Below are 57,671 nucleotides of genomic sequence, written 5' to 3' on the forward strand. Positions count from 1 at the left end.
TGCGCTCTGGGTGGGGTGCGCTCTGGGTGGGGTGCGCTCTGGGTGGGGTGCGCTCTGAGTGAGGTGCGGTCTGGGCTGGGTGGGTGCGGTCTGGGTTGGGTGGGCTGGGCGGGGTGTTTGGGTGATCTGGGGTTGGGCGGTCCGGGTGCGGTGGGTCGGGAGGGGTGGCTTGGGTGGGGGTTGGGGTGGAGGGGTGGGGAAATTTTTGGGGGGTGGGATTTTGGGTGGGAGGGGGGCTGAGCTGGGCAGATTCTGGGGGTGGGGGGCTGTGGGGTGGGTGGGCTGAGAGGTTGCTGGCAATTAGGCGGTTTGGTTTTTTGGGGGGGCGGGAACTCTGTTTTTCGACGGACGCAACGAATGTTCCACCCCGAGAGGATCTCCCCCATGACTGTTACCGGCATCATCACCGCACTCATCGTTGGTCTCATTATCGGCGCGCTGGGCCGCCTTGTCGTACCGGGCAAGCAGAACATTCCGATCTGGCTGACGATGGTTATCGGTGTTGTCGCTGCGCTGCTGGGCACCGTTCTTGCCCGCGCGTTCGGTGTTGCTGACACCAATGGTTTCGACTGGACCGAGCTGCTGTTCCAGATCGTTCTGGCTGCGATCGGTGTGGCGCTGGTTGCCGGTATCGGCAGCCGTCGGGGCTACAGCCGCCGGTGATTTCAGGTCCCTTCGGGGGCCTGACAGGAACCGTATAGAAACAAGTACTCAACGAAATACGCCGGACCCCTTAATTGGGGGGCCGGCGTTTTCGTGTTTGTGGCGGGAACGCACGGCCGGGAACGCACCGTTGGAACGCGCAGGGGGAACGCGCAGTAGGAACGCTCGGCCTCAGCGCACGGCGAGAACGCATAGCCGGAACGCGCGGTGGAACCAGGCAGCGGGAAGCATGCGGCTGGAAACGCGTAGCCGGACAAGCGCGGACGGGACGCGCGGCAGGAACTCACAGCGGGAACGCCCGGTGGAAACAGGCAGTGGGAGCGCGCGGCTGGAAATGGGTAGCCGGACACGCGCGGCCGGAACTCACAGCGGGAGCGCGCGATGGGAACAGGCGGTGGGAAGCGCATGGCGGGAGACGGGTAGCTGGGAGGCACGTGGGGAGCCCGCGGTCTGGAGTTCTCGGTCTGGAGCTCTCGGTCTGGGGAGTGGGCGCCCTGGAGTTCTCGGCCTGGACTGGGCGGCCTGAGGTGGGCGGCCTGGGGCTCTCGGCCTTGAGTTGACGGCCCTGAGTGGCGTCCCTGAGTGGACGGCCTTGAGTGGGTGGCCTTGAGTGGGTGGCCGTGAGTGGGTGGCCGTGAGTGGCGGCCGTGAGTGGCGGCCTTGAGTGGGTGGCCGTGAGCGGAGTCCCTGAGTGGGTGGTCGGGATGGCATCCGGGAGTGGGGTGCTGAGGGGGAGGGGCTGGGTGAGATCGACCCGGCAGGTAAGCCCGGTGGTCCCGTTCAGGGCCTGGGGTGGGCAGCCAGGTCGGGTGGTGGACTCGGGGCGGGAGGTTGGGCGTACTTGGAGGGTGGTCTTGGGGGTTAGTAGCGGAATTTGTGCTGGGCGCTGCGGCGGTTGACCCAGGCGGGGAGTTCGTCGACGTGGTCGAGGTGGGGGAGGCGTTCGACGGGGTCGTGGGCGTGGGTGACGTCTTTCATCGTGACTACGAAGCCTCGGACCAGGCGGTCTTCTCGGAGGTCTCGGTAGGTGGCCTCGACGAGGACCTGGGTTTGGTCGGCTCGTTGGAGGGCGCAGTAGACGACGCCGTCGCCGTTTTCGCGGAGTTTGTGGCGGACCTGGCTGCTGTCGTCGGGGTGGACGAGGTCGGCGAGGGTGGTGAAGGGTGGGAGGTCCTCTTCGCCGATGAGTTTGCGCAGGGCGGGGCTTGCGTACCTGATGACCTGGTCGTCGTCGATGACCAGCATGATGTCGGCGGTGTTGCGGATGACGGCGCGCAGGTAGAGGTCGCTGTCGCGGCGGCCTACGGCGTCGACGAGGGAGATGCGGTCCAGGGCGAGGGCGGCCTGGCCGGCCAGGACCTCCAGGGCGTCGCGGCCTGCTGTCAGGACGTCGCGGCGGCCGGTCAGGACCAGGGCGCCGCCGTTGGGGCGGGCTACTGCCAGTGGTTCGAGCCAGAGTGGGCAGACCAGGGTGGCGTCGTCCGTGCCGGGGTCGCGGGGGCGGGTGGGGTTGAGCCACCAGCTGCGGGAACCGGCCGGTGTGGTGGGTGTCGCGGGGAGCGGGAGTTTGCGGTCGTCGGCGGCGAAGACCAGCTCGACCGGGCTCTGGGGGAGGAGCTGGGTGACGGCCGCGCGGACCGCGTCGTCGACCGCGGCTTCGTCCGCCGCGGCGACCAGGGCCGCGCTCGCCTCGCGCAGGGCCCGTTCGCGGGTGAGGGACTGGCTGCTGAGCTGGACCGAGTCGGAGAGGCGGGTGATGGTCAGCACCAGGGTGATCGCGCCGCCGACGCCGATCACGACACCGTCGGTGACCGGGCCGGTGACCGCTTCGATCAGCAGGAGGATCGGCGGGGTGGCCACCGAGATGCCGAGCAGGGCTGCCCAGCTGCTCTTCCACGGCGTCGCACGGGCCGGCATCGGGGAGCTCAGCTCGACCATCGACGGGTGCAGGGCAGCCGCGCCCCAGGACAGGTAGAGGATCATGTAGCCGATCTCGGCCCAGTGGCCGGGGACCAGACCGTACGCGATGTCGCCGCCGAGCACTCCGACCGCGCCCGTCAGCAGCAGGATCGACGACCAGTTGAACCAGGACGCCACTGCCAGGCGGATCGCCACGCCGAGCAGGAGCATGCAGCCGAGCATGTCCGCGGCGGGGAAGTCGCCGAACGGGTTGTCGTCGCCGACCGCGACGACCCAGACCACCAGCAGCGTGGAGCAGGAGAACGCCAGCAGATCGATGAGGCGTGCGCGGTTCAGCAGTAGCGCGCCGCCACGGGTCAGTTGTATGAGGGCGAGCGAGACGAAGACGTACATCGTCAGGTACCACGCGGTGGCAGCGTCCGGCAGGTCGAACGCGAAGAAGACGTCGCCGACGGTCATGCACGTGACCGACGCGGCGAGCAGCAACCAGGGGCCGACCCGGGCCGGTCGGTGCCGGCTTGTTCCGAGAACGATGGCGCCTACGCTCGCGGCTCCGAAGAGGATCCATTCCAAGGCGTGGAGCACGAATAACTAGTACCAGTGCGGTCGCTGTCTGTCCATGTCGATGTATACGTAGCGCTATGGATCGGGGGCGTGTTTTCTGTCAGCGAAATACTTCCGCCACGACCGTGTCATTGCCGACGCGGCGGTCACCTGTTACCGGTTGCCACTTGCCGTCCGGGGCGTTCCACTCGCGATCGGCGAAACGCACCCGCTCCAGCCCCGTGGTCTGGGCATGTGAGACCAGCCAGTGTGCGTAGCGCCAGCCGGTATTCGCATCCTTGACCGCGACTTTCAGGCCCTCGTCCTGCGACGCGTCGAGGCCCCAGTCCAGCCGCAGACCCTCGGTGAGAGCAGCCGCCGCGGCCGCCCCGCGCAACGCCGGTTCGCCACTTACCGTGCACTCGACGGCACCCGTGGCTCGTCCGGTGAGCGCTTTGGTCAGGACTTCGGACTCGTCGGCCCATTTCTCGTACGCGTTCGGGTAAGCGGAGCGTTGCACCTTCTGCGCGGCATCGGTGACCCGCATCTTCTTCCAGCCCTTGACCTTCTTGAGGGCGGTGTAGAACTTGTCGGCGGCGTAGCGTGGGTCCTGGATCTGCTCCGGAGTGCCCCAGCCCTGGCTGGGCCGCTGCTGGAACAGCCCGACCGAGTCACGGTCGCCGGTGTCGAGGTTCTCCAGCTTCGACTCCTGCAGCGCGGTGGCCAGCGCGACCACGATGGCCCGCTCGGACATCTTGCGCCGCATACCGACCGCGGAGATCGTGGCGGCGTTCGCCATCTGCACGGAGTCGAGGGTGACCTCGCCGTCGGCCTTGACGGTGCATTCCGGGCCGAGCAGCGGCAGCTTGATGGTGCCCTTGAAGGACTGCGAGACGAAGAAACCGAGTGCGACGACCAGCGCGAGAACGGCGACGATCGCGAACGGCTTGTTCTTCACCCACGCTCCTCTGTTTGATCAAGATTAGACTTTCACGTCACGGGCACCCAGCTCGCCGGTCGTTTTTCCCGGAAGGCGGCGACGCCCTCCCTGCCTTCCGCGGACTTGAAGTACGAGCCGGAGCGGGCCGCCAGCTCGGCCATGTCGGCGCGGATCGACTCCGCGGGCGGCCGGCGGAGCAGCTGTTTCGTCCCCGCCAGGGCGATCGGGCCGCCCTTCACCAGAGAGTCGCAGAACGCGGCAACCCGCCCGTCCAACTCCTCCAACGAGACGGCGGCGGTCACGAGGCCGATGTCGGCTGCTCGTACGCCGTCGAAGACGTCACCGGTCAGGTAGAGCTCGGCGGCGGCGCGCGGGGCGAGGCGGGGCAGCACGGTGGCACTGATCACTGCCGGGATCACGCCGAGCCGTACCTCCGAGAACGCGAATGTGGCGTCGCGTGTGCACACCGCGAGGTCGGCGGCCGCGATCAGGCCGAGACCACCCGCGCGGGCCGGGCCGGCGACCCGGGCGACCACCGGTTTCGGGAACTCCCAGATGGCGGCCAGCACGTCAGCCATGATCTCGGCGGGCACCTTGGCGTCGTCGCGGGTCTCGGCGGTCTCCTTGAGGTCGGCGCCGGAGCAGAAGACCGGGCCGGTGTGCGAGATCACCACCGCCCGCACGGAAGTGTCGGTCAGTGCCGCACCGAGACCGCTGAGCAGGTCACGCATGAGCACGGAGGAGAGGGCGTTGCGGTTCGCGGGGCTGTCCAGCGTCAGGGTGGTCACCCCGGCGTCGGTGACGGAACGGACCAGAGCCATGCGAGGAACCCTAACCGGGGGCGTGCACACTTGACGGATGCCTGGAGCTTTGCCCGATGGGGAGCCTGTCCCGAGTGACGGGTCGTTGCCTGACTCCGTGCGGGTGTCCGACCAGTTCGGCGTCTATGTGCATGTGCCTTTCTGTGCGAGCCGGTGCGGGTATTGCGACTTCAACACGTATACGGCTCGGGAGCTGGGTGGGGGCGCGAGCCAGGCTGAGTACCCGTCCACGGTCCTGGCCGAAATCCGATTCGCCGGAAAAATCGTGAATCGACAACCGGTCCAGACCGTCTTTGTCGGTGGCGGCACGCCTACGCTGCTGTCGCCGGAGGATCTCGGGCGGATCCTCGAAGGCATCGACGCGACCTGGGGAATCGCTACCGGCGCGGAGATCACCACGGAGGCCAACCCGGAGACGGTCAGCCCGGCTTACTTTGAAGAACTGCGAAATGTCGGCTTCAACCGCGTCTCGCTCGGGATGCAGTCCGCATCAGCCGGCGTGCTGAGGATCCTCGAACGTAACCACACCCCGGGCCGTGCGATCCAGGCCGCCACGGAAGCACGCGAAGCCGGGTTCGAGCACGTCAACCTCGACCTGATCTACGGGACACCCGGCGAGACCGCCGACGACTTCGCCGCCTCGCTCGACGCGGTGATCGGGGCGGGCGTCGACCATGTGAGCGCTTACTCGCTGATCGTCGAGGACGGCACCAGGATCGCTGCCCGGATGCGGCGGGGCGAGCTGGAATACCCGAGCGACGACGTGGCCGCCGATCGCTATCTGGCCGCTGACCGGGCGCTGAAGGGTGCGGGCTTCGACTGGTACGAGGTGTCGAACTGGGCCACGTCACCCGAGGCGCAGTGCAGGCACAACCGGCTGTACTGGACCGGTGGCGACTGGTGGGGGTTCGGGCCGGGAGCGCACAGCCATGTCGGCGGGGTGCGGTGGTGGAACGTCAAGCATCCCTCGGCGTACGCGCAGCGGTTGGCGGAAGGTGTCTCACCCGGCCTGGCCCGTGAGATCTTGACCCCCGATGACCGCCGCGTCGAGGAAGTGATGCTGGGACTGCGGCTGAAGGACGGCCTGCCGCTCGCCGGGCTGGACCCGGTCGGAGTCGAGAAAGCGCTGGCCAACGGCCTGCTGGAGCCTTCCGTCCCGGGGCGCGCCGTGCTCACCCTGCAGGGCCGCCTGCTGGCCGACGCAGTGGTCCGCGACCTGCTGCCGTGACGCATCGTGACGCGCAGTGACGCGACCGTGATGGCGTGACACGCGCGGGCAGCAGATCGCGAATCCGCACTATTTGATGATCGAGACCGTCAGCGGGTAGTTGTACGGCTCGTTGTTGCTGGCCTTGACGCCCGCGATGACCCCGATGATCGCCGCGATCAGCGTCGCGACCGGGGCGATGATGAAGCCGATGATGGCGCAGGTCGTGATCCAGCCGATCAGCGCGATGATCGACCAGAGGATCTGGAAGTTCAGCGCCTTGATCGCCTCGGCCCGGGCCACGGGCGACTTCGGGCCCTGGACGAGCAGTGCGACCAGCGGTGCGATCCAGCCGGCGCAGCCCGCGCCGAGGAACGCTCCCGCCGCGCCGCCGAAGTGGGCGACGAGGATCCAGGTCTTGTCATCGTTGGCGCTGCTCGACGGGTAGCCGCCACCGTAGGGCTGCTGGCCATAGGGCTGCTGGCCGTAAGGCTGCTGCTGCCCGTAGGGCGCGCCGGAGCCGGGCGGAGTTGACCCGTAGCCCGCGTCGGAGCCGGGTGCGGGGGATCCGTAGGCCGGCGGCGGCGGGGGAGGCGGCGTGCCATGGGAGGGCGGGGGATAGTTGTACGGCTCGGTGGGATCCGAAGGATTCCCCTCACCGGGCGGGCGCGGCGGCTCAGTCATGGGCAACACGGTAGGACCGCGGGTCGACCGTGGCGAGGGCAACACCCAGGTGGGGTCGGAGAATAGACACTCGGCTAAGCAGAGGTCGACCTACCGGTCGATCATCGCGCGCATCGCGACGGCGACGTAGACTGGCACTCCGGGAAGTCGAGTGCCAGGACCGATAGAGGGGGAGGGGTCATGAGTCTTGATGACCGCAAGCTCGAGGTTCTGCGCGCCATCGTCGAGGATTACGTCGCGACGCAGGAGCCCGTGGGCAGCAAGTCCCTCGTCGAGCGCCACCAGCTGGGAGTTTCCCCGGCCACCGTGCGTAACGACATGGCCGTGCTGGAGGAAGAGGGCTACATCCGGCAGCCGCACACCAGCGCCGGCCGGGTGCCCACCGACGCCGGCTACCGGCTCTTCGTCGACCGGCTCTCCCGGGTCAAGGCCCTGAGCCCGGCCGAGCGGCGCGCGATCGAGCGCTTCCTGGCCGGCGCCGTCGACCTGGACGATGTGGTGCATCGCACAGTGCGGCTGCTCGCCCAGCTGACCCGCCAGGTCGCCGTCGTGCAATATCCCAGCCTGTCGCGCTCTGCGGTGCGTCACCTGGAGCTGGTCCCGATCTCCAGCACCCGGATGATGCTCGTGATGATCGCGGACACCGGCCGGGTCGAGCAGCGTCTCGTGGAGTTGCCCGGGCCGACCAGCAACGACGACGTGCTCGACATGCGCCGTCAGGTCAACACCAAGCTCAGCGGGCAGAAGATGGCCGACACGCCGCCGCTCGTGCAGGCGCTGGTCGACGAATGTCCGCAGGAGAAACGCAACACAATGGCCTGCCTGGCATCCGTGCTGCTCGAGACCCTGGTCGAGCGTAGTGACGAACGTCTCGCCCTGGCCGGAACGGCAAACCTGACCCGCGGCGGTGTCCTGGACTTCCAGGGCTCCCTGCGGCCGGTGCTGGAAGCGCTGGAAGAGGAGGTCATCCTCCTCAAACTGATCGGCGAGGTGGAGCCGAGCACCACGCGCGTCCGCATCGGCGACGAGAACGAGATCGACAACTTGCGGGCGGCCTCGGTCGTCAGCTCGGGTTACGGACCGGGTACGACAATCGTTGGTGGCCTCGGCGTGCTGGGGCCGACCCGGATGGATTACCCCGGCACCATCGCTACGGTGCGTGCAGTGGCACGCTACGTTGGCGATTTGCTGGCACAGAACTGACGCACAAGCGACGACGCTCTCCAGCGCGTAGCGCGGGGCAGACATGAGGACTCGAAACCCAGTGGCCAAGGACTACTACGGAATTCTCGGCGTCAGCCGGGAAGCCACCGACGACGAGATCAAGCGCGCCTATCGCAAGCTGGCCCGTCAATACCACCCGGATGTGAATCCGGACCCCGAGGCGCACGAGAAGTTCAAGGACATCAACGCCGCCTACGAGGTCCTCTCCGACGACCAGAAGCGCCAGATGGTCGACCTCGGTGGTGACCCCCTCGCGCCCGGTGGCGGTGGGGGCCCCGGTGGTCCGGGCGGTCCCGGCGGCGCCGGCCCGTTCGTCGGCTTCCAGGACATCATGGACGCGTTCTTCGGCACGGCCGCCGGTGGTGGCTCCCGAGGCCCGCGCCCCCGCACCCGGCCCGGCGCCGACGCGATCCTGCGCCTGGAGCTCGACCTGGTCGAGACGGCGTTCGGCGTCGAAGCCCCCATCACGGTCGACACGGCGGTGCTCTGCACCCAGTGCTCCGGTGCGGGCACGGCCCCCGGCACCCACCTCGCCACGTGCGAGACGTGCGCGGGTCGCGGCGAGGTCCAGTCGGTGCAGCGCACCTTCCTGGGCCAGGTCGTCTCGTCCCGCCCCTGCCAGACCTGTCAGGGTCACGGCACGGTCATCCCGCACCCCTGCCCCACCTGCGCAGGCGACGGCCGCATCCGCACCCGCCGCTCGCTCACGGTCAAGATCCCCGCGGGCGTCGAGGACGGCATGCGCATCCGCCTGGCCCAGCAGGGCGAGGTCGGCCCCGGCGGCGGCACCGCAGGTGACCTCTACGTCGAGATCCACGAACGCCCCCACGACGTCTACTCCCGCAAGGGCGACGACCTGCACTGCCGGGTCACCCTCCCGATGACCGCCGCGGCCCTCGGCACCAGACTCACGATCAAAACCCTCGACTCGGAAGAGAACATCGAGGTCAAGGCCGGCACCCAGCCCGCCTCCACGTTGCGCGTCCGCGGCAAGGGCGTCCCCCACCTGCGCGGCCAGGGCCGAGGTGAGCTCTTCGTCCACCTCGACGTCAAAACGCCCACCAAGCTCACCCCCGATCAGGAACGCATGCTCCGCGACTTCGCCAAGACCCGCGGCGAGGACATCGCCGAGCTCAGCAAGCAGGGCGGCTTCTTCTCCCGCATGCGGGACGCCTTCAACGGACACTGATTTTCCCGGCTCCGCTTGGAGCTTCAGACGCGGCAAGTCCTTTCAGGCACGGCAGCAGATCAAGGTCAAGATCTTGCTGTCGTGCCTGATTGCATGGTGCTGACCGCAGTTCCCACCGAGGCCGGCGTCGATCGGCCAGGCGCCTGGCGGCGCCGGAACGGCCGCTCGCCGCCTTCATTCTGCGTGAGTGGTCTCGCCTCGCTCCGCATCGTGCGCGGATCTTTCGGTCGTGATCGGTGTCGCGTACCGTCGCCATTCCCGGGGAGCATCGCGGAGTGCGCACGGAGGTGCCGGTGGAAATCATCGATGGCCCGCGGGTTGTCGCCGCGCCTCTCCGGCATTGCGTCGGGATTCGGGTGGTCACGCCGTTCCGGGGGATGTTCGCCGTGCGGGATCAGCTCATGACGGAGCTCTACTCCTGGGCGGCCGAGCGCGCCGTTGCGTACGGTCACACGTTCTTCCGGCTCCATGTCGTGGACATGGACGGCCCGATGGACGTCGAGGACGGCATGTTGCGCGACTGGGCCCACGACCAGGGCCTCACCCTGGACCGCACGGTCAGCCCCGCCGGCGAACGTTTCGCCTGCCGCTACGAGGCCTACCTCACCGACCCCCGCACCGAACCCAGGAAAACCCGTTGGCACACCGAACTGGCCATCCGCTTGACCGACGAGTCCCCGGAGGCCTCATCCATCGATTGACTTGAAATGCATACTTGTCCAGTGCATACTAGCTTCATGTCTAGAGGTCATGGTTCTAGCTTGGCTCAGCTCGAGCGACCAGATGTTCCGCCGGACGTTACGAACGATGCGGCAGGTCTCGGCGATGACGACACTAGTATTTACGTCATGGGCGCTGAGGCAGTCGGCAACTACTTTCCTGCCACCGTCACGCTCGACGACCTGACGGTGATGAATACCGCGGACCGGTATGGCCACCGTTACGAGTTGAGCCCTGAGGGAGTGCTGTCAGTTATGCCGCCGGCGGGTTCGCTGCACGCTGCCATTGCTACGCAGTTGACTTTGTGGTTCGGGTTTGCCGGGTGGCCAGGTAAGCAGGTGTACCAAGGTGTCGGGATCCGTGTCTCAGGACCGGATGGGGAGGGAGGTCGCATTCCGGACCTCACGTTATGGGCTCGACCGTTACCGGACGGCATCTGGTTCACCATCGATGGCCTGCTTCTAGCCGTGGAGATCGTTTCACCCGGGTCCACGACGATGGACGGGGCTACCAAGCTGCAGGAGTATGCCGCGACGGGCGTGCCTCGGTACTGGATCATCGATCGGGATGAGGCGCAGACTGTCTCTATGCACGTGCTCGGGCCGGATAGGGCTTACGAGGTAGCAGAGAAGGTGCCATTCGCTGAGTTGTTGCGGGGTGCTCCGGGCGATTACGACCTGGCCTGGGGCGCTCGCTGACCTTGGGAGTGGGGTGACCGGGTAGCGTTCGGGGCGTGTCCGCGCCGCTGTTTCTTGTCGACGATCTGCCCACTTCCTCCCGGTACACGCTGGCGGGTAAGGAAGGGCATCACGCTGCTGATGTGCAGCGGTTGAAGGCCGGGGAGGCCGTGCTGCTCTCCGACGGTCGTGGGGGGCTCGCCCGGGCCGAGGTTGCGGGCGTGGGGCGGGGCAGCGTCGACATGCTGGTCAGCGAGCGGTCGTTTGTCGCCGCCGGGGATCCGCGGCTGGTTGTCGTGCAGGGGATCGCCAAGGGTGACCGGGGTGAGCTCGCCGTGCAGGCCATGACCGAGATCGGGGTCGACGAGATCGTTCCGTGGGCCGCGTCGCGTTCCGTGGCGCAGTGGCGTGGCGACCGCGGGGTGCGGGCCCGGGAGAAGTGGATCGCCACCGCGCGCGAGGCCGCCAAACAGGCGCGCCGTCCATGGCTTCCGGTTGTCTCCGGGGACCCGGACACCTCCACGAAGAAGGTCGCTGCCCGGCTGGAGAAAGCGGCCGCCGCGTTCGTGCTGCACGAGGAGGCGAGTGACCGGCTGACCGTCGCGAAGCTGCCCGAGGCCGGGGAGATCGTGCTGGTCGTCGGGCCCGAGGGCGGGATCAGCGACCAGGAACTGGGCTCGTTCGTGGCGGCCGGCGCGCATCCGGTCAAGCTCGGTGACTCTGTGCTGCGAACGTCGACGGCGGGGATGGCAGCTCTGGCCGTACTCTCCGCTCGTCTTGACCGGTGGTGACGGCAGCCCGGACCGGTCGATCCCTGGTGGGCGTCCCGGGTGCTGACGAATAGGGAAGGCTAGCCTAAGCTCGGCGCATGGTCCTGACGCGTACGGCGGCGCCTGCGCGTCCGCAGCCGGCGGCCGGGCTGGCGAAGACCCAGGCGCGGCGGGGCGTCGGGTTGCTGCTCTGCCTGGTGTTGCTCGGTGTGGTCTGTCTGCTCAGCATCGCGCTCGGTACGCGCAACATCTCGCCGCATACCGTCTGGGACGCGTTCTTTCATTACGCGGACACCGATGACCAGTCGATCGTTCGGGAACTGCGAGTGCCGCGGACGATCCTGGGGCTGCTCGCGGGGGTTGCGTTCGGGCTGTCCGGCGCGGTCATCCAGGCGGTCACCCGCAACCCGCTCGCGGACACCCAGGTGCTCGGCATCAACGCCGGCGCCGCGCTCTTCGTGGTCGTCGCCGTCGGCCTGCTCGGGCTGACCAACCTGCACCAGTACATGTGGTTCGGGTTCGCCGGTGTCGCGTTCGCGCTCACCATGGTCTATCTGCTGGGCTCGGCGGGGCGGGCCGGCGCTACACCCGTACGTCTCACTCTTGCCGGTATCGCCCTTGGTGCCGTGATGGACGGGATCTCCAGCGGTATCCGGCTGATCCGGCCGCGGGCCTTCGACTACCTGCGGTTCTGGGATGTGGGATCGCTCGCGGGCCGGCCGGCCGATGTGGCGTTGACGATCGCGCCGTTCGTGCTCGCGGGCGTGCTGCTCGCACTCTTCGTAGCGCGGTCGTTGAACGCGGTGGCGCTCGGTGACGATCTGGCGCGCACGCTGGGTGCGAGCGTCGGGCGTACCCGGATCCTGGCGACCGTCTCGGTGATGTTGCTGACCGGGGCCGCGACCGCCGCGGTCGGGCCGATCGGTTTTGTCGGGCTGATGGTGCCGCACGTCGTGCGGTGGATCGTCGGCCCGGACCAGCGGTGGATCTTCGTCTACACCATGGTGCTCGGGCCGGTGCTGCTGCTGGTCTCCGACATCGTCGGCCGGCTCGTGGTGCGGCCCGGCGAACTACGCGTCGGGGTGGTCACCGCGTTCGTGGGCGCGCCCGTCCTGATCTGGTGGATCCGCCGCTCACGGGTGAGTGGCCTGTGAGCCCGGACCAGACCGAGCGGCCGGTGAGCCCGGATCCGGCGGTGAGCCCGGATTCGGCGGTGAGCTCGGATTCGGCTCGGAGGCCGGTTGGCTCGGGGCTGGCTGAGCGGGTTGATTTCGGGCGACGGGTTCTGGTTCTGCGGGGGCCGGGCGTTTCCGCGCGGCTCAGTCTCAAGCCGTTGCTGGTCACTGTGGTGCTCATGCTGCTGGCTCTTGCGGTGGGTGTGCTTGCGCTGGGTACGGGTGAGTTCACCCTCAGCCCGGCCCAGGTCATCGAAGCATTGGCAGGCGACGGTACGCGTGCCGCGCGGCTCGTCGTGGTCGAGTGGCGGCTGCCGCGGGTGCTGCTGGCGTTGATGATCGGTGCCGCGCTGGGGCTGTCCGGGGCGATCTTCCAGGCGTTGACGCGGAACCCGCTGGGGAGCCCGGACATCATCGGGTTCAACACCGGCGCGTACACGGGTGTGCTGGTGGCGACGGTCTTCGTCGGGAACGGTTACTACCTGCTGGCCGGCGGTGCGCTGGCCGGGGGGCTGGCGACAGCGGTCGTCGTGTACCTGCTGGCTTTCAAGCGTGGGGTGCAGGGCTTCCGGCTGATCATCGTGGGCATCGCGATCGGTGCCATGCTCGCGTCGGCGAACCAGTGGTTCATCATCAGGATGAATGTGCAGGCCGCGTACTCCGCCGCGTTGTGGGAGCAGGGCAGCCTCAATGGGCTCGGCTGGGCACAGGTCACGCCGGCTGCGGTCATTCTGGCGGTGCTCGCCGGCGTGCTTCTCGCGTACGGTCCCCGGCTTGCTCTGCTGGAGATGGGTGAGGACGCGGCGGCCGCTCTGGGCGTACGTGTGGAACGGGTTCGGCTTGTGTATCTGATCGTCGGTGTTGCCCTGATCGCGGTGGCGACGGCGACGGCCGGACCGATCTCGTTCGTAGCGCTCGCAGCGCCGCAGCTGGCTCAGCGGCTCACCCGTACACCCGGGATCGCTCTTGTTCCCTCCGCGGCCATGGGCGCTTTTCTGCTCATGCTCAGTGACTGGCTCGCTCAGCGTGCCTTCGCGCCGACCCAGCTACCGGTAGGTGTGGTGACCGTGTCGGTGGGTGGCGTCTACTTCGTCTGGCTGCTGGTGCGCCAGGCTCGTCGATAAGGGATCACAGCCATGAGCCTCGCCGCCCGCGACATCACCATCGGATACGACAAGAAGACGATCAGCGAGCATCTGTCGCTGGAGATCCCGGCCGGCAGGTTCACCGCGATCATCGGCCCGAACGCGTGCGGCAAGTCCACGTTGCTGCGGGCGCTGTCGCGGCTCATCAAGCCTGTTACCGGTGAAGTGCTGCTGGACGGTAAGGACATTCACGGTCGCCCGGCGAAGGAGGTCGCGCGGCGGCTCGGGTTGCTGCCGCAGTCGTCGATCGCGCCGGACGGCATCTCGGTGGCCGAGCTGGTCGCCCGTGGCCGGTTCCCGCACCAGAAGCTGATCCGGCAGTGGTCGGCCGCGGACGAGGCCGCCGTGGTCGGCGCCATGGCCGCGACCGGGGTGACCGAACTCTCGGGTGAGCTGGTCGACACCCTCTCCGGTGGCCAGCGCCAGCGGGTGTGGGTCGCCATGGTGCTGGCCCAGCAGACGCCGATCGTGCTGCTCGACGAGCCGACGACGTTCCTGGACATCGCGCATCAGATCGAGCTGCTGGAGCTCTGCGTGCGGCTGAACCGGGACCAGGACACCACGATGGTCGCGGTGCTGCACGACCTGAACCAGGCGGCCCGGTACGCGGACCACCTGGTCGTGATGAAGTCGGGCGAGATCGTCGCCCAGGGTGACCCGCGTGAAGTGATGACCGCCGATCTCGTCGAGCGGGTCTTCGGGCTCGGCTGCCGGATCATCGACGATCCCGAGACGCACACCCCGATGGTGATTCCGCGCTCCAGCTTAGGTTAGCCTTACCTGGTAAATCGGTGTCGATGCAAGGAGCCTCTGTGTCCAGCAACCCGTTCGATGACGAGAACGGCACGTTCCACGTCCTCGTGAACGACGAGGAGCAGCACTCGCTCTGGCCGGCGTTCAAGGAGGTCCCGTCCGGCTGGCGCAGTGTGTTCGGCCCGTCCTCGCGCCAGGAGGCCCTGGACTATGTGGACCGCACCTGGACGGACCTGCGGCCGAAGAGCCTGCGCGACAGCATGTCCCCCCAGTGAGCAGTTCCGGTTCAGGGAGCAGTTCCGGTTCAGGGAGTCGTTCCGGTTCGCGGATCCTGCGGCGGGTCATCGCCCGCAACGGCAAGCGCCTCTGGACCGGGACCGCGCTGATCGGCGTACACCAGGCCTGTGAGGCTTCGATCCCGATTCTGATCGGTGTCACCGTCGACAGTGCGGTCGGTCCCGGCGACGGCATGTCGCTGATCCTCTGGGTGAGCGTGCTGGCGCTGCTCTTCGTCGTGCTGAACGTCGCGTACCGGTTCGGGTCGCGGCAACTGATGAAGGCGATCGCCGAGGAAGCCCATGTGCTGCGGGTCGAGGTCGCCGCGAAGATCCTGCACCCGCGCGGGGCGCAGACCGGGTTCCGCACCGGTGATCTGCTGACCGTCTCCACCACCGACGCCGACGAGACGTCGTACCTGCTCGACTATGTGCCACGCATCGCCGGCTCGATCGTCGCCACGATCATCAGCGCCGTCACGCTGCTGTGGATCAGCGTGCCGCTGGGCCTGACGGTGCTGGTCGCCACGCCGATCGTGCTGGTGCTGCTGCAGATCAGCGCGCCACTCATCACGAAGCGGGTCGCGGACCAGCAGGCCCAGGCCGGCCGGGCGACGTCGCTCGCCACCGACCTGGTCACCGGGTTGCGGCCGTTGCGCGGCATCGGCGCGCAGGACGCGGCCGCCGACCGGTACCGCGCGGTCAGCCGCCGATCACTGGCGGCGACCCTGCGTGCCTCCCGCACCCAGGGCGCCTACCAGGCCGCCTCCACCACCCTGAGCACATTGCTGGCCTGCGGCATCGCGGTCCTGGCCGGCTGGTTCGCGCTCACCGGGCGGATCACCGTGGGCCAGTTCATCACCGTGATCGGGTCCGCGCAGTTCCTGATGGAGCCGTTCGGCCTGCTGGCCATCGTCCCGAGCTGGGTCGCCGAGGCCCGCGCCTCCGCCGACCGGGTCGCCCAGGTCACCGACGCCGGGATGGTCCTGCCCGAGGGTGTCGCCGACCCCAGCGAGGAACGCTGCGAACTCAGGCTCACCGGAGTCCGTCACGGTCCGCTCGAAGGTCTGGACCTGCGGGTACGCCCGGGCGAGCTCGTCGGCGTGGTGGCCAACCGTCCCGCCGACGCCGAAGCCCTCGTGAAACTGCTCGCCGTCCCCATCGGGTTCGAGGGCACAGTGCTGCTCGCCGGCGTTCCGCTGGAGAACATCGAACGGTCCCGCGCCCGCCGGCTGCTGCTCGTGGAACCGCACAACACCGACCTCTTCACCGGCACCATCGGGACCAACGTGGCGCTGTCCGACGACCAGCCCCTGACGGCAGCGCTGTCGGCTGCCTCCGCGGACGATGTGCTGGAGCTGTCCGCCGACGGGCTGGACGCTCCCGTCGCCGAACGCGGTGCCAGCCTCTCCGGTGGGCAACGCCAGCGACTCGCCCTGGCCCGCGCACTGCACGCCCGCCCGCCGGTGCTGGTGCTGCACGACCCCACCACCGCCGTCGACGCGGTCACCGAACACGCCATCGCGCAGGGCATCCGCGCACTGCGCCACGGCCCGGACTCCGGCTTCGCCACGATCGTGATCACCAGCAGCCCGGCGCTGCTCGCCGTCACCGACCGCGTCGTCGTGCTCGGCGAGGGCGTGGTCACGACCGAGGGTTCGCACGCCGAGCTGGGAACCGTCGACGCCGACTACCGCCGGATGGTGCTGCGATGACCCTCCCCATTGCATCTTCGGAAGAAAGCCGCGCGTGGCTCCGGGCCGAACTGCGGACCCGCAAGGCCGAGGTCGGTTACACACTGGCCGCGGGCGTGGTCGCGGCCGTCGCGACGATCATTCCCGTGTACGTGCTCGGCCGGCTCGTCGACCAGGTCCGCGACGGTGCCGGTGCCTCCGCCATCATCCCGATCTCCCTGGTCATCGTCGTGTCCGCGCTGATCGGGGGCGCCGCGACGGGACTGTCGACGTACCTGGTCGGGCGGCTCGGCTCCCGGATGCTCGCCGACCTGCGCGAAAGCACCGTCGCGACCGCGCTGCGCCTGCCCGCGCTGGTGCTGGACCGGGCCGGGCGCGGAGACCTGCTCTCCCGGGTCGGAGCGGACATCGCCGCCATCGGCAAGGCCGTCTCCGAGGTGCTGCCGCAGGTGATCTCGGCAGTGCTGCTCGGCCTTCTCAGCCTCGTGGCGATGGCCGGCATCGACTGGCGACTCGGCCTGGCCGGTGCCGTCGCGGTGCCGTTCTACGTGTTCGCCCTGCGCTGGTACCTGCCGAAAGCCGCACCACGGTACGCCCAGGAGCGCGCGGCCGTCGCCGAACGGTCCCAGCTGCTGGTGGAGAGCATGCAGGGGTTGCGGACGGTGCACGCGTACCGGCTCGAGGACCGGCATCAGGCCGACATCGCCACGGCCTCCGCGAAGGCCCGCGACATCTCGGTCAACGTCTTCATCCTCTTCACCCGCTTCGGCGCCCGGATCAACCGCGCGGAGTTCTTCGGCCTGGCAGTGATCCTCGTAACCGGCTTCTGGCTGGTCCGCAACGGCACCGTGACGGTCGGCGAGACCTCGGCGGCGGCACTGCTGTTCCACCGTCTCTTCAACCCGGTCGCCATGCTGATGTTCACCTTCGACGACGTGCAGGCCGCGGGCGCGAGCCTCGGCCGCCTGGTCGGAGTCGTACGCATGGACGTGCCCGCGGTCCCGTCCGGTGACCGGCCCGCCGGTTCGGCCCTCACCCTCGACAAGGTCAGCTTCAGCTACGACGGCATCACCCCGGTGCTGCACGAGGTGTCACTGCGGGTCGAGCCGGGCGAACGGGTCGCGCTCGTCGGCTCCACCGGCGCCGGGAAGACGACAGCCGCGTCGATCGCCGCCGGCATCCTGCGACCTTCACAGGGCTCCGCGTACGTCGACGGCGTCCCGGTCCCGGACCTGCCCCCTCGCACCGTGGCGATCGTCAGCCAGGAGACACACGTCTTCGCCGGCCCGCTCCTCGAGGATCTGCGTCTGGCCCGGCCGGGTGCGACCACGGAGGAGGCGCTGGCCGCGCTGTCCCGGGTCGGGGCTCTGACCTGGGCGCAGGCGCTGCCCGAAGGGCTGGACACCCTGGTCGGTGACGGTGAGCACGAATTGACCGCAGCGCAGGCTCAGCAGCTTGCCCTCGCTCGGTTGGTGCTGCTTGATCCGGCGGTGGCGGTGCTCGACGAGGCTACGGCTGAGGCCGGTAGTGCGGGTGCGCGGGATCTCGAGGACTCCGCTGCTGCTGCGCTCGAGGGGCGTACGGCGCTGGTGGTTGCGCATCGGCTTACGCAGGCCGCTGCCGCCGACCGGGTGATCGTGATGGAGCACGGGTCGATTGTGGAATCCGGGCCGCATGAGGAGCTGGTTGCTGCAGGTGGGTGGTATGCCGGGTTGTGGGCTGCCTGGTCGGCGCGGACGCCTGCCGCTGCCTCTGCCGCGGGCTCTGCTTCTGCGTCGCCGGCTTCTGCGTCGGGGTCGGGCTCGGCGGGGTCTTCGGCCGGCGACTGAGCGACTTCGGTGGGTGGTCCGGGCTGTGTCTGGCTCGGGCCGCCTTCGCGTGCGCGCGTAACGCCACTCCGCTCGGCAGCCGGGTGTGGCCGGCAGCCTGCTCTGGCTAGCAGCCTGCTCTGGTTGGCAGTCGGGTGGCTGGCAGTCGGGTCTGGTCGGCAGCCGGGTGGCCGGCAGTCGGGTGTGGCCGCCCGGTATTCGGGGCTGAGGGAGGGCGGTCTGGTGTTGATCAGAGGTTAGGCTAACCTAAATTCGCGTCGGTGACGCGCGCCCTCGTGGGCGTTCTACATCGGAGGTGCGGGGCACATGACGGCTGGGCTGCAAGGGATCGAATCTTCGCTGGCGCGATGGAACAACCACACCACGCCCGCCGAGGTCTCCACCGTGGTCGATGCCTTTGTTGCCGAGGTGGCGCGGCACCCGCAGGCGTTGGCGCTGGTCGCGGGGGAGACCCGGCTGACCTACGGCGAGCTCGGCGAGCGGGTGTTCGCCCTGGCCAGACAGCTACGCGAGCGCGGCATCGGCACCCCCGGCCCCGGCTCGGGTTCTGCCGGCTCGGTCTCCGGCTCGGTCTCCGGCTCCGATGGTGGCGGGGTTGTCGGCAACCGGGCTGAGGACGTCGTGGGCGTCGGGATGCCGCGGTCGGCCGAGATGGTGATCGCTGTTCTCGGTATCATGGTGGCCGGCGCGGCGTTCGTACCCGTCGATCCTGCCTGGCCTGAGCAGCGCCGTGAGCAGGTGCTCGCTGAGGCCGGCGCAAAACTGGTGCTGACTGCCGCCGACATCCCCGCAGGGCCGCCCGCAGCCCACATCCCGGCGGGCCCGCCCGCAGCCCACATCCCCGCGCAACGGTCCTCCACCGAAACCACGTCGGAGCTGGGTGGGGACATCGACCCGCGCGGGTTGGCGTACGTCATCTTCACGTCGGGGTCGACCGGACGCCCGAAGGGCGCGATGATCCGGCACGAAGCGATCCATGAACGCCTGCGCTGGCAGCGCGACGAGATCCTGCACTTCGGCCCGGGTGACGCGACGCTGTTCAAGGCGCCGCTGTCGTTCGACATCAGCGTCAACGAGATTCTGCTGCCGCTCGTCTCCGGCGGGTACGTCGTGGTTGCCGAGCCGGGCGGGGAACGTGACCCGCAATACCTGCTCGACCTGATCGCCACCGAGGGTGTCACCTTCGTGTACCTCGTCAGTTCCATGCTGGATGTGTTGCTGCAGCTTTCCCGCGGCACCCATCAGCTCGACGGGCTGCGGCATGTGTGGTGCGGCGGCGAGGTGCTCACCCCGGAACTGTTCGAGCGTTTCCGGGCGCAGCTCACCACGACGCTCTACCACGGGTACGGGCCGGCCGAGGCGACGATCGGCGTCTCCCACGTCATCTACCGTGACCATGCCGAACGCATCGCCACCTCGATCGGGCGCCCGAACCCGCACACCCAGCTGTACGTCCTCGATGACGACCTCAACCCGGTCGGCGCGGGTGTCACCGGTGAGCTCTACGCGGCGGGCTTCCTGCTGGGTCGCGGCTACGTCAACGCCGCTGCCCTGACCGGGTCACGGTTCGTCGCCAACCCGTTCAGTGCCACCGGCGAACGCATGTACCGCACCGGGGACCTGGCCCGCTGGACCGGCGCCGGCAGCCTCGAGTTCGTCGGGCGTGCCGACAACCAGGTGAAGATCCGCGGCATGCGGCTCGAGCTCGAGGAGGTCGAGGCCGTCGCCTCGACAAACCCCGCGGTGCGCCAGGCAGTCGTCACGGTCCAGGACAGACACCTCATCGGGTACGCCGTCCTGAGCGCACCTTCTACCGCCGACGACCTGCGCGCGTGGTGCGCCGACCGGCTGCCCGAGTACATGGTGCCGTCGGTGTTCGTGATCCTCGACGCATTCCCGCTCACCGCGAACAGCAAGGTCGACCGTCGCGCGCTGCCGGTGCCTGTGCTGGGTGGTGCCCGCTCGCGCTCACCGCGTACCCCTGCTGAGGTTTCGCTCTGTGAGGTTTTCGCATCGGTGCTGGGGCTGGACGAGGTCGGCGCGGAGGATGACTTCTTCGCGCTCGGCGGTGACAGCATCGTGGCGATCGGCGCTGTGCGCGCAGCCCGGCGGGCCGGCTTCACCTTGCGGGCACGTGACCTCTTCGCCAACCCGACCCCGGCGGGCCTGGCCCTGGTCGTCTCCGCCTCGGAACCGTCGAAGGCCGCTGTCGTCCCGCCGATCGGTGAGGTCCCGGCCACCCCGATCATTGCCTGGCTGGATGAGGTCGGTAATGCCCACGACGGGTTCTTCCAGGCCATCACGCTGCCGGTTTCGGGGGATGTGCCCGCGCTGGTCGACGGGTTGCTCGCCGCGCATGACGTGTTGCGAGGTGCCATCGACGGCGCTGTGCTGACCATCGCGCCGGTGGGTTCCGTGACTGCTGACGATGTGCTGCGGGTGGGCGAGGACCTCGAGGCGACGGTCGCCCGGCTGAGCACCGATCGGCTCGTCGCGTTCTCGTACCTGCCGGCGGAGGGTTCGATCGGCTCGTCGGGCCCGACCGGCTCGGTGGGTTCGGCGGGTCAGTTGATCGTTGCTGTGCATCACGTGGTGGTGGATGGGGTTTCGCTGCGGGTGCTTGCCGAGGACCTGAGGGGCGGGTTGCCGATCGAGGCCGCGCCGACCTCGTTCCGGCAGTGGGCCACCGCTCTGCGTGACGCCGATTTCTCGGCTGACCTGCCTTTCTGGACGGCGGCCGCGCAGACCTCGACGCGCGTCCTGGGTGACCGCCCGCTCGACCATGACACCGACACCGTGGCCACTGAGGAGAGCCTGACGGTCGTCCTGCCGGATGACATCACCGAACGGTTGCTCAGCGCTGTCCCCGCGGCGGTCCATGGCGGTGTCAACGACGCCCTCGTTGCCGCGCTTGCGCTTGCCGTGTCCCCGGACGAGCCTTTCCTGCTGGAACTGGAGGGTCACGGTCGCGAAGAGGACACCGTGGACCTCGACCTGTCGCGTACGTTCGGGTGGTTCACGACGCTGTTCCCCGTACCGATCGACGTCACGGGTCTCGCACCGGCCGCCGCGGTGAAGGCCGTGAAGGAACAGTTGCGCGCGGTGCCACGCAACGGGCTCTCGTACGGTGTCCTGCGTTATCTCACCGGTCATGGCGACCTTGCTGTCCAGCCGCAGGTGCTGTTCAACTATCTCGGCCGCTTCGACTCCGACGAGGTCGTCGTCGAACGCCGCGACCCCCGCATGCCGCTGCCCCGCGCGCTCGAGGTGAACGCGGTCACGATCGGCTCGCAGCTCTCCGCGGTGTTCAGCTGGCCCGGCCGGTTGCTGACCCGCGACCAGGTGCAGAAGCTCGCGGACCGCTGGACCGGACAGCTCACCACGATCGCCACGGACCCCGCCGTCGCCGGGCACACCCCGTCGGACTTCCCGCTGGTGACGCTCCGCCAGTCCGAGGTGGACGCACTCGGCCCGGACATCCGTGACGTGCTGCCGCTCACCCCGCTGCAGGCCGGTCTCTACTTCCACGCCACGTACGCCCCGGGCGCCGACCCGTACGTCGTGCAGCAGCTCATCCATCTCGACGGCCCGGTGGACGCCGAACGTCTGCGCCGTGCCGCCAACGCGCTCTTCGACCGGCACCCCAACCTCGCCGCCGCATTCCGCCCGGCCGGCGGCGGTGACATCGTCGCGGTCATCGGCAGTTCTGGTACGGAGGCGCCGTGGCGTTATGTCGTCGGTGGTGATGTGGATGCGGTGGCTGCCGCCGAACGGGCCGAGCCGTTCGACCTGTCGCGGCCGCCGGGTATGCGTTACGCACTGGTCCGTACCGGCGTCGACCGGCACACCCTGGTGCAGACCGTGCACCACATCGTGGCCGACGGGTGGTCGGTGCCGCTGATCCTCGACGAGTTGCTCGCGCTCTATGCGGGGGAGTCGCTGCCGACCCCGCCGTCGTTCCGCGATTTCCTGGCGCACCGCGGCGAGGGCGACCCGGACGCGTACGCCCGCCTGCTCGACGGCGTCACCGAGCCGACCCTGCTGGCGCCGGACGCGCAGCAGAAGGCGGCCAGCATTGTCACGAGTGTCGACGGCACCGTCGTGCGGGAAGTCGCTCAACGTTTCGGGGTGACGGTCGGCAACGTCATCGCGGCGGCGTGGGGTGTGCTGGTCGGGCGGGTCGCCGGCGCTGACGATGTGGTGTTCGGGTCGACGGTCTCCGGGCGTACGGGTGACATGCCCGGTGTTGATCGGATCGCCGGACTGCTCATCAACACCGTCCCGGCGCGGGTGCGCTGGACCGGCTCGGAGACGCTGGGCGACGTGGTGCGCCGCTTCGCCGCGGACCAGCGTGAGGTCGTCGAGCACGAACAGACCTCGCTCGCCGAGATCCAGCGGCGGGTCGGGCTGCCGGAGCTGTTCGACACCCTGGTCGTCATCGAGAACTACCCGGCCGCGGCGACTCCCGACGGCGGCGGGCTGCGGATCAGCGGCATGGATGTGATCGAGGCGCCGCACTATCCGGTAACCCTGATGGTCAAGCCGGGCGACACGATCTCCATCACCCTGACGCACCGCCTCACCCCGGAGGCCGCCGAGCGTCTGCTGGATCAGTACGTCCGGGTGCTCACCGCCGACGTCACCACCCCGGTCGCAGCCGTACGCCTGCTCTCCGGCACGGACCGTGCCGACGTTCTCCTCCGCGGCATCGGTGCCGCGCCCGCTGTCGCCAACGTCTCCGGGACGGCCGGCGCTAACGGCTCCGGAGCGAGCGGCGTCAAGCTTGCCGGGACGGCCAGCGTGACCGTTGCGGAGATGATCGGCGCTGTCGACCCGGCGGGGATCGCTGTCCGTGCGGGGTCGACCGAGCTCACTTACGCCGAACTCTGGGCCCGGTCCGGGGCGGTTGCCGCGACTCTGCACGAAGCCGGCGTACGCCGCGGTGATGTGGTCGCCGTGGCCACCCGCCGTACCGCGGAGCTGCCCGTTGCCCTGCTCGGGGTGTTGCGTGCCGGTGCCGCGTACCTGCCGGTGGATCCGGGTTACCCGGCCGCGCGCATCGAGTTCATGCTCGGTGACGCCGAGCCGGTGTGCGTGCTCGCCGATGACCTGAGCAACCGCGCCCTGCCCCCGCACGATCTCCCTGTTGTCCGGCTCCGCACCGCTCGTGGAAACTCGCCGGATGTCCATGTCGGATCCGACGACGCGGCATCCGTCGTCTACACGTCGGGTTCGACGGGCCGTCCGAAGGCAGTGGTCGGCACGCACGGTGCGCTCGCGAACCGGCTGGCCTGGGCCCGCGATCAGTGGACCGGGCAGGTCCGGGTCGCGAAAAGTTCGATGAGCTTCATCGACGGCACCACCGAGCTGCTGGGCGGCCTGGTAGCCGGCGCGACCGTCGTCGTCGCGGATGAGACCGCGGCTTCGGACGGGACCGCGCTCGCGACCCTGGTCGCGGAGTCGGGCGCTACCCAACTTCTCGCCGTGCCGAGCCTTGCCGCCGCGCTCGCCGAGACGGCGCCCGGCAAGATCCGGGACCTCAAACGGTGGATCACCAGTGGCGAGGCCCTGGACGCGGATACGGTCGCCGTGCTCGCGGCCGCGTCACCCGGCGCCGAGCTCGTCAACTCGTACGGTGCGTCGGAGAACACGGGGGACGTGCTGGCCGGGACCGTGACGCCGGGCGGGAGGGTCACCCTGGGCCGTGCAGTTCCCGGTGTACGGGTCTACCTGCTGGACGCCGCCCTCGAACCCGTCGCCCCCGGTGCTGTCGGCGAGATCTACGTCGGTGGCGCGCAGCTTGCCCGGGGCTACCGCGGTCAGGGCGGCGCGACCGCGACCCGCTTCGTGGCGGACCCGTTCACACCCGGTGAGCGCCTGTACCGCACCGGTGACCTGGGTCGCTGGATCGATGACCGGGTGGAGTTCCTGGGCCGCAACGACGACCAGGTGAAGGTCAACGGTCACCGGGTCGAGCTGGCCGAGGTCGAAGCCGCGTTGCTGCGCCGGCTCGGTGTGAGGGAGGCCGTCGCGGTCGCGCGCAACCGCAAGAGCCTGCACGGGTACGTCGTCGCGGAGTCCGGAGAGACGCTGGACCCGCAGGCACTGCTCGCCACACTGCGCGAGGAACTGCCCGCTTATCTGGTTCCGGCGACGGTGACCGTGCTGGATGCCGTACCGCTGCTGCCGAACGGGAAGCGTGACCGGCGCGCCCTGCCGGACCCGGTCGCCGCCGTCGCCACCCCGCCACGCACCCCCCGCGAGGCGCAGGTTGTCGCCCGCCTGGCAGAGTCGCTGGGTGCCGAATCCATCGGCGTCCATGACGACTTCTTCGCGCGCGGTGGCGACAGCATCACCGCGATCCGCCTCGTCAACCTGCTCGCCCGGGACGGCATAGTGCTTTCCACCCAGGACATTTTCCGTACGCGCACCGCGGCCGCGATCGCCGCCACAGCCGACGGTCCTGTGGTTGCCGACACCGCCGTCTCAGCCGCCGACGAGGTCTGGGATCTTTCCCCACTACAGCAGGGTGTCTACTACCAGGCCACGTACGCGGACGGCGCGAACACCTACATCGCGCAGAACGTCTTCGACTTCGACCGCCGTCTCGACGTCCCGGCGCTGGAGCTGGCGTTCGCGGCGCTGCTCGACCGGCACCCGACCCTGCGTGCCGCGTTCGTCAACGACCCGCGCCCGCAGCAACGCATCGCCGCGCGGGTCCCGGCAGTTGTCACCGAGCTGGACGGCGACCCCGAGCAGATCGCCGCCGACGACCGCGAGCGCCCGTTCGACCTGACCGCCCCGCCGCTGATCCGGCTCACCGTCGTCCACGGTCCCGACGGCACCGACCGGCTGTTGCTCACCTGCCACTTCCTGCTGTGGGACGGTTGGTCGCGCGAGCTCGTGCTGCGGGAGCTCTTCGCTCTCTACGACTCCCGCGGCGAGACCGGTGTCCTGCCCGAGGACGGGCCCGGGTTCCCCGACTATCTCGCGTGGATCGCCGCGCAGGACCGGGACGCGTCGGCCGCGGCGTGGAAGGCCGTCCTCGACGAGCCGACGATCGTCGTGCCGGAAGCGGTCGGCCGCGAACCGATGCTGTCCGACCGGGTCCTCGCCGCATTGCCGACCGCGGTGACCACGCGCCTCACCGAGCAGGCCCGCCGTGCCGGTGTCACCCTCAACTCGGTGCTCACCGCCGCGCTCGGCCTGGTGCTGGGTCAGCGCACCGGACGCGGCGACGTCACCTTCGGCACCACGGTCGCCGGCCGTCCGACCGGGATCGCCGGCATCGAGAACGTGATCGGGTTGTTCCTGAACACCGTCCCGGCGCGGGTCGCGGCAACCCCGCGCACAACTGTCGCCGACCTCGCCCGCCGTGCCCAGCAGGACCGGCTCGACCTGGCCTCGCACGAATACCTGGGCCTCGGCGACATCCAGCGCGCCGCCGGGCAGGATCAGCTCTTCGACACGCTCTACGTGCTGCAGAACTTCCTCGCGGACAGCACCTTCGACGACCTCGAAGCCGCGCAGGGCATCGTCGACGTGCAGTACACCGACACGACGCACTACCCGCTGACCTGGGTGCTGACGCCGGGCGCGAACCTGCGCGTCAAGCTGGAATACCGCCCGGATGTGATCACGGCCACTGTGGCCCGGGAGATGGTCGACGACCTCGTCACCGTGCTCAGGCATCTCGCCGACGGGCTGGATGTTCCGGCCGGCTCGTTGAACTTCGGTGCCGCACGCCGGCTGGACGGTGTGGCCGCGGACATTCCAGACCTCACTATCGCGGAGATGCTGGCTGCGCAGGCACGACGTACCCCTGAACTGACCGCGCTGGTCTTCGGCGACGTCCGGCTCACCTACTCGGAGCTGGATGCACGGATCGACGCCGTGGCGCGGGGCCTTGTCGCACGTGGTGCCGGGCCGGAGCAACTGGTCGCGCTCGCCCTGCCGCGGGGTATCGACATGGTGGTCGCGCTGTTCGCCGTGTTGCGCGCCGGGGCTGCGTACCTCCCGCTGGATCTTGATCTGCCGGCCGAGCGGCGGCAGACGATGATCGACGACGCGCGGCCGCTGCTCGTGCTCTCCACGCTGGACGGGCTGGCCCGCGACGACGGTCCGGCAACGCACCCGGACTTCCGGGGCGACCGGCTCGACCGGCCCGCGTACGTCATCTACACCTCAGGCTCAACCGGCAAGCCCAAGGGCGTCGTCACGCCCTACCGCGGTCTGACGAACATGCAGCTCAACCATCGTGCCGAGATCTTCGACCCGACCGTGGCCCGGGCCCGCGCAGCCGACGTCGAGCGGCTGCGGATCGCGCACACCGTCAGCTTCTCCTTCGACATGTCGTGGGAGGAGTTGCTGTGGCTGGTCGAAGGCCATGAGGTCCACGTCTGCGACGAGGAACTGCGCCGCGACGCCACCGCCCTGGTCGCCTACTGCCGCGAGCACGGCATCGACGTCATCAACGTCACTCCCACGTACGCGCACCACCTGTTCGACGAGGGTCTGCTCGACGGGCACCGGATGTGGCTCGTGCTGCTGGGCGGCGAGGCCGTCACGGACGCGGTGTGGTCGCGGCTCAGCGACCCGGACGGCCCGATCGGCTACAACCTCTACGGACCGACCGAATACACGATCAACACCCTTGGCGCGGGTACGCCCGACAGCGCCACACCCACAGTCGGCCGCCCGATCTTCAACACCACGGGGTACGTCCTCGACGACTGGCTGCGCCCGGTCCCGTTCGGCGTCGTGGGGGAGCTCTACATCGCCGGCGCCGGCCTGGCCCGGGGCTACCTGGACCGTCCGGCGCTGACCGCGTCCCGTTTCGTCGCAGGCCCGGCCGGAAGCCGTCTCTACCGCACCGGTGACCTGGTACGCGAACGTCCCGACGGCACTCTCGACTTCCTCGGCCGCAGCGACGACCAGGTCAAGATCCGCGGGTACCGGATCGAGTTGGGCGAGGTGGAAAGTGCCGTGGCAGCCGTTCCCGGCGTACGCCAGGCAGCAGTGCTCGCCCGCGACGGCAAACTGCACGCCTACCTTGTCGGCCCGGTCAGCCCGGCGGACGTGCGCGCGGCGTTGATCGAGCGGCTGCCGTCCTACATGGTGCCGTCGCTCTACGCGGTCGTCGACGGTTTGCCGCTGACGGTCAACGGCAAGCTCGACGCCAAAGCCCTGCCCGAGGCCACCCCGATCCTCGGCGTCGCCCGCGGCCCCCGCGACGACCGGGAACGCCTGCTCGCCGGCATCTACGCCGAGGTGCTGGGCCTGCCACAGGTCAGCATCGACGACGACTTCTTCACCATCGGCGGCGACAGCATCTCGTCGATCTCCGTCGCCGGCCGTGCCCGTAAGGCCGGCCTGCACGTCACCCCGCGTGACGTCTTCCGCCGCCGCAGCGTCCAGGCCCTCGCCGCGGCCCTGCCCGCCACCGTCGTCGAAACCGTGACCGCTGACGACGGCCTCGGCGAGGTCGCCCTGACCCCGATGCTGGCCGAGACGGTGAAGTCCGCGACGCCGCTGGGCCACTTCTACCAGTCGATGTCCTGGCACACCCCGGCCACGCTGACCCGCGACCGCCTCGAAACGATCCTGCAGGCGCTGCTCGACCGGCACGACCTGCTCCGGGCCCGCTTCGCCGAGACCCTGCACGTCCCCGCGCCCGGGTTGCGCGCCGCGGGGCTGATCACCGAGGGGCCGATCGACGAGGAGGCCGAGGTCGCGCGGCTCGATCCTGCGAACGGCATCATGCTGCGTGCCGCGTGGGACGGGCGCCGCCTGCTGCTCGTCATCCACCACCTGGTCATCGACGGCGTCTCGTGGCGCATCATCACCGACGACCTGCGCCGGGCCGCTCGCGGTGAGGAACTCGAACCGGTCGGTGCGTCCTTCCGCACGTTCGCGTCGGCCCAGCCGGCCTTCGACGGCCAGGAGGACTTCTGGCGTCGTACGCTCGCCGAGCCGCGCCCGTTGCTGGGCGACCGGCCCGCGGACCCGGCGGCCGACACCGCCGCGACCGTACGGTCGATCTCGGTCACCCTGCCCGCCGAAGTGACCGTTCCCCTGCTGACCACCGTGCCCGCGGCGTTCTTCGCCGGCGTCAACGATGTGCTGCTCACCGGGCTCGCCTTCGCCGTGAACCGCGAACGTGGCACGGCCGGCGCGCCCGTCCTGGTCAGCCTCGAAGGCCACGGCCGCACCGGTGACCTCGACCTCTCCCGGACGGTCGGCTGGTTCACGGCGATCCACCCGGTGCGCCTCGAGCCGGGAACCCTCACGGACCTCGCCGCCGCCGCGCGTACCGTCAAAGAGCAGTTGCGGACCGTGCCCACCGACGGACTCGGGTACGGCTCGCTGCGCTGGCTGCGCGACCAGGATTTCGGCCCGGCGCCGGAAATCCTGTTCAACTACCTCGGCCGCTTCGGCTCCTCGGCACTGCCGGAAGACTGGGCCCAGGCGTCCCCGCTGCGTGAGGGTGTCGACCCGGCCAACCCGGCGATGCCGCTGGAGATCAACGCGCACGTGACCGGTGACATCTTCGAGGCGACGCTCTCCTGGCCGGCCGGACTGCTCACCGAGGAAAGTGTCGTTGCTCTCGCCGAGCAGTGGACGACCGTGCTGCGGGAGCTGACCACCACGGATCTCGCCGGGCACACTCCGTCGGACTTCCCGCTGGTCACCGGGCTGACCCAGGACGACGTGGACGCGTTCGCCGGCGCCACCGACGTGCTGCCGTTGCTGCCGCTGCAGGAGGGGATGCATTTCCACTCCGTGGTTTCCGAGGTGGACACTTACGCGGTGCAGCAGGTCGCCTCGCTCTCCGGCGAAGTGGATCCGGCAAGGCTGCGTGCCGCCGTCGAGACCGCGGTCCGGCGCCACGATGCCCTGCGGGCATCTTTCCGTGAGCTTCGCGACGGCCGGATCGTCCAGGTCATCGCAGACGAGGTCCAGGTCCCCTGGCAAGAGCTGGACCTGACGGGTACGCCCGACGCGCACGCCCGCCTCGAAGAGTTCGCCGCCGCCGAGCTGGCCCAGCCGTTCGACCTGGCCCGCCCGCCCGTGCTGCGGTACGCCCTCGTCTCACTGAGCCCGACCGACCACCGCCTGGTCGAGACGATGCACCACATCCTCGCCGACGGCTGGTCCTACCCGCTGGTCTTCTCCGACGTGGTGGCCGCCTACCACGGCCGTGCCCTGCCCCACCTCACCGCGACGTTCCGCGACCACATCGAATCGGTGGTCACGCGTTCGTCCTCGGATGCCCGCGCCGCCTGGTCGGCCGCCCTCGCCGGCGTCGAACCGGCCGTGCTGTACCCGGACGTCAGCACGGTCTCCCACCACGAGAGCGTCTACGCGTATGTCGACGGGATCTCCTCGGCTGCCCGCGCGCACGGCATCACGGTCAGCACCTTGATCCACGGTGCGTGGGGGCTGCTGCTGGGTCGTCTGCTCGGCCGTGACCGCGTCGTCTTCGGATCGACGGTCTCGGGCCGCGGCGGCGAGCTGCCCGGCGTCGAATCGATCGTCGGCCTGCTGATCAACACCGTGCCGGTGCCCATGGCGTGGCGCCCGGACGAGCCCCTCGCCGACGTGCTGCGCCGCCTGCAGGAGCAGCAGACCGACGTGCTGGACGTGCAGCAGGTCGGTCTCGCCGAGCTGAACCGCCTCGCCGGCGTACGCGAGCTCTTCGACTCCATGGTGGTCGTGGAGAACTTCCCGCCCGTCGACGGCGGTGACGCGCAGGGACTCGGCGTCACCGGGTTCACCGGCACGGACTCGCCGCACTACCCGGTCTCCCTGGTCGCCTTCCCCGGCGAGCGCCTCACCCTGGAGATCAAGTACGACGCCGCGGTCGGAGCCGCAGCCGCGCAACGCCTGGTCGACCAGGCCGCGTACGTCCTGACCCAGCTCATCTCGTCCCTGGACGGGCCGGTCTCCGGGCTGACGCTCGGCGCTGTGCCTGCTCTTCCCGCGACACCCTCCGTGCCGGTTCCGACAGGGACCCTCGATCTTCACGACATCTCGGACCGCGCAGCTGTCGACGACCTCACCTACGCCCAGCTGGAAGCACGTGCCAACCAGCTTGCCCACGAACTCATCGCCCGTGGCGTCGGGCCGGAGTCACGCGTCGCGGTGCGACTGCCGCGCGGCGCCGACCTCGTCGTCGCGTTGCTCGCGGTGGTCAAGGCCGGTGGTTGTTACGTGCCCGTTGACAGTGCGGCTCCCGCAGCCCGGCAGGAATACATCCTGGCCGACGCGGCACCGGTCTGCGTGATCGGTTCGGGCGGCATCGACGTTGCCGCACCCGGGCAGCCCACCACCAGGCCCGTCGCCACCCACACCGGTGACAACGCGGCGTACGTCATCTACACGTCGGGCTCCACCGGCAAACCCAAGGGTGTCGTGGTCACCCACCGCGACGTGCTCGCGCTTTTCGCCGCGGCGTCCCAGCTCTTCGACTTCGGGCCGGACGACGTGTGGACGATGTTCCACTCGTACGCCTTCGACTTCTCGGTCTGGGAGCTGTGGGGCCCGCTGCTGCACGGCGGGCGTCTCGTGACCGTGCCGCACGACGTGGCCCGCGATCCGCAGCGTTTCCGCGCACTATTGCGCGACGAGAAGGTGACCGTCCTCAACCAGACGCCGTCGGCCTTCTACCCGCTGATCGAGGCGGATTCGACGGCGAACGACCTGCTCGCGTTGCGTTACGTCGTCTTCGGCGGCGAGGCGCTGGACCTGTCCCGCCTGGCCCCGTGGTTCGCCCGCAACAGGACCCCACTGTTGATCAACATGTACGGCATCACGGAGACCACCGTGCACGTGTCCTTCCGTGCGCTGGATCCGGCCGACGTGACCCGGCCCAGCGTCATCGGCGCCGCGCTGCCCGGGCTGACCGTTCACGTGCTGGACGCGTACCTGCAGCCTGTGCCTGAAGGCGTGACCGGCGAGATGTACGTCGCCGGTGAGCAACTCGCCCGCGGCTACCTCGACCGGCCCGGCCTGACCGCCACCCGCTTCGTCGCCAACCCGTTCGGCCCCGGCCGGCTGTACCGCTCCGGTGACCTGGCCCGCTGGGAGGACGGCGAACTCGTCTACCTCGGCCGCTCGGACCACCAGGTGAAGGTCCGCGGCTACCGCATCGAACTCGGGGAGATCGAGACGGCGTTGCTGGCGCTGCCAGGTGTCGCCAACACCGCCGTGATCGTGCGTGACGGCCGCCTGGTCGCCTACCTGGTGGCCCGCCCCGGCAGCCGCCCGGACGTCGACGCCGTCCGCGACCACCTCGCTACCGTGCTGCCCGGCTACATGGTCCCGGCCGCGTTCGTCACCCTGCCCGCGCTGCCCTTGACCGTGAACGGCAAGCTCGACCGGGATGCGTTGCCTGCTCCGGCGCGTACGGTCGCTGCGTCTTCGGCTGCCCTTGCTGACGAGAACCCCGCGGTCACGACGCTGCGAGGGTTGTTCGCGGAGGTGCTGAGCCTGGATGCGGTACCCGCCGACGGTGACTTCTTCAGCCTCGGCGGCGACAGCATCGTGGCCATCCAACTCGTCAACCGTGCCAAGCGCAGCGGCGTCAAGCTCTCCCCGCGCGACGTCTTCCTCAAGCGCACTCCTACGGCGCTGGCCGGGGCCGCGTTGCCCGCGGTAGTTGCTGCCGCGGTCACGCCTGCTGTCAGCGACGGCGTCGGGGAGGTTGCGCTGCTGCCGATCGTGCACCGTCTCGCGGAACTCGGCGGTGGTATCAATCGCCTGCACCAGGCAGACCTGATCCGTACGCCCGCGGGGGCGACACCTGCCCGGCTGCAGTCAGCGCTCGACAAGCTCGTCGCCCACCATGACGCGCTGCGACTCCGGCTGAGCCGCCCGGCCCCGATGCTGTGGTCCCAGGAGATCACTGCCACCGGCCCTGGTTCGATTTCACTCAATACGGTGGACGGGATCGAAGCTGCCACGATCCTGCGCGAGGCCGAGGCTGCGGTGAGCCGGCTCGACCCCGAGGCCGGGCGCGTGCTGGAAGCCGTCTTCTTCGACGCCGGGCCAAGCGAGCAGGGACGGCTTCTGCTGGTCGCGCATCACCTGGTCGTCGACGGTGTTTCGTGGCAGATCCTGACCGAGGACTTGGGGCAGGCGTACGAAGCGGCCGAGCTCGACCCGGTCACGACGTCGTTGCGGGCGTTCGCGCGTACCGTCGGGGAAGAGGCCGGCACCGCCGCGAGGATGGCTGAGTTCGCGCAGTGGCAGCGGGCACTCGCACCCGGCGCCGAGCTCTATCCGCAGGCCGTGACGTTCGGGTTGACCGTCGGTCAGACCCGCGACCATGAGGTACGCATCCCGGTCGACCCCAGCATCCTGACCGGCGACGTCACGGCGACGCTGCTCACCGCCCTGCACACCGCGGTGAACCGCTGGCGTGGCACCGAGGCCGAACTCGTCGTCGACGTGGAACGCCATGGCCGTGAGCCGGTCGGCGACGCTGACCTGTCCCGCACCGTCGGCTGGTTCACCTCCATCGCCCCGGTGCGGCTCCCGGACACCCGCCCCGGTGACGTGCACGTTGGAAATACCTCCGCCGGTGATGGGCCTGCCGGTGACGGTCTGGGCTACGGCATGCTGCGGTACGTCAACCCGCGCAGCGCCGCCGCCCTGGCGCGGCTCGGCACGCCGCAGGTCCTGTTCAACTACCTCGGCCGCTTCGCCGGCGACACGGGCGACTGGTCCTCCGCCGACGAGGACATCCGGGTCCGGCCCGACGACGATCTCGGCACCCCGTATCTGCTCGAGATCAACGTCGCGGCTCGCGGCTCCGAGCTGCACGCCGTCCTCACCTACGCCGACGAGGGCCTCGGCCTGGACGCGGTCACCGCCATCGCCGACGGCTGGGCGGCCGAGCTCGCCCCCGCCGACGAGCGGGCCTGGCCGCTGTCGCCGCTGCAGGAGGGCCTGTACTTCCAGGCGAAGCTGGCCGGTGACGCGGACGTCTACATTGCTCAGAATGCCTTCGACGTCAACTACCGTCTTGATGTCGCAGCCCTGGAGCGGGCCTTCGTCGCGGTGCTCGCTGCCCACCCCGCAGCGCGCCTGGCCTTCACCGATGACGGGGCGATCCTGCGCCGCGAGGTGCCGGTCACCGTCGAGGTGATCGAGAACCCGGCTGACCTCGACGCGGTGATGATCGCGGACCGCACGCGCCCGTTCGACCTGGCGCACGCGCCGCTGGCGAGGCTCACGGTGGTCCGTCTGCCCGACGGCCGCGACCGGCTGCTCTTCACGTACCACCTGCTGCTGTGGGACGGGTGGTCGCGGGAGCTGGTGCTGCGGGACCTGTTCGGCGCCTACGCCGGGCGCCCGGTCCAGCCCGAGGGTGCGAGCTTCACGGACTACCTCGAGTGGATTGCCCGGCAGGACATCCAGGAGTCCGTCGAAGCCTGGACCCGGGCACTCGAGGGTGCCGAGCCGACGATCCTGTACCCGGCGGCCGCCGGCACCGAGCCGGTGCTCGCCACCAGCCTCGCCGTCCAGCTCACCGAGGAGCAGACCTCCCGGCTCACCGATCAGGCCCGAGCCGCTGGCGTCACCCTCAACGCCGTGCTCAGCACCGCTCTCGGCCTGGTGCTCAGTCACGCCACAGGCCGCCCTGAAGCGCTCTTCGGCACCACGGTCGCCGGCCGGCCCACCGAGCTGGACGGCATCGAGGAAGTCGTCGGTGTCTTCCTCAACACCGTGCCGCAGCGTGTCACCTTCGCCGCGACCGAGCCGGTGCGCGACGTGCTGCGCCGCGTCCAGGACGAGCGGATCGAGCTGATGGCCCACGAGTTCGTGGGCCTGGGCGACATCCAGCGCGCGACGGGCCGTGGTCAGCTCTTCGACAGCCTCTACGTGCTGCAGAACTTCCTGGACGACAACACCTTCGACGATCTGGAGGCTGAGCACGGCATCGTCGGTGTCGAGTCGGTCGACGCGACGCACTATCCGCTGACCTGGGTGGCAACCCCCGGCCGGGCCCTGCGGATCCGCCTCGAATACCGCTCCGACGTGGTCACGGCCACCGAGGCCGCATCCCTGCTGGACCGCCTCCGGACCGTACTCGAGACCTTCGACACCGACCGAACAGTCGGCGCGATCGCACTGCCCGCCCCGGAACCCCAGACCGGGGTGAAAGCGGACATACCGGACATCACCATCGCGGAGATGCTCGCCGAACAGGCCGCCCGGACCCCGACCGCCGCCGCGCTCACCCACGCCGGCACCACCCTCAGCTACGCCGAGCTGGACGGCCGGGTCAGCGCCGTCGCCCGTGGCCTGCGCTCACGCGGCGCGGGCCCCGAGACGATCGTCGGGCTGGCGCTGCCCCGCGGCGTCGACATGGTGGTCGCGCTCTTCGCCGTACTGCGTGCCGGGGCGGCGTACCTTCCACTTGACCTTGATCTTCCGGCCGAACGCCGGCAGACGATGGTCGACGACGCGCAGCCGGTATTCGTGCTGGACTCGCTGGCCGGGCTCTACGAAGAGATCGGGGAGTCCTGGCTGGACGACTTCGCGCCGGGCACCCCCGGTCGTCTGGACCGGCCCGCCTACGTCATCTACACCTCGGGCTCGACCGGCCGCCCCAAGGGCGTCGTCACGCCCTACCGCGGCCTGACCAACATGCAGCTCAACCACCGCGACGCGATCTTCGGACCGACCATCGACGCGGCGGGCGGCCGGATCCTCACCATCGCGCACACGGTGAGCTTCTCCTTCGACATGTCGTGGGAGGAACTGCTGTGGCTGGTCGAGGGCCACCACGTGCACGTCGCCGACGAGGAGCTGCGCCGCGACGGCCGAGCGCTGGTCGCCTACTGCGCCGATCACGAGGTCGACGTCGTCAACCTCACCCCGACCTACGCGCAGGCCCTGCTGGACGAAGGGCTCCTCGCCGGCGCCCACCGGCCGTGCCTCGTCCTGCTCGGCGGCGAAGCCGTCTCGGAGAAGCTCTGGGCGACGCTGCGGGACACCGACGGCGTGGCCGGCTACAACCTCTACGGACCCACCGAATACACGATCAACACCCTCGGCGGGGGAACGTCGGACAGCGCCACCGCCACGGTCGGCAAGCCCATCTTCAACACCGTCGGATACGTCCTCGACAGCTGGCTGCGTCCCGTGCCGCGGGGCGTCGCGGGCGAGCTCTACATCGCCGGCGCCGGTCTGGCCCGTGGCTACCTCAACCGCCCCGGCCTGACCGCCACGCGTTTCGTCGCGGGACCCGACGGCAGCCGCCTCTACCGCACCGGCGACCTCGTGCGCGAGCGCCCTGACGGCAACCTTGACTTCCTCGGCCGTACGGACGATCAGGTCAAGATCCGCGGCTATCGCATCGAGCTGGGCGAGGTGGAAACTGCCGTATCGGCCGTTCCCGGCGTACGCCAATCGGCGGTCCTCGCCCGTGACGGTGCACTCGTCGCCTTCCTTGTCGGCGACGCGACCCCGGCGCAGGTGCGCGCGGCCCTCGCCGACAGGCTTCCGTCCTACATGGTGCCGTCGCTCTTCGCGACCGTGGACGTGCTGCCGCTGACCGTCAACGGCAAGCTCGACACCTCGGCGCTTCCGGCGCCGGCCCCCGTGGCCAAGGCCTCGCGGCCGCCCGCAGACGATCGGGAACGCCGTCTCTGCGAAGTCTTCGCCGAGGTGCTGGGGCTGCCCAGCTTCGGTGTCGAGGACGACTTCTTCGACGCGGGGGGCCATTCCCTGACCGCGCTGCGGCTGATCGGCCGAGTGCGCGCGGAGCTGGGCGGGGACCTGTCGCTGCGTGCCCTCTTCGACGCTCGTACCCCGGAGAGACTGGCCCGTGCCACCAGTGGCCCGGCCCGTGCCGCCCTCACTGCGCAGAAGCGGCCCGACGTGCTGCCTCTGTCGCCTGCGCAGCAGCGGCTGTGGCTGCTCGACCAGCTCGACCCGGGGTCGAGTGCTTACAACTACCCGCTGCTTGTCCGGCTGGCCGGGCATCCCGACCTCGGCGCGTTGTCGCTCGCTCTCGGTGACGTCGTGGCCCGCCACGAGGTGCTGCGGACCCTGATCCGCTCCTCGGCCCAGCACATCGTGCCGCCGCCGGCGAGCATCACGGTGGAGACTGCGACGCCGGTCGCGGATCTCGTGGCGCGACCCTTCGATCTCGCCGAGGACCTGCCGATCCGGGCTGCGGTCGTCGATGAGGGATCGTCCAGTGTCGTGGTCCTGGTGCTGCACCACATCGCGATGGATGAATGGTCTGACGGGCCGCTGCTGCGTGACCTGGACATCGCGTACGCCGCCCGGGTCGCCGGCCACGCGCCTGCTTACGAACCGCTTCCGGTGCAGTACGCCGACTACGTTCTGTCGCTCACCCCAGCGAACGGTGACTTCTGGCGCGACGCGCTGGCGGCGCTGCCGGAGGAGATCACGCTGCCGTCGGACGGTTCGCGCACGGTCGCGAAGAATGCTGCGGGACTGGTGAGTACGACCCTGCCGGCGTCGTTGATCGACCGCCTGCGGGAGATCGCCCGCGGCGAGTCGGCGAGTCTGTTCATGGCGCTGCACACCGCCCTCGCGACGCTGCTCGCCCGGCACGGTGCCGGAATCGACGTCCCGATCGGCAGCCCGACCTCCGGCCGCGGCGACGCCGCCCTGGACGACCTCGTGGGCTTCTTCGTCAACACGATCGTCCTGCGCGCGGACCTTTCCGGAGACCCCACCTTCATCGAGTTGCTCAGGCGCGTGCGGACGGCGGACCTCGCGGCGTTTGAACACGCTGACGTTCCGTTCCAGCAGGTCGTGGAGCTGGTGAACCCACCGCGGGTGCCGGGCCGCAACCCGCTCTTCCAGGTCATGATCGGTTACTTCCATCGGCCCGCCTCCGGTGAGCTGATGCTGGGCCTGCCGGTGCTCGCCGCGCCGGACTTCGCGGCGGATCCCAAGGTCGACCTCAACGTCACGTTCATCGACGGGGGACCGGACGGCATCGAAGTGACCTGCGAATACGACGCGGATCGCTTCGCTGCCACGACGGCGGGCCGGCTGCTCGATCGTCTCGAGACGCTGCTGACGGCCTTCGCCGGGGAGCCGGCCACCCCGGTCTTCCGGGCGCCGATGCTGGCTGCTGCGGACACGACGGATCTCCTTTCCTGGCAGTCGGTCCCGACGGCTCCTTCCCGGACCGAGGTGAGCCATTCTGGCCCGGCTCTCGTCGCGTCGGGGGCCGCTCTCACCGTCGAAGAGATCGACTGCGCCGCAGGGTCGGTGGCGGCCAAGTTGATCGAGTATGGGGCCGGACCGGGCAGTATCGTCGGCGTCGGACTGCCGCGGTCTGCGGACCTGGTCATCGCGGTGCTGGGGGTGCGAAAAGCGGGCGCGGCCTACTTGCCGCTCGACCCGGCGTTCCCGGCCGCCCGGCGCGAATTCATGGTCGAAGACGCCCGCCCGGCCTTGATCATCGACGAAAATTTCATGGCTGACATCACACCGGCGGCCGGCCCGGTGGTGCAGACTCCGGAGCCGGACGCGGCGGCGTACGTGATCTACACTTCCGGCTCGACCGGCCGCCCGAAGGGCGTCGTTGTCACCCAGCGCAACCTCGAGTCTTTCCTGGACGCCCTGCCGTTGACCCCGGGAGAGCGTCTGCTGGCAGTGACTACGCTGTCTTTCGACATCTCGGTGCTGGAGATGCTCGGCACCCTGCGTGCGGGGGGCACGATCGTGCTCGCATCCCCGGACGAGGTCCGCGACCCCCGGCTGCTCGCGGCGATGATCGAGAAACACAAGATCACCGCGATGCAGGCGACGCCCTCGCTCTGGGCGGCCCTCCTGGAAGCGTCCGACACAGACCTTTCCGGGGTACGCGCACTGGTCGGCGGCGAGGCGTTGCCCGCATCGGTCGCGGCGTCCCTGCGCTCGCGTGCCGCGTCCGTGGTCAACCTCTACGGCCCGACCGAGGTCACCGTCTGGGCCACCAGCGAGACCGTCGCCGAGAACTGGAACGGCTCGATCGGACGGCCGTTGCCGGGCGTCTCCGCCTACGTGCTGGATGGTCTTCTGCAAGCTGTGCCGCCGGGCGTTGCCGGTGAGCTCTATCTCGGCGGTCCTCAGGTGGCCCGTGGCTATCTCGGCCGTCCCGGCTTGACCGCGACCCGCTTCGTGGCAGGCCCCGACGGCACCCGCCTGTACCGAACGGGTGACCTGGCCCGCTGGCGTGACGGCCACCTGGAGTACCTCGGCCGGACCGATCACCAGGTGAAGGTGCGTGGCTTCCGCATCGAACTGGAGGAGATCGAGGCGGTGGCGCTGTCCCATCCGTCCGTGACACGCGCGGTGGTGGCGGCCCGGGGTGATCGGCTCGTCGCCTACCTCACGGTTGCGCAGGACTTCTCACAGGCGTCGCTGACAGTATTGTTCGAGTCATCGCTGCCGGGCTACATGATTCCGGCGGTCTGCCAGGTGCTCGAGACCCTCCCGCTGACCCCGAACGGCAAAGTGGACCGCAACGCCCTGCCGGAGATCACACTGCCTGCGGCGCCGGCCTCGGAAACACCCCGATCCCGTGCGGAGGCAGCCGTCGCACGTCAGGTGGCAGCCGTTCTGGGCCTGGAATCGGTGGGAGTGCACGACGACTTCTTCGCTCTGGGCGGGCATTCGCTGCTGCTGGTGCGGCTGGCAACGGCGTTGCGCGAAGAACTCGGCGCTGACATTGCGGTGGCCCGGCTCTTCACCGCACCGACAGTCGCCGGGGTGGCTCGATTGCTCGACGGCGAGACCCCCGGCGAGGATGCGCTGGCTCCTGTCTTGCCGCTGTCCCCGGGCAGGCACGGGACGCCGTTGTTCTGCTTTGCGCCTGCCAGCGGATTGGCTTGGCAGTTCGCGGGTCTCAAGCGGTTCGTGGATGCGCCCCTGATCGGGTTGCAGTCACCGCTGCTCGCAGGAGGAACCCTGCCGGCGACCATGGCAGCCCTCGCAGTCGAGCACGCCGACCGCATCGAGTCGGCACAGCCGGCCGGTCCGGTCCGGCTCCTGGGATGGTCCTTCGGTGGCGCCCTGGCGCTCTGCACCGCAGCCGAGCTGCAAGGACGAGGCCGCGAGGTCACCTTCGTGGGAATGCTCGACGCCCGCCGCGACGCGGTCTCCGCGCCGTCGACGGTGGCCGGGTTGCTGACCGAGATGGGCTATACCGTCCCTTCCACGAACCTGACGGTGGAGCAAGCAGTCGGTTTTGTGCGGGACGCCGGTGGTGCGGTGGCATCCCTGACCGATGCGCAGATCGCTCTGGTCCTGGAGAACTACCTGGCCAGCGATCGCCTGATGGCATCCGCCGAGTACACGCCCTTCGACGGCGAAGTCTTCTTCGTCGAGGCGACGGTGCCGGAGCAGGGTTTCAGCGGTCCCGGTGCTCCTGCTTGGAGCCCTTTGATCACCGCAACGACGGTCCACGAGCTGCCGGTCGCCCACTCGGAGCTCCTGGACCCGGCGACTCTGGAGAAGCTGGGCCCGATGCTGTCGGCTGAACTCGGTGGCATTTCCTGACCGGCAGAGCAAAGGTCAGGTAACCGCAGATCAGCCTGGTCCACGCCTGCGAGAGCGGCGTGGACCAGGCTTGCTGCTTTCCGGAACGGCCCAGGATCGCAGTTCGGCCTGAGCGGTGCTGGTCACCGAAGGCAGAACAAATGATCCGGGCGCGCCGTTGGTGAGTGCTTGCGATGCGCACGAGCCCAGTCCGGTAACGCAGGTCTAACAAACAGGCCAACAAAGCAGGCCGAGAACGCGGGCTCGTCGGAGCAGACCGAGCTAACGGGCCGAGAACGCGGGGCCTGCGAAGGAGACCGACTAAGCGGAACGACGGAGCAGGAACGACGGAGCAGGAACGACGGAGCAAGGCCGCCGGAGCAAGGCCGCCGGAGCAAGGCCACGGAACAAGGCCATCGGGAACAGGCCGACAAGGCCGGGCCGGGGGACCAGGCCGAGATCGCAGGCCAAGCCTGGAGGCCGCGGTTGAGATCGGCGTCGGGTCGGGGTGAGTTGGTGGGCTGTGATGAACCGATCCGGGGAGGTGCCCGTGTGGAGGGCATACGGTTTCGATTGATCACGGAAGGGGCGCAGTTATGCGATCCTCGCGAATGCTTTCATTTGCCGCGGCTGCTGCGGGGAGTGCGCTGCTGCTGGCTGGGTGTGGGAACGATTCTCCTGCCGCACCGGGTTCAGGGGAGCCCGCGCCTAGCGCCGCTGCGAGCGCCGAGGCGGGTGCGGGTGCCGGTGAGGCGTTCGCTGATGCTGCTGCCGGGCTTGCCATGCAGGCCGGGACGGCTAAGACGAGTAATGCCGCGGCTGGGACCGGGGACTGGGCCGCGCCCAAGGGTGGGGTCGTGACCGGGGATGCTGCTGTGGAAGCTCAGAAATGGGTTCAGCTGACGGCGACCAGGCTTGAGGGGCTGGGCAAGATTCTGGTGAACGGGGCCGGCTTGACTCTCTACCGCTTCGATGAGGACACGGCCAAGCCTTCCAAGGCGACCTGCAACGGGGAGTGTGCTGCGAAGTGGCCGCCGGTGACCGTCAAGGCCGGGGGGAAGATCTTCATTGCCGGGGTGGCCAAGAAGGATGTCGGTGTCGTCAAGCGTGATGACGGGGCGTTGCAGGTGACCGTCAAGGGATGGCCGGTCTACCGGTTCGCCAAGGACGTCAAGGCCGGCGACGCGAAGGGTCAGGGTGTCGGTGACACCTGGTTCGGTGTACGCCCGGACGGCGGCAAGGCCGGTACCGAGGCCACCGAGCCGACAACGGCCCCGGAGCAGGGCAGCGACCAGCAGGGCGACGAGCAGCAGGGCAACCAGCAGGAGCAGGGCGGCAAGCAGGAGAGCATCCCTGCGAAGCGGGTCGTGTTGTTCAGCGGGTTCTCGTTCAACGTCTTCGATGACGATGCAGGTTCGCAGGTGATCGAGCCCGCGACCGCTCCTGACGGCGGATGTGTCAATGCTCTCGATCCCGGTACGGCTTCCTCCATCGCCTTCGACGGGCTGGTGAAGGTGTGGACCGGGGCGGACTGCACCGGTGAGTCCAAGGAGCTGGGTGCCGTGGACGCCGAGAACGTCGGGGGCATCGCCGACCTGCGGGATATCGACTTCAACAACAAGATCCAGTCGGTCAAGCTGCTGGGCTGATGCTGAGCCAGGGACCGGGTGGGCGAGGCGCAGGGGCATTGGCGAGCGAGCTCAGCGCGTACTGACAGCAAGGGCGGCCGGATGAACCGGCCGCCCTGACTTGTGCAGTGAGCTCGGGCTTGTGCAGTGAGCTCGGGCTTAGGCAGTGAGCTAAGGATTGTGCAGTGAGATCGGGCTTGTGCAGCGAACTCAGGACTGGTTGGAGAGGTCCGTCACCGGGGTCGCGGGGTCGCCGTCGGTGGCGGCCTTGAGCTGCGGGACCAGGATGTCCAGGGCGTAGAGCAGGGCGTCGGGGCCGCTGTAGGCCAGCGCGCCGGCGAGCGGCGTCTCGAATGACGTGTAGAGGGTGCGGTCCTCGGTGACGACCTTGAGGCGGGCGAAGGCCGGGGAGGTCAGCATGTCCTTCTTGGCCGCGCCGTTGACGAACAGTACGTCGCGGTCGAGCAGGTCCAGCCGTTCCTCGCTGACGTCGTCCTTCTCGGTCTGGACCGCGAAGCCGAGGGCGTCGAAGAGGGCGCGGCGGGGGTCGTTGGCGCCGAGGAGCCAGTGCTGGCCCTTCTCCGGGCCGAAGTCGACGACCAGGGTCTTGCCGGCGAACTGGGGGTTGGCGGCCTTGGCCTCGTCGATCTTGGCCTTGACCTTGTCGACCAGGGCCTGGGCCTCGGTGGACTTGCCGAGTGCCTTGCCGATGGTCAGGGTCTGCACGTCCCAGGGGGTCTCCTCGTCCTTGTACTGCTTGGACTGGATGACCGTTGGGGCGATCTGGGAGAGCTTGTTGTAGGTCTCCTGGTTGATGGTCTCGTAGATCGCGATGATCAGGTCAGGGTTCTGCTTGATGATCGCTTCGTAGTTGATCTCGGCGGAGAACGTCGGGAGCTGCTTGCCGGCGAGGGCTGTCTTCACCCACGGGTAGGTCGGGTACTCGGTGAACCACTCGCGGGTCGCGACCGGGACCACGCCCAGGGCCAGCGTCGGGTCCTGGTCGTTCCAGCCGACCGTGACCACCCGCTCGGGCTTCTTCTCGATGGTGGTGGATCCGAACTTGTGCTCGATGGTCACCGGGAAGGCCGCCGCTGCCGAGCCGGAAGCCGCGGGGGTCGCGGCCTCGTCCTCATCGGAGGCGCAGGCAGTGGCGGTCGTGATGGCCAGCAGGCCGGCTGCCGCGACGGTGAGGACCCGTCGCCAGCCGCGGTTGCGGGGGGTCATATGTGCTCCTGTGGGGGTGGTCGTCCGTTGGCTCGGTAGTGAGGTTAGGTTAGGCTACCTTTGCTTCGCGAGGGGGGATGCCCCGCGACCTTCTGGACCTTTTGGAGGACCACAGACATGCAGCGGACCCTGCTCGGCGGCAAGATCCACCGCGCCACGGTTACCCAGGCGGATCTGCACTACGTCGGTTCCATCACCATCGACAAGACCCTGATGGACGCCGCTGACCTCGTCGAGGGCGAGCAGGTGCAGGTCGTCGACATCGACAACGGCGCCCGGCTGGTCACGTACGCGATCGAGGGCCCGGCCGGCTCCGGGGTGATCGGCATCAACGGCGCGGCCGCGCGACTCATCTCCGTCGGTGACCTCGTCATCATCATGAGCTTCAAGCAGGTCGACGAGGCCGAGCGCGCCGACTACGTACCGTGCGTGGCCCACGTCAACGAGCGCAACGAGCTTGTCGAGATCGGCAGCGACCCGTCCCAGCCGGTGCCGGGTTCCGAGGACCAGATCTCCAGCAAGGTTCTGGTTCACTGAGATCATGGGAGCGCTGACGATCTGCCGGGACTGTTGCTGCGGCGACAGGAAAAAACACCCGGAAGTCGATCACGACGCGCAACTCGAGGCTTTCCGCGGCGCGGTGGGGGACAGGCATCGGGTACGCGTGAGCGAGTGCCTGAGCGTGTGTGAACGGTCCAATGTGGTCGTCGTGCACCCGACCCCCGCCGCCCGCCGCGACGGCGCCCGCCTGGTCCATCTCGGCGATGTCCTTGAAGATCACCTGGTCGGGGCGGTCGTCGGATGGCTGGACGCCGGTGGCCCCGGCGTCGCCCAGGTCCCGGGTGAACTTGCTGAACGCGTATTCAACCCGGCCGACTACGCGGACTGAGCATCGTGGACAGGTCTATGCTTGCGCGCGACGATCGAGCAAGTTGCAGACGAACCCGAAGGAAGCGCACGTGGCAGACGGCACGGCCGCCCCCGGCGGCGGCGAGCGTGATATTCCCAAGCTGGACACGACGGTGCCGCAGACGGCACGGATCTGGAACTACCTGCTCGGCGGCAAGGACAACTTCGCGGTGGACCGGGAGGTGGGCGACCAGATCATCGCCGGCCTGCCGCAGCTCGCGGAGAACGCTCGCCTCTCCCGGGCATACCTCGCGCGTGCGGTGCGTTACCTCGCCGGGGAAGCCGGCATCCGGCAGTTCCTCGACATCGGCACCGGGCTGCCTACCGCCGACAACACCCACGAGGTCGCCCAGTCGGTTGCCCCCGACTCCCGGATCGTCTACGTCGACAACGACCCGCTCGTGCTCGCGCACGCCAGGGCGCTGCTGACGACCAGTTCCGAGGGTGCGACCGACTACATCGACGCCGACATCCGCGACAGCAAGACGATCCTCGGTGAGGCCGCCCGTACGCTGGACCTCGACAAACCGGTCGCCCTCATCCTGATGGGCATTCTCGGTCACATCGAGTCCGACGACGAGGCGCGCGCCATCATCCGGTCCTTCACCGACCACCTGCCGTCGGGCAGCTACGTGGCGATGTACGACGGCAGCGACACCAGCCCGGACAACACCGAGGCGGTGCGCATCTGGAACATCTCGGCCAACCCGAAGTACCACCTGCGCACTCCCGAGCAGTTCGTGGGACTCTTCGAGGGGCTGGAGATCGTCGAGCCCGGCGCGGTGTCGGTGACCCGCTGGCACCCCGAGCCCGGCGCGGAGAACGCGAATGAGATCGACCAGTACGCCGTTGTCGGGCGCAAGCCGTAATCAGAGAGCCATGCCGGTGAGCGCACCAGAGCAGAACGGCGGGCCCACGGTCCGCCGGTTGCAGCTCGGCGCCCGCCTGCGGAGTCTGCGCCTGGCCGCGGGGATCTCCCGCGACCAGGCCGGCTACGAGATCCGCGGGTCCGAATCCAAGATCAGCCGGATGGAGCTGGGCCGCGTCGCGTTCAAGGAGCGCGACGTCATCGACCTGCTCAAGCTCTACGGGGTCACCGACGACGGGGAGCACGAGCGTCTGCTGGCATTGGCGCGCGAGGCCAATTCGCCGGGCTGGTGGCACTCGTACGGCGATGTGCTCACCACGTGGTTCCAGAACTATCTGGACCTCGAACAGGCCGCCGAGCTGATCCGCACGTACGAGATCCAGTTCGTGCCGGGACTGCTCCAGACCGACGCGTACGCCCGAGCGGTCATCATGCTCGGACACGGCACCGCCTCAGCCGAGGAGATCGACCGGCGCGCCGACCTGCGCATGGCCCGTAAACAGCTCCTCACCCAGGAGCAGTCCCCGCGGCTCTGGGCGGTGATCGACGAGGCGGTCCTGCGCCGTCCGATCGGCGGCCGTGAGGTGCTCCGCGAGCAGATCCGCTATCTGATCGACGTCTCCACCCAGCGCAACGTACGGCTACAGGTGATCCCGTTCCAGTCCGGTGGCCACGCAGCCGCCGGCGGCGCGTTCTCCATCCTGCGCTTCTCCCACCAGCACCTGCCCGACGTCGTCTACATCGAGCACCTGACGTCCGGCCTCTACCTGGACAAACGCGAGGACGTCGACCACTACGCGGCCGCGATGGGCCGCTTGGTCATCGAGGCTGAGCAACCCGACCGTACCCAGGAACTCCTCCGGAAAGCCCTCCGCGACCTCGAAGATTGACCACTTGTCCGGACCGGCGGTCGGCGCCGGTCCGGACAAGAGGGAATCCCGGCCTGATCGGGGAAAGTCGCTGGCGGTGGCTTGACGGTGCCGTGAAGATCGCTGGATGCATGTATTCGGCGAGTTGGTGAAGTTGCGGGCCATGGGGCCTTCGGATGCCGAGGCTCTGTGGCGGTGGAACCACGATCCGGTGGTCATGCGGTGGATGCATGAGAACTATGCCCAACCGCTGGAACGTACGCGTGCCTGGCTCGAGGAGCGGCCGCGGAACGAGTACGGCAATGTGCTCTTCGGGATCGAGACGCTTGCCGGGCAGACACTCATCGGGCTGATCGTGTTGCGCGATGCCGAGCCTGAACTGGGCTGCGCCAAGATGGATATCTACATCGGTGAGAAAGACCACTGGGGCAAGGGGTACGGGACCGATGCCGTGCGCACGGTGTGCCGCTACGGATTCGACAAGATGCGGCTGCACAAGATCTCTCTGACCGTCGTCGCGGCGAACGAGCGGGCGCAGCGGGCGTACGAGAAGGTGGGCTTTGTTGTTGAAGGTCGGCTTCGCAGCTGCTTCCGCAGGGACGGGGAGTGGTTCGACGAGCTGACGATGGGCTTGCTCGAGGGGGAACTGCGGTGAGGACCACAACACTCGGTAGTAAGGGTCCACAGGTCGGCGTCGTCGGTCTGGGGTGCATGGGGATGACGCATGCGTACGACCTGGGTGCCACGCGGGATGATGTGACATCGATCTCGGTCATTCATCAGGCGATCGATCTCGGGATGACGCTGATCGACACGGCCGACGTGTACGGGCCGTTCACCAACGAGGAACTGGTCGGGAAGGCCCTGGCCGGCGGGTGGCGTGACCGGGCCGTGCTGGCCACCAAGGTCGGCCTGCTCTCGGCGGGCACCGCGGGGCTGGTGCGCGACGGGAGCCCGGAACACGTCCGCACGTCGATCGACGACAGCCTGAAGCGGCTCGGCACCGATCATGTGGACCTCTACCAGCTGCATCGCGTCGACACCGCCGTGCCGATCGAGGAGACCTGGGGCGCCATGGCCGAGGTTGTCGCGGCCGGTAAGGCGCGGCTGATCGGGCTCTCCGAGGTGAGCGTCGAGGAGATCAAGCGGGCGCAGGCTGTGCACCCGGTCGCGTCCGTGCAGTCCGAGATGTCGCTGTGGACCAGGGACGCGCTCGACGACGTGCTGCCTTACTGCGCGGAGCAGGGCATCGCGTTCTTACCGTTCTCGCCGCTCGGGCGGGGGTTCCTGGCCGGCCGGTTCGCTTCCTTCGATGACCTGCCGCAGGACGACTTCCGGCGCGGGCTGCCGCGGTTCCAGCAGGACGCGCTGCGCGCCAACCTGGAGATCGTCGGCCAGGTGCGCGCGGTTGCTGAGCGGATCGGGTCCAGCCCCGCAAGGGTTGCGCTTGCCTGGGTGCTCGCGCAGGGCCGGTACGTCGTGCCGATCCCCGGCACCAAGACGCCGAAGTACCTGACCGACAACGCAGGTTCCGCCGACGTCATCCTCGGAGAGGCCGAACTCGCCGAGCTGAACGCCTTGCCTGCCCCGGAAGGCGGCCGTTACTGAGGCCCCCGCGGGGAAATACCGAAGTCCCGCGGGGGCGAATACTGAGTGCGGCCTGCGTTCCTACTCAGGCGAAGGCCGGCTGGTGAGGTAGCCGCCCATGGTGGTGAAGTACTCGTGGGCGGCCAGCTCCGTGCCGTCCTCCGTGCGTACCTTGGTGATCAAAAGGGCTTTGCTGCGGCCGCGACGGGCCTCGGCGCCGGCGACAACCGCGACCCCGTCGCCCTCGCGGTAGAAGATGCGGCCCGGGGTGCCGCCGTAGACGGCCTCGGAGACGCGGGCGGAGATGATCTCCAGGCGCTGCTGTTTGTGGAAGCAGAAAGCCTGCGGGTAGGGCGCTGACTGGGCACGGACCAGGCGGGACAACTCCTCGGCGGTCCAGGTCCAGTCGATGCGGATGTCTTCCTCGGAGCGTTTGTGGAAGAAGCTGGCCTTCGAGCGGTCCTGCGGCACGAAGTCCCTGCGGCCTGAGGCGATCTCGGCGAGACCGTCGACGGTGATCGGGCCGAAGAGCTCCAGCGTTTTGTGGAACAGGTCGGTGGTGGTGTCCTCGGGGCCGACCGGGACGGCGCGCTGCAGGACGATCGGTCCGGCGTCGAGGGTGTCGTCCATCATGTGCGCGGTGACGCCGACCTCGGGTTCGTCGTTGAGCAGGGCCCAGATCAGGGGCGAGAATCCCGCGTACGCCGGGAGCAGCGCATCGTGCACGTTGAGCGTCCCGAAAGCCGGCAGTGTGAAGATGCGCGGCGGGATCCAGGTGCGCCAGTTGGTGGCGACGATGACGTCCGGCGCGACCTGTTTGAGGGCTTCGTAGAGCTCCTCGTCGTCCGGCCGTTCGCGGACCATGACGGGCACGCCGGCCTCGCGCGCGAGCTCCTCGACGGAGTCCGACCAGACTTTCTCGTAAGCACCTTCACCGCGCGGGTGGGTTACCACCATGGCGACGTCGTGCTCCGAATCCAGCAGGGCTTGCAGGGTTCGGTGCCCCCACGTCTGGAAGCCGAACATGACGACCCGCATGAATATCTCCTCATCCGACACCGTGGACTTGAGCGTCTGGGCTTAGGTTAGGCTAACCGAAATCCGGGGTCAGAACGGCCCCGCCGTGGAGGGACGGACATGTCTGAACCTGAACTCGATGTCGTGGGGATCGGCTTCGGCCCGTCCAATCTGGCCTTGGCTCTCGCGGTGTCGGAACATAACGGCGCCGGCGGTTCCCCGGTCTCCACACGGTTCCTCGAGCGACAGGCCTCCTTCGGATGGCATCGCGGGATGCTGCTCGACGACGCCACCATGCAGGTCTCGTTCCTCAAGGACCTGGTGACCCTGCGCAACCCGACCAGCGAATTCAGCTTCCTGCGCTACCTGCACAGTCGCGGACGGCTGATCGACTTCATCAACCACAAGAACCTGTTCCCGCTGCGTGCGGAGTTCCACGACTACTTCACGTGGGCCGCCGAGCAGGTCGCCGACCAGGCCACCTATGACGCCGAGGTGCTGTCGGTGACCCCGGTCGAGGATGCCCGCGGTGAGGTCGGCGCGGTCGACGTACTGTCCCGCCAGGGCGGCAGGCTCACCACCCACCGGGCCCGCAACCTGGTCATCGGCACGGGTCTGCGTCCCCGGCTGCCCGAGGGCGTCACCGCCTCGGACCGGATCTGGCACACCAGCGACCTGTTGCACAAGCTCCCGCTCGTGCGAGGAACCCGTCCCCGCCGTTTCATCGTCGTGGGTGCAGGCCAGAGCGCGGCCGAGGCCGTCGCCACCCTGCACACGGAATTCCCCGAGTCCGAGGTCTGCGCGGTCTTCTCCCGGTACGGCTACTCGCCGGCCGACGACAGCTCCTTCGCCAACCGCATCTTCGACCCGGACGCGGTGGACGAGTTCTTCAGCGCCCCCGAGGAGGTCAAGCGGCAGCTGATGGACTATCACAGCAACACGAACTACTCGGTCGTCGACATCGACCTCATCAACGACCTGTACCGCCGCCAGTACCAGGAGAAGGTTCTCGGCCGCGAACGCCTCCGCATGATCAACGTCTCCCGCATGACGGGCGTCGCGGACGGCCCATCGGGCGCGGTTGCCAGCATTCAGTCGCTGGTGACGGGCGAGACCAGCACCCTCGAAGCGGACGTGGTGGTCTGCGCGACGGGCTACCACCAGGCTGACCCGTACGCCGTGCTCGGTGACGTGGCCGCCCTCTGCCACCGTGACGCCCAGGGACGGCCGAAGGTGGAGCGTGACTACCGCGCGGCGACCGACCCGCGCCTGCGGGTGGGCATCTACCTGCAGGGGGGTACGGAGCACACGCACGGCATCACCTCCGCGCTGCTCTCCAACACGGCGATCCGAGTCGGCGAGATCCTCGGTTCGGTGGTCACCCGTCGCACGGCGCCGGCATTGATCGCAGCTTGACCCGAGCTCCGGCCGCAGCTTGACCCGAGCTCCGGCCGCAGCTTGACCCGAGCTCCGGCCGCAGCTTGACCCGCGGCCAGGTCGCGGCTCGGCCCGCGGCCGGTGGGGTCAGGTCCGTGGTGTCTTGGTGCCGTGCACCCGGGTGTATTCGGCGGCGAGCCATTCGCCGAGCTCGTCGATGAGCGTGAGGAGGGTGGTGTGGTCCCCGGCAGGGTTCCGCGCCACCCGCAACGCGTCACGCATCTGCCCGGCGTGGTCGGGGTAGTAACCGGCGAAGATGTCGGTGGATCGTTCGAGGTCGCTGGTCCAGCTGCCCCATCGCGGCATGACCAGCGTGAACCCGGTGCGGATCAGCCGGCGGGCCAGCACGCGACTCAGCGCCGGGTCATTGACGGCGAGCCTGCGCCGCCATTCGGGGAGGACCAGCCCCAGATCCCCGTTCGTCTCCCGGGCCAGCAGCGACGTGGGGAAGTAGGCCGGTAGCTGCTCGGCGAGGTCGTCGCCCACCAGCGGCGTGCAGAGGCACGCGGTGAAAAATCCGAGATCGTGACGTTCGAGATCGCTCAGCAGGGTTCGCGTACTGAACAGCAGGATCCCGGCTCCGTCGATCTGCGGGAAGTACCGATCAAGATCTATTTCCAACGTACGCGCGTCAGCGCGCTCCTTCTCCCCTGGCTCCTCGCGCAGCGCCAGCATGAGGTCCAGGTCGGAGACGCCGGGTGTAGCCGTGCCGCGTGGAATGCTGCCGTAAATGTATGCACTGTGCAGGCGTTCCGGGCCGAAGGTCGAGGCGATCCTCGTCCGTGCCGCGGCGACGACCGGCGCGAAATCGGCCGGTACCCCCTCGAGGTTGCCTTCGCGGGGGATTCGGGTTGGTTCGGGCATGGCGTGACGGCCCATCCGTGAGCCGCCGCGGCGGCAAAGTTTGTTGTGACCGGGCGGTCACGGAGTGATATTTGCTGGTCAGTGGGGGTCTGCCGGTAAAGCTTCACAGAATGCATCGGGCATCGGCGGGCGTCGAAGCAACGTAACGAGCGTTAGGTGCCCGGCCTGCGGTTTTCCGGCGCAAGGGGGTGAAGATCGACCTAACTTCCAATGTCGACTCATCCGTTCAGACGAACTGCGTTCACGGATGTTGTTCTTGGTCGTCACTCAGAGGAAACTCAGCCCTCGCGTTGATCCCTCCCCCTCGACGCTCAAGGACGTGTGATGACCCACCCCCACGAAACCGTTTCCTCGACCCCGCGAAAGCGAAGTCCCCTTCCCTGGGTGCTTCTCGCGGTTTTCATCGTCGCCCTCGGCGTGGTGCTCGTGCCGCGCCTGATCGGCGAGGACTCCCAGGCCCCGGCACCCGTCGCCGAGTCCGAGGCGGACCCGCTGCTCACCGCGGTCAGCAAGTGCGACCAGGGCAAGCAGCAGTTCCTCAAGCTCTCCGACAAGAACAAGACGCTGAATGTGAGCGGCGCCGGGAAGAAGTTCCCGGTCGGTCTCAGCGAGGACGGCCTGAACTGCGTGTTCAGCACGCTGAGCATCCCGGGCGCACTCAGCGACCGGATGACCACCACGGTCGCCGCCGACGGCAAGCTCGAAGGTGACTGGCCCGGCTTCAGCGTCACGTGGACCAACGACCCCGACAAGGGCCTCGACTTCACCGTGACGCAGACCGACTTACCGTCGGCCAGGAACAACAAGCACGCGCCGGCCGGCTGACTACCGGCCGGGAACAAGCAAGCACGACGCGGGCCGGCTGATCGTCGGCCGGGAACAGGCAAGCACGACGCAGGCCGGCTGACTGCCGGCCTGCGTCGTTGGCGGGCCTACAGCGACAGCGTCGCGGTGAGACGCGGATCGTCGAGGGCATGGGCGGCAGTGATCGCGTACGCGCCCGGCACCGTGTGCCAGCCCTCGTCCCAGACCTGCCAGGTCCGTTCGGGCAGCGGGATCCGCACGGTGACGGTCTCGCCCGGGTGCGCCGTGACCGGGACGAAACCGGCGAGCCAGCGTTGCGGGCGCCCCGGCAGCACACCCCGCGGACCGACACCTGAGGGTGCTTCGCCGCTCGGGCCCGCGTACACCTGGACGATCTCACGCCCTGTGCGTGCGCCCGTGTTCGTCAGGGTGACCACAGCCTCGGTCGCTGTTACCGCGAGTGTCTCGTAGGTCCAGGTCGTGTAGCCCAGCCCGTGCCCGAACGCGTACAGCGGTGGCACGCCGGTGAGGTCCCAGGCGCGATAGCCGATCATGACGCCCTCGTCGTAGGAAACGACCCCGTCACGGGGCTGGACCGCGAAGATCGGGCAGTCCTGTTCCCGGCGCGGCCAGGTGGTCGGCAGCCTTCCGCCGGGTTCCTGGACGCCGAGCAGCACATCGGCGAGTGCGGCGCCCGCCTCCTGGCCGGGGAACCAGGTGAGCACGATCGCCGCGACGTCGTTCGCCCAGGGCAGGAGGACGGGCGAGCCCGCGTTCACCACGACGATCGTGCGGGGGTTGGCCGCGGCTACGCGTACGACCAGCTCGTCCTGCCGGCCCGGCAGCGCCAGTGACGTGCGGTCGAAGCCCTCGGACTCGACCTGTTCGGTGGTGCCCACGACCACGATCGCGACATCCGATTCGCGGGCCAGTGCCACCGCCTCGTCGATCATGCCGTCGGCGGAAACCCCAGGACCCTGGTGGCCGAGCGTCGCGGAGACCGTGTGCGCCAGCCCCGGCTGGATGATCTGCCGCAGCACCACTTCCACGGGTACGCCCGAAGCCAGCTCGACGATCGCCCGATGCTCGCGGGGCGACAACAGCAGGTCGGCCCGTCCCGTGCCCGGGGGGTGCAGCGTGCCCACGTAGAGGTTGTGCCCGTCGACCACCAGCTCGAAGCTGCCGAACCCGGAAACCGCGAACGTGTGCTCACCGGATTCCGAGGGGGTGAACATGGTCCGCAGTTCGAGCCCGGTCACCTCGGCGGGGGCGATCGCGCCGGGCAGGTCACCGATCCACCGGACCGCCGCCGCCGGCACCTCGAAACGGTGGCCCGCGCCGAGCAGCGTCACCTCGGTGGGCTGCGGAAGCGCCGGAAGGAACGGCCGCGGATCGGCACCGACGGCGTGCACGACGTCGACGCCCGGCAGTGCGCGGCTCAGCCCCTCGAACGGGGAGATCACGTGCGGCGGGGTCACCTGCGCGCTGCCGCCGCCGAGGACCCGGGCGTCGGTGGCGAGCGCCCCGATCACCGCGATCTTCGTCAGCGCCGCGGCTTCGAGCGGAAGCGCGTAGTGCTCGTTGCGTGCGAGCACGAACGAACGGGCGGCCAGATCGTGCGCCACCGAGTCGCCGTCGAGCTGCTCCACGTACGGTTCCGTGGCAGCGCCGAGGGCACCGACCCGGGCAGCGAGCCGCAGCACCCTGCGTACCTTGTCATCGATCAGCTCTTCGGCCACCTCGCCGGAGCGGACCGCCGCGACCAGCTTGTCCCCCCACGGGTTCTCCAGGGCCGGCATGGCGATGTCGAGACCGCCGAGCGCGGCACCCACCGTGTCCCTCGCCGCGCGCCAGTCGGAGACGACGACCCCGTCGAAGCCCCACTCGTCCTTGAGCACGTCCGACTGCAGCGGCCCGTTCGACGCCATCGACAGCCCGTTGACGCCGTTGTACGCGCTCATCACGCCCCAGCCGCCGGCCTGCACGACCCGCTCGAACGGCGCCAGGTAGACCTCGCGCAGCGCGCGCGCACCGATACGTACGTCGACGGTCATCCGCTCGGTCTCGAAGTCGTTGCCGACCAGATGCTTCACCGTGGTGCCCACGCCGTGGTCCTGGACGCCGAGCACAAAACCCACCGCGATCTCGCCGGACAGCAGAGGATCCTCGGAGTAGCACTCGAAGTGCCGCCCGCCCAGCGGCGTGCGCTGCAGGTTCACCGTCGGTCCCAGCAACACGTGCACGCCCTTGCGCCGCGACTCCTGGCCGAGTAATCGACCCGCCGTACGCGCCATCGCGGGGTCCCACGTCGCGGCGAGCGCCGTGGGGGAGGGCAGGGCGATCGAAGGGTCGTCCGGCGCCCAGCCCGTGCCGCGTACGCCGATCGGCCCGTCGGACATGACCAACGAGCGCAGCCCGATGCGCGGTATCGCGGGCAGTGACCAGAAGTCCTGCCCCGCGAGCAGCGACACCTTCTCCTCGAGGGTCAACTGCTTGACCAGTTCATCAGTCATGGAAGCGCTCCCATCCGTGGTAACGGGCATGATCCTACGTACGCGTAAGTCGCCGCTCTAGGATCATCGCGGTGACTTCCGAACGCTTGATCCTCGCCCAGCGACGCCTCGAACGGGCAGCCCGACGTGCCCAGGCCGACGGAAGAGTGCCCGCGCTCTCCGCCGCCCTGTACCGCGCGGACCGTGACCCGTGGACATTCACCGTCGGTGACTCCGGCAACGAGGCCCACCCGCTGGACGACGACAGCCGCTTCCGCATCGGATCGGTCACCAAGACATTCACCGCGGTGCTGGTCCTGCAGGCCCGCGACGACGGCCTGCTCGACCTCGACGACCCGATCTCCGCGCACCTCGACGTCCCCGCCCACGGCACCGCGACGATCCGCCGGTTGCTCTCCCACACCGCGGGCTTCCAGCGCGAACCGCACGGCGACGTCTGGGACACCCTCATCGCCCCCGGTGACCGGCAGCTCCTCGACGACCTCGCCCGGGCCGAGCGGGTGCTGCCCAACAGCCGCCGCTTCCACTACTCCAACCTCGGCCTGGCCGTCCTGGGCCAGCTCGTCGCCGCACTGCGCGGTGGCACCTGGGACTCGGTCCTGCGAGAACGCATCCTCGACCCGCTCGGCCTCAGCGCGACCACCGTCGAGCCCACGGCCGACGCGGCCGTCGGCTACCTGGTCGACGCCTACTCCGACACCGCCCGCCCCGAACCGCAGCTCGAACTCGGCGGGGCGTCCCCGGCCGCCCAGATCTGGAGCACGGCGGGTGACATGGCCCGCTGGGCGGCGTTCCTGACCAGCCCCGACATCATCGACCCCGGCGCACAGGTGCTCGCCCCGGCCAGCCTCGACGAGATGCGCTGGCCGCTCACCACCACCGACGAGACGCTCTGGTCCGGCGGCTTCGGCCTCGGCCTGATCCTGGTCCCGCAGGGCAAGCGGGTCGTGCACGTCGGCCATGACGGCGCGATGCCCGGCTTCCTCGCGGGTGTCTACGGCCGTCGCGGCGGCGAAGGCAACCCGGGCGCGCTCGGCGCGGCGGTCCTCGGCTCCTCGGGCACGGCCGGTGAGATCAACGACCTTGTCCACGAGCTGTTGCGGATCGCGGTGGAGGAGGACCCGGCGGAGATCCAGCCGTGGAAGCCGGGCCCGGCTGCCCCGCCGGAATACCGCTCGATCCTGGGCCCGTGGTGGAGCGAGGGCATGCAGTTCGTCTTCGCCTGGCACGACGGCGCGCTGCAGGCCCGCGGTGCCGAGGCCCCGGTGGACCGCCCACCGGCGATCTTCCGGCCGCTTCCCGAGAACCCCGACCTGCTGCGTACGCTCTCCGGCCGCGAAGCCGGCGAGCTGCTCCGCCTGACCCGCGACGAGGACGGCGCGGTGGTCCGGATGCACTGGGCGACGTACCGCTTCACCCGCATCCAGGAGACCTTCGACAACATCCCCGTCTCGTACGGCCCCGACGTCTGAGCCGCATTGATCTTCGTTCGCCCCCGATCCCGCACGAGCTGGGGGCCTGATCCCGCACGAGCTGGGGGAGAGTCTCGACACAGCGGCGCGGAAACCGGCGGTAATGGCCTCGGCGAGGTCGTGCCCGAGCGGATACGATGGCACGCGATCCTTACGCGCCGCCGTCAAGGCGGAGACGAGACAGAGAGCAGGTGGCGTAGGCCGTACGGCCGCCCCTATGACCGGCACCGAACACAGCAGCGCTGCCGCTCGGGTGCAGACCAAGATCTCGGTCGCTGACCCGAAGATCATGGTCAACCTGCTCGGCCCCAAGGACGAGATCCTCCGGCTCGTCGAGCGCACCCTCGTGAGCGACGTGCACGTGCGCGGCAACGAGATCACCATCACCGGTGCTCCGGCGGACAACGCCACCGCGGAGCGGCTCTTCTCCGAGCTCATCGAGCTCATCGAGAAGGGCGAGACGCTCACCGTCGACGCCGTGCGCCGCACGGCCTCGATGCTGGAGCAGAACACCACCGAGCGGCCCGCCGAGGTCCTCACCCTCAACATCCTGTCCCGGCGCGGACGCACCATCCGCCCCAAGACCCTCGGCCAGAAGCACTACGTCGACGCCATCGACGAGAACACGATCGTGTTCGGCATCGGCCCCGCCGGTACCGGCAAGACGTACCTCGCCATGGCCAAGGCCGTGCAGGCCCTGCAGGCCAAACAGGTCAGCCGGATCATCCTCACCCGCCCGGCCGTCGAGGCCGGCGAGCGCCTCGGCTTCCTCCCGGGCACGCTCAACGAGAAGATCGACCCCTACCTGCGCCCCCTGTACGACGCCCTGCACGACATGCTCGACCCCGAGACCATCCCCCGCCTCATGCAGGCGGGCACGATCGAGGTCGCCCCTCTGGCCTACATGCGTGGTAGGACATTGAACGACGCGTTCATCATTCTCGACGAGGCGCAGAACACGACTCCCGAGCAGATGAAGATGTTCCTGACCCGGCTCGGGTTCGGCGCGAAGATCGTGGTGACCGGTGACGTCACGCAGGTCGACCTGCCCGGTGGCACGACCAGCGGGTTGCGCATCGTGCGGGAGATCCTGAAGGGCGTCGAGGACGTGCACTTCGCCGAGCTGTCCTCGTCCGACGTCGTCCGGCACCGGCTGGTCGCGGAGATCGTCGACGCGTACGCCCGGTACGACGCCGAGCTGGAGCAGAACGACCAGCAGCCCGTGCGTGCGGTGCCCGGCCGGCCCAACCGCAGGCGTTGACGCTCCGGAAACACCGGGAAGCGCACAATGTAGGGCAGACAACTTCAGATGTAACGGCCCGGACCAGTTCTCTACTGGCCCGGGCCGCACCACCGAGTACCTTCACCGCCGGGTCCACCGGCGATGGGACCGATCGAATCAGGGGTAAAGCACCACATGTCCATCGAGATCGCCAACGAGTCGGGAGTCGAGGTCGAGACCGACGCGATTCTCGCGGTGGCCCGGCACGCACTCGAGGAGATGGGGGTCAACCCGCTCGCCGAGTTGTCGATCCTGCTCGTCGACATCGACTACATGACCGAGCTCAACCATCGGTGGATGGGCAGCGACGGCCCGACCGACGTGCTCGCCTTCCCGATGGACGAGGGCAGCGTCGACCACGGCCCCGGCGAGGCCGGCACCGGTGAGCCCGCCCTGCTCGGTGACATCGTGCTCGCCCCCGAGGTGGCCGCGAAACAGGCCGTCACCGCCGGTCACTCGGCCGCCGACGAGCTCCACCTGCTCACCGTGCACGGTGTGCTGCACCTGCTCGGTTACGACCATGCCGAGCCGGACGAGGAGCGCGAGATGTTCGCCCTGCAGGCACGGCTGCTGCAGAGCTGGCGCTCCGGGCGGCGGACCGGCGGTTAGCCGATGGACCCCTCTTCAGCACTACCGACCCTGAGATCCGGCTCCCTGCTGGCCGAGGGCGCCGCCGCGGGGCTGCCCGACGTCCAGCTGATCGTCTACGCGGTCATCCTGGTCTTCCTGGCCGGGCTGGCGTCGATGACCGATGCCGCGCTCGCCACCGTCTCGCCCGCGCGGGCCGCGGAGATGGCCCGTGAGGGTCAGCGCGGCGCCGCGGCGCTGGCCGCCGTCGCCGGGGACGTCGTCCGGCATCTGAATCTTCTGCTGCTGCTCCGGCTCATCTGCGAGCTGACCGCGACGACCCTGGTCGCGCTGGTCGCCGTCGACAGCTGGGGCGTCGGCTGGCGGGCCGCGCTCGTCACCGCGGGCGCGATGACGCTGGTCAGCTTCGTGGTTGTCGGGGTCGCGCCGCGCACGGTCGGGCGCCAGCACGCGTACGCCGTGGGTAAGGCCACCGCGCCGCTCGTGCGGTGGATCGGGCGGGTGCTCAACCCGCTGGCGTCGCTGCTGATCCTGATCGGTAACGCCGTCACGCCCGGTAAGGGTTTCCCCGAGGGGCCGTTCGGCAGCCAGGTCGAGCTGCGCGAGCTGGTCGACCTCGCCGAGCAGCGCGGCGTCGTGGAGCACGGCGAGCGCGAGATGATCCACTCGGTGTTCGCGCTGGGTGACACGATCGCGCGCGAGGTGATGGTTCCGCGTACCGAAATGGTGTGGATCGAGGCGCCGAAGACGCTGCAGCAGGCGCTGTTCCTGTTCCTGCGCTCCGGCTTCTCGCGGATCCCGGTGATCGGCGAGAGCGTCGACGACGTGCTCGGCGTGCTCTACCTGAAGGACGTCATC

General features: G+C 69.1%; 35 protein-coding genes (1 of these 35 running past the window's edge). 27 read left to right on the top strand and 8 right to left on the bottom strand.

The annotated features are described in order from the left end of the window. Positions 1-384 precede the first annotated feature (384 nt). Entirely contained in the window at positions 385-663 is a 279-nt protein-coding gene (locus tag Aco04nite_RS19695; protein WP_212998713.1) for a GlsB/YeaQ/YmgE family stress response membrane protein, read from the top strand. 861 nt (positions 664-1,524) lie between these two features. Here the strand turns inward: Aco04nite_RS19695 and Aco04nite_RS19700 are convergent. The 3 genes from Aco04nite_RS19700 to Aco04nite_RS19710 form a co-directional block, all read right to left on the bottom strand. Continuing rightward, on the bottom strand, positions 1,525-3,168 hold the full coding sequence (locus Aco04nite_RS19700; protein ID WP_212998714.1) for a PAS domain S-box protein: 1,644 nt from the start codon (positions 3,166-3,168) through the stop codon (positions 1,525-1,527). A 79-nt stretch (positions 3,169-3,247) separates the two neighbouring features. Beyond that, entirely contained in the window at positions 3,248-4,084 is an 837-nt protein-coding gene (locus tag Aco04nite_RS19705; RefSeq protein WP_212998715.1) for a hypothetical protein, read from the bottom strand. 32 nt (positions 4,085-4,116) lie between these two features. After that, positions 4,117-4,887 (bottom strand): enoyl-CoA hydratase-related protein, encoded by a 771-nt coding sequence (locus tag Aco04nite_RS19710; RefSeq protein ID WP_212998716.1) that lies wholly within the window; start codon positions 4,885-4,887, stop codon positions 4,117-4,119. Positions 4,888-4,924: 37 nt separating this feature from the next. Here Aco04nite_RS19710 and hemW point away from each other — a divergent pair, with 37 nt between their 5' ends. Continuing rightward, positions 4,925-6,115 carry a radical SAM family heme chaperone HemW gene (gene hemW / locus Aco04nite_RS19715; protein ID WP_212998717.1) on the top strand — a complete coding sequence of 397 codons (1,191 nt, stop codon included), beginning with the start codon at positions 4,925-4,927 and terminating at the stop codon, positions 6,113-6,115. 69 nt (positions 6,116-6,184) lie between these two features. Here the strand turns inward: hemW and Aco04nite_RS19720 are convergent, their stop codons facing one another. After that, positions 6,185-6,778 (bottom strand): DUF4870 domain-containing protein, encoded by a 594-nt coding sequence (locus tag Aco04nite_RS19720; RefSeq protein WP_212998718.1) that lies wholly within the window; start codon positions 6,776-6,778, stop codon positions 6,185-6,187. 180 nt (positions 6,779-6,958) lie between these two features. Between Aco04nite_RS19720 and hrcA the strand changes: the two genes are divergently transcribed. The 13 genes from hrcA to Aco04nite_RS19785 all read left to right on the top strand — a co-directional run bounded on the left by hrcA (position 6,959) and on the right by Aco04nite_RS19785 (position 41,397). Further along, positions 6,959-7,981, top strand: a complete 1,023-nt coding sequence (gene hrcA / locus Aco04nite_RS19725; RefSeq protein WP_203841403.1) for a heat-inducible transcriptional repressor HrcA — start codon at positions 6,959-6,961, stop codon at positions 7,979-7,981. Between the two features lie 61 nt (positions 7,982-8,042). Further along, positions 8,043-9,191 carry a molecular chaperone DnaJ gene (gene dnaJ / locus Aco04nite_RS19730; RefSeq protein WP_212998777.1) on the top strand — a complete coding sequence of 383 codons (1,149 nt, stop codon included), beginning with the start codon at positions 8,043-8,045 and terminating at the stop codon, positions 9,189-9,191. 293 nt (positions 9,192-9,484) lie between these two features. After that, positions 9,485-9,892, top strand: a complete 408-nt coding sequence (locus tag Aco04nite_RS19735; protein ID WP_212998719.1) for a hypothetical protein — start codon at positions 9,485-9,487, stop codon at positions 9,890-9,892. A gap of 60 nt (positions 9,893-9,952) precedes the next feature. Next, complete coding sequence (locus Aco04nite_RS19740) at positions 9,953-10,609, top strand: Uma2 family endonuclease (protein ID WP_244876127.1); 657 nt, start codon at positions 9,953-9,955, stop codon at positions 10,607-10,609. A gap of 35 nt (positions 10,610-10,644) precedes the next feature. Further along, positions 10,645-11,379 carry a 16S rRNA (uracil(1498)-N(3))-methyltransferase gene (locus Aco04nite_RS19745; protein ID WP_212998720.1) on the top strand — a complete coding sequence of 245 codons (735 nt, stop codon included), beginning with the start codon at positions 10,645-10,647 and terminating at the stop codon, positions 11,377-11,379. A 77-nt stretch (positions 11,380-11,456) separates the two neighbouring features. Next, on the top strand, positions 11,457-12,512 hold the full coding sequence (locus Aco04nite_RS19750; protein ID WP_212998721.1) for a FecCD family ABC transporter permease: 1,056 nt from the start codon (positions 11,457-11,459) through the stop codon (positions 12,510-12,512). 200 nt (positions 12,513-12,712) lie between these two features. Further along, complete coding sequence (locus Aco04nite_RS19755; protein ID WP_244876128.1) at positions 12,713-13,657, top strand: FecCD family ABC transporter permease; 945 nt, start codon at positions 12,713-12,715, stop codon at positions 13,655-13,657. Between the two features lie 12 nt (positions 13,658-13,669). Beyond that, entirely contained in the window at positions 13,670-14,452 is a 783-nt protein-coding gene (locus Aco04nite_RS19760) for an ABC transporter ATP-binding protein (protein ID WP_203841398.1), read from the top strand. Between the two features lie 38 nt (positions 14,453-14,490). Beyond that, on the top strand, positions 14,491-14,706 hold the full coding sequence (locus Aco04nite_RS19765; RefSeq protein WP_203841397.1) for an MbtH family protein: 216 nt from the start codon (positions 14,491-14,493) through the stop codon (positions 14,704-14,706). Beyond that, positions 14,703-16,421 (top strand): ABC transporter ATP-binding protein, encoded by a 1,719-nt coding sequence (locus Aco04nite_RS19770; RefSeq protein ID WP_244876129.1) that lies wholly within the window; start codon positions 14,703-14,705, stop codon positions 16,419-16,421. Before Aco04nite_RS19765 ends, Aco04nite_RS19770 begins: the two co-directional genes overlap by 4 nt. After that, positions 16,418-18,229 (top strand): ABC transporter ATP-binding protein, encoded by a 1,812-nt coding sequence (locus Aco04nite_RS19775; RefSeq protein WP_212998722.1) that lies wholly within the window; start codon positions 16,418-16,420, stop codon positions 18,227-18,229. Before Aco04nite_RS19770 ends, Aco04nite_RS19775 begins: the two co-directional genes overlap by 4 nt. A 306-nt stretch (positions 18,230-18,535) precedes the next feature. Then, the gene (locus tag Aco04nite_RS19780) at positions 18,536-39,769 is read left to right on the top strand and encodes a non-ribosomal peptide synthetase (RefSeq protein ID WP_212998723.1); all 21,234 of its coding nucleotides are present in this window, start codon (positions 18,536-18,538) and stop codon (positions 39,767-39,769) included. A gap of 836 nt (positions 39,770-40,605) precedes the next feature. After that, complete coding sequence (locus Aco04nite_RS19785) at positions 40,606-41,397, top strand: hypothetical protein (protein WP_212998724.1); 792 nt, start codon at positions 40,606-40,608, stop codon at positions 41,395-41,397. Between the two features lie 189 nt (positions 41,398-41,586). Here Aco04nite_RS19785 and Aco04nite_RS19790 read toward each other — a convergent pair whose 3' ends face one another. Then, positions 41,587-42,603, bottom strand: a complete 1,017-nt coding sequence (locus Aco04nite_RS19790) for an ABC transporter substrate-binding protein (RefSeq protein WP_212998725.1) — start codon at positions 42,601-42,603, stop codon at positions 41,587-41,589. 117 nt (positions 42,604-42,720) lie between these two features. Here Aco04nite_RS19790 and panD point away from each other — a divergent pair, with 117 nt between their 5' ends. The 6 genes from panD to Aco04nite_RS19820 all read left to right on the top strand — a co-directional run bounded on the left by panD (position 42,721) and on the right by Aco04nite_RS19820 (position 46,857). After that, a complete protein-coding gene (gene panD, locus Aco04nite_RS19795; protein WP_212998726.1) occupies positions 42,721-43,140 on the top strand; it encodes an aspartate 1-decarboxylase in 420 nt (139 codons plus the stop codon). 13 nt (positions 43,141-43,153) lie between these two features. Then, positions 43,154-43,492 carry a hypothetical protein gene (locus tag Aco04nite_RS19800; RefSeq protein ID WP_203841453.1) on the top strand — a complete coding sequence of 113 codons (339 nt, stop codon included), beginning with the start codon at positions 43,154-43,156 and terminating at the stop codon, positions 43,490-43,492. 70 nt (positions 43,493-43,562) lie between these two features. After that, positions 43,563-44,381 carry an SAM-dependent methyltransferase gene (locus Aco04nite_RS19805; RefSeq protein WP_244876131.1) on the top strand — a complete coding sequence of 273 codons (819 nt, stop codon included), beginning with the start codon at positions 43,563-43,565 and terminating at the stop codon, positions 44,379-44,381. Between the two features lie 10 nt (positions 44,382-44,391). Further along, on the top strand, positions 44,392-45,270 hold the full coding sequence (locus Aco04nite_RS19810; protein ID WP_212998727.1) for a Sco1979 family transcriptional regulator: 879 nt from the start codon (positions 44,392-44,394) through the stop codon (positions 45,268-45,270). 106 nt (positions 45,271-45,376) lie between these two features. Beyond that, positions 45,377-45,904: a GNAT family N-acetyltransferase gene (locus tag Aco04nite_RS19815; protein ID WP_212998728.1), complete on the top strand. Its 528-nt coding sequence runs from the start codon at positions 45,377-45,379 to the stop codon at positions 45,902-45,904. Next, positions 45,901-46,857 carry an aldo/keto reductase gene (locus Aco04nite_RS19820; protein WP_212998729.1) on the top strand — a complete coding sequence of 319 codons (957 nt, stop codon included), beginning with the start codon at positions 45,901-45,903 and terminating at the stop codon, positions 46,855-46,857. The genes Aco04nite_RS19815 and Aco04nite_RS19820 overlap by 4 nt, the downstream gene beginning before the upstream one ends. A 60-nt stretch (positions 46,858-46,917) precedes the next feature. Here Aco04nite_RS19820 and Aco04nite_RS19825 read toward each other — a convergent pair whose 3' ends face one another. Then, positions 46,918-47,874 (bottom strand): methionyl-tRNA formyltransferase, encoded by a 957-nt coding sequence (locus tag Aco04nite_RS19825; protein ID WP_212998730.1) that lies wholly within the window; start codon positions 47,872-47,874, stop codon positions 46,918-46,920. A gap of 99 nt (positions 47,875-47,973) precedes the next feature. Between Aco04nite_RS19825 and Aco04nite_RS19830 the strand changes: the two genes are divergently transcribed. After that, entirely contained in the window at positions 47,974-49,269 is a 1,296-nt protein-coding gene (locus Aco04nite_RS19830; protein ID WP_212998731.1) for a lysine N(6)-hydroxylase/L-ornithine N(5)-oxygenase family protein, read from the top strand. A gap of 108 nt (positions 49,270-49,377) precedes the next feature. On the opposite strand, the gene Aco04nite_RS19835 is transcribed toward Aco04nite_RS19830, so the two are convergent. Next, on the bottom strand, positions 49,378-50,154 hold the full coding sequence (locus Aco04nite_RS19835) for a nucleotidyltransferase domain-containing protein (protein ID WP_212998732.1): 777 nt from the start codon (positions 50,152-50,154) through the stop codon (positions 49,378-49,380). A gap of 384 nt (positions 50,155-50,538) precedes the next feature. On the opposite strand from Aco04nite_RS19835, the gene Aco04nite_RS19840 reads away from it, so the two are divergent. Next, entirely contained in the window at positions 50,539-50,979 is a 441-nt protein-coding gene (locus Aco04nite_RS19840; RefSeq protein ID WP_212998733.1) for a hypothetical protein, read from the top strand. 107 nt (positions 50,980-51,086) lie between these two features. Here Aco04nite_RS19840 and Aco04nite_RS19845 read toward each other — a convergent pair whose 3' ends face one another. After that, a complete protein-coding gene (locus Aco04nite_RS19845) occupies positions 51,087-53,471 on the bottom strand; it encodes a beta-glucosidase family protein (protein WP_212998734.1) in 2,385 nt (794 codons plus the stop codon). Between the two features lie 71 nt (positions 53,472-53,542). On the opposite strand from Aco04nite_RS19845, the gene Aco04nite_RS19850 reads away from it, so the two are divergent. From Aco04nite_RS19850 to Aco04nite_RS19865, 4 genes are all read left to right on the top strand, one after another. Continuing rightward, positions 53,543-54,943: a serine hydrolase domain-containing protein gene (locus Aco04nite_RS19850; protein ID WP_244876132.1), complete on the top strand. Its 1,401-nt coding sequence runs from the start codon at positions 53,543-53,545 to the stop codon at positions 54,941-54,943. A 217-nt stretch (positions 54,944-55,160) separates the two neighbouring features. Further along, positions 55,161-56,204 (top strand): PhoH family protein, encoded by a 1,044-nt coding sequence (locus tag Aco04nite_RS19855; protein WP_212998735.1) that lies wholly within the window; start codon positions 55,161-55,163, stop codon positions 56,202-56,204. Between the two features lie 156 nt (positions 56,205-56,360). Then, positions 56,361-56,834, top strand: a complete 474-nt coding sequence (ybeY, locus tag Aco04nite_RS19860; protein WP_203841384.1) for an rRNA maturation RNase YbeY — start codon at positions 56,361-56,363, stop codon at positions 56,832-56,834. Positions 56,835-56,837: 3 nt separating this feature from the next. After that, a protein-coding gene (locus tag Aco04nite_RS19865) for a hemolysin family protein (protein ID WP_212998736.1) crosses the window boundary here: on the top strand, positions 56,838-57,671 show its 5' portion. Its footprint extends 564 nt past the window's final position; 834 of the gene's 1,398 nt are visible here — the first part of the coding sequence; its start codon is at positions 56,838-56,840; its stop codon lies off the right edge, out of view.

This window comes from Winogradskya consettensis, from assembly GCF_018332715.1.
Classification (GTDB): Bacteria; Actinomycetota; Actinomycetes; order Mycobacteriales; family Micromonosporaceae; genus Actinoplanes; species Actinoplanes consettensis.

Excerpts from the sequence above, each read along its gene's own strand:
- Aco04nite_RS19695 (WP_212998713.1), top strand. The coding sequence starts at position 385 with ATGACTGTTACCGGCATCATCACCGCACTCATCGTTGGTCTCATTATC.
- Aco04nite_RS19710 (WP_212998716.1), bottom strand. The coding sequence starts at position 4,887 with ATGGCTCTGGTCCGTTCCGTCACCGACGCCGGGGTGACCACCCTGACG.
- hemW (WP_212998717.1), top strand. The coding sequence starts at position 4,925 with ATGCCTGGAGCTTTGCCCGATGGGGAGCCTGTCCCGAGTGACGGGTCG.
- Aco04nite_RS19720 (WP_212998718.1), bottom strand. The coding sequence starts at position 6,778 with ATGACTGAGCCGCCGCGCCCGCCCGGTGAGGGGAATCCTTCGGATCCC.
- hrcA (WP_203841403.1), top strand. The coding sequence starts at position 6,959 with ATGAGTCTTGATGACCGCAAGCTCGAGGTTCTGCGCGCCATCGTCGAG.
- Aco04nite_RS19750 (WP_212998721.1), top strand. The coding sequence starts at position 11,457 with ATGGTCCTGACGCGTACGGCGGCGCCTGCGCGTCCGCAGCCGGCGGCC.
- Aco04nite_RS19755 (WP_244876128.1), top strand. The coding sequence starts at position 12,713 with ATGCTGCTGGCTCTTGCGGTGGGTGTGCTTGCGCTGGGTACGGGTGAG.
- Aco04nite_RS19760 (WP_203841398.1), top strand. The coding sequence starts at position 13,670 with ATGAGCCTCGCCGCCCGCGACATCACCATCGGATACGACAAGAAGACG.
- Aco04nite_RS19775 (WP_212998722.1), top strand. The coding sequence starts at position 16,418 with ATGACCCTCCCCATTGCATCTTCGGAAGAAAGCCGCGCGTGGCTCCGG.
- Aco04nite_RS19780 (WP_212998723.1), top strand. The coding sequence starts at position 18,536 with ATGACGGCTGGGCTGCAAGGGATCGAATCTTCGCTGGCGCGATGGAAC.
- Aco04nite_RS19790 (WP_212998725.1), bottom strand. The coding sequence starts at position 42,603 with ATGACCCCCCGCAACCGCGGCTGGCGACGGGTCCTCACCGTCGCGGCA.
- panD (WP_212998726.1), top strand. The coding sequence starts at position 42,721 with ATGCAGCGGACCCTGCTCGGCGGCAAGATCCACCGCGCCACGGTTACC.
- Aco04nite_RS19810 (WP_212998727.1), top strand. The coding sequence starts at position 44,392 with ATGCCGGTGAGCGCACCAGAGCAGAACGGCGGGCCCACGGTCCGCCGG.
- Aco04nite_RS19815 (WP_212998728.1), top strand. The coding sequence starts at position 45,377 with ATGCATGTATTCGGCGAGTTGGTGAAGTTGCGGGCCATGGGGCCTTCG.
- Aco04nite_RS19825 (WP_212998730.1), bottom strand. The coding sequence starts at position 47,874 with ATGCGGGTCGTCATGTTCGGCTTCCAGACGTGGGGGCACCGAACCCTG.
- Aco04nite_RS19830 (WP_212998731.1), top strand. The coding sequence starts at position 47,974 with ATGTCTGAACCTGAACTCGATGTCGTGGGGATCGGCTTCGGCCCGTCC.
- Aco04nite_RS19835 (WP_212998732.1), bottom strand. The coding sequence starts at position 50,154 with ATGCCCGAACCAACCCGAATCCCCCGCGAAGGCAACCTCGAGGGGGTA.
- Aco04nite_RS19845 (WP_212998734.1), bottom strand. The coding sequence starts at position 53,471 with ATGACTGATGAACTGGTCAAGCAGTTGACCCTCGAGGAGAAGGTGTCG.
- Aco04nite_RS19855 (WP_212998735.1), top strand. The coding sequence starts at position 55,161 with ATGACCGGCACCGAACACAGCAGCGCTGCCGCTCGGGTGCAGACCAAG.
- ybeY (WP_203841384.1), top strand. The coding sequence starts at position 56,361 with ATGTCCATCGAGATCGCCAACGAGTCGGGAGTCGAGGTCGAGACCGAC.